Annotated in this window: 29 protein-coding genes and 1 pseudogene; 10 read left to right on the plus strand and 20 right to left on the minus strand. The window is 72.4% G+C overall.

Going from position 1 to position 42042, the window contains the following annotated elements; translation table 11 throughout:
* Nucleotides 1–74 precede the first annotated feature (74 nt).
* The 9 genes from Q5762_RS34685 to Q5762_RS34725 form a co-directional block, all read right to left on the minus strand.
* Nucleotides 75–917, minus strand: a complete 843-nt coding sequence (locus Q5762_RS34685) for a hypothetical protein (protein ID WP_315896295.1) — start codon at nt 915–917, stop codon at nt 75–77.
* A 78-nt stretch (nt 918–995) separates the two neighbouring features.
* Nucleotides 996–1718, minus strand: coding sequence for a Crp/Fnr family transcriptional regulator (locus tag Q5762_RS34690; protein ID WP_315896296.1), 723 nt, complete (start codon nt 1716–1718; stop codon nt 996–998).
* Nucleotides 1719–1971: 253 nt separating this feature from the next.
* Nucleotides 1972–4530: a polynucleotide kinase-phosphatase gene (locus Q5762_RS34695; RefSeq protein ID WP_315896297.1), complete on the minus strand. Its 2559-nt coding sequence runs from the start codon at nt 4528–4530 to the stop codon at nt 1972–1974.
* Nucleotides 4527–5999 (minus strand): 3' terminal RNA ribose 2'-O-methyltransferase Hen1, encoded by a 1473-nt coding sequence (locus Q5762_RS34700; RefSeq protein ID WP_315896298.1) that lies wholly within the window; start codon nt 5997–5999, stop codon nt 4527–4529. Before Q5762_RS34700 ends, Q5762_RS34695 begins: the two co-directional genes overlap by 4 nt.
* A gap of 196 nt (nt 6000–6195) precedes the next feature.
* Complete coding sequence (mmuM, locus tag Q5762_RS34705; RefSeq protein WP_315896299.1) at nt 6196–7098, minus strand: homocysteine S-methyltransferase; 903 nt, start codon at nt 7096–7098, stop codon at nt 6196–6198.
* 14 nt (nt 7099–7112) lie between these two features.
* Nucleotides 7113–8036, minus strand: coding sequence for an LLM class F420-dependent oxidoreductase (locus tag Q5762_RS34710; protein WP_315896300.1), 924 nt, complete (start codon nt 8034–8036; stop codon nt 7113–7115).
* Between the two features lie 59 nt (nt 8037–8095).
* Nucleotides 8096–8506 carry a nucleotide pyrophosphohydrolase gene (locus tag Q5762_RS34715; protein ID WP_315896301.1) on the minus strand — a complete coding sequence of 137 codons (411 nt, stop codon included), beginning with the start codon at nt 8504–8506 and terminating at the stop codon, nt 8096–8098.
* Nucleotides 8507–8519: 13 nt separating this feature from the next.
* Nucleotides 8520–9365 carry a metallophosphoesterase gene (locus tag Q5762_RS34720; RefSeq protein ID WP_315896302.1) on the minus strand — a complete coding sequence of 282 codons (846 nt, stop codon included), beginning with the start codon at nt 9363–9365 and terminating at the stop codon, nt 8520–8522.
* Nucleotides 9366–9667: 302 nt separating this feature from the next.
* A complete protein-coding gene (locus Q5762_RS34725) occupies nt 9668–10423 on the minus strand; it encodes an alpha/beta fold hydrolase (protein ID WP_315896303.1) in 756 nt (251 codons plus the stop codon).
* Nucleotides 10424–10783: 360 nt separating this feature from the next.
* On the opposite strand from Q5762_RS34725, the gene Q5762_RS34730 reads away from it, so the two are divergent.
* On the plus strand, nt 10784–10972 hold the full coding sequence (locus Q5762_RS34730) for a hypothetical protein (protein ID WP_315896321.1): 189 nt from the start codon (nt 10784–10786) through the stop codon (nt 10970–10972).
* 40 nt (nt 10973–11012) lie between these two features.
* On the opposite strand, the gene Q5762_RS34735 is transcribed toward Q5762_RS34730, so the two are convergent.
* From Q5762_RS34735 to Q5762_RS34750, 4 genes are all read right to left on the minus strand, one after another.
* A complete protein-coding gene (locus Q5762_RS34735; RefSeq protein WP_315896304.1) occupies nt 11013–11507 on the minus strand; it encodes a DUF6099 family protein in 495 nt (164 codons plus the stop codon).
* A 126-nt stretch (nt 11508–11633) separates the two neighbouring features.
* Nucleotides 11634–13034: an AAA family ATPase gene (locus Q5762_RS34740; RefSeq protein WP_399495396.1), complete on the minus strand. Its 1401-nt coding sequence runs from the start codon at nt 13032–13034 to the stop codon at nt 11634–11636.
* Nucleotides 13035–13089: 55 nt separating this feature from the next.
* Entirely contained in the window at nt 13090–13509 is a 420-nt protein-coding gene (locus tag Q5762_RS34745) for a cell division protein SepF (protein ID WP_315896305.1), read from the minus strand.
* Nucleotides 13510–13588: 79 nt separating this feature from the next.
* Nucleotides 13589–14044, minus strand: a complete 456-nt coding sequence (locus Q5762_RS34750) for an Lrp/AsnC family transcriptional regulator (protein WP_315896306.1) — start codon at nt 14042–14044, stop codon at nt 13589–13591.
* 116 nt (nt 14045–14160) lie between these two features.
* Here Q5762_RS34750 and Q5762_RS34755 point away from each other — a divergent pair, with 116 nt between their 5' ends.
* The 3 genes from Q5762_RS34755 to Q5762_RS34765 all read left to right on the plus strand — a co-directional run bounded on the left by Q5762_RS34755 (nt 14161) and on the right by Q5762_RS34765 (nt 17765).
* Entirely contained in the window at nt 14161–15222 is a 1062-nt protein-coding gene (locus Q5762_RS34755; protein WP_315896307.1) for an asparaginase, read from the plus strand.
* Nucleotides 15223–15285: 63 nt separating this feature from the next.
* Entirely contained in the window at nt 15286–16701 is a 1416-nt protein-coding gene (gene aspA / locus Q5762_RS34760; RefSeq protein WP_315896308.1) for an aspartate ammonia-lyase, read from the plus strand.
* A gap of 77 nt (nt 16702–16778) precedes the next feature.
* Nucleotides 16779–17765, plus strand: coding sequence for an aldo/keto reductase (locus tag Q5762_RS34765; RefSeq protein ID WP_315896309.1), 987 nt, complete (start codon nt 16779–16781; stop codon nt 17763–17765).
* Between the two features lie 31 nt (nt 17766–17796).
* Here Q5762_RS34765 and Q5762_RS34770 read toward each other — a convergent pair whose 3' ends face one another.
* Nucleotides 17797–19152, minus strand: coding sequence for a helix-turn-helix transcriptional regulator (locus Q5762_RS34770; protein ID WP_315896310.1), 1356 nt, complete (start codon nt 19150–19152; stop codon nt 17797–17799).
* Between the two features lie 208 nt (nt 19153–19360).
* Between Q5762_RS34770 and Q5762_RS34775 the strand changes: the two genes are divergently transcribed.
* The gene (locus tag Q5762_RS34775; protein ID WP_315896311.1) at nt 19361–20089 is read left to right on the plus strand and encodes a DUF4232 domain-containing protein; all 729 of its coding nucleotides are present in this window, start codon (nt 19361–19363) and stop codon (nt 20087–20089) included.
* A 61-nt stretch (nt 20090–20150) separates the two neighbouring features.
* On the opposite strand, the pseudogene Q5762_RS34780 reads toward Q5762_RS34775, so the two are convergent.
* From Q5762_RS34780 to Q5762_RS34800, 5 genes and pseudogenes are all read right to left on the minus strand, one after another.
* A pseudogene (locus Q5762_RS34780) lies at nt 20151–22133 on the minus strand (discoidin domain-containing protein); the annotation flags it as partial.
* Nucleotides 22134–22304: 171 nt separating this feature from the next.
* Nucleotides 22305–23693, minus strand: coding sequence for a GH1 family beta-glucosidase (locus Q5762_RS34785; protein ID WP_315896312.1), 1389 nt, complete (start codon nt 23691–23693; stop codon nt 22305–22307).
* Between the two features lie 38 nt (nt 23694–23731).
* Entirely contained in the window at nt 23732–24610 is an 879-nt protein-coding gene (locus Q5762_RS34790) for a carbohydrate ABC transporter permease (RefSeq protein WP_315896313.1), read from the minus strand.
* Nucleotides 24603–25601, minus strand: coding sequence for a sugar ABC transporter permease (locus tag Q5762_RS34795; RefSeq protein WP_315896314.1), 999 nt, complete (start codon nt 25599–25601; stop codon nt 24603–24605). The genes Q5762_RS34790 and Q5762_RS34795 overlap by 8 nt, the downstream gene beginning before the upstream one ends.
* 25 nt (nt 25602–25626) lie before the next feature.
* Nucleotides 25627–26943: an extracellular solute-binding protein gene (locus tag Q5762_RS34800; RefSeq protein ID WP_315896315.1), complete on the minus strand. Its 1317-nt coding sequence runs from the start codon at nt 26941–26943 to the stop codon at nt 25627–25629.
* A gap of 160 nt (nt 26944–27103) precedes the next feature.
* On the opposite strand from Q5762_RS34800, the gene Q5762_RS34805 reads away from it, so the two are divergent.
* Complete coding sequence (locus Q5762_RS34805; protein ID WP_315896316.1) at nt 27104–28471, plus strand: ROK family transcriptional regulator; 1368 nt, start codon at nt 27104–27106, stop codon at nt 28469–28471.
* Here the strand turns inward: Q5762_RS34805 and Q5762_RS34810 are convergent.
* Nucleotides 28468–29109 (minus strand): DNA alkylation repair protein, encoded by a 642-nt coding sequence (locus tag Q5762_RS34810; protein ID WP_315896323.1) that lies wholly within the window; start codon nt 29107–29109, stop codon nt 28468–28470. The two genes, Q5762_RS34805 and Q5762_RS34810, sit on opposite strands and share 4 nt — an antisense overlap.
* Before the next feature lie 208 nt (nt 29110–29317).
* Between Q5762_RS34810 and Q5762_RS34815 the strand changes: the two genes are divergently transcribed.
* Genes Q5762_RS34815 through Q5762_RS34830 form a run of 4 tightly spaced genes read left to right on the plus strand, consistent with a single transcriptional unit; the run spans nt 29318 to nt 41972 of the window.
* Nucleotides 29318–30763 (plus strand): alpha/beta fold hydrolase, encoded by a 1446-nt coding sequence (locus Q5762_RS34815; protein ID WP_315896317.1) that lies wholly within the window; start codon nt 29318–29320, stop codon nt 30761–30763.
* A 4-nt stretch (nt 30764–30767) separates the two neighbouring features.
* Complete coding sequence (locus tag Q5762_RS34820) at nt 30768–34949, plus strand: AAA family ATPase (protein ID WP_315896318.1); 4182 nt, start codon at nt 30768–30770, stop codon at nt 34947–34949.
* Nucleotides 34942–38784 carry an AAA domain-containing protein gene (locus Q5762_RS34825; RefSeq protein ID WP_315896319.1) on the plus strand — a complete coding sequence of 1281 codons (3843 nt, stop codon included), beginning with the start codon at nt 34942–34944 and terminating at the stop codon, nt 38782–38784. The genes Q5762_RS34820 and Q5762_RS34825 overlap by 8 nt, the downstream gene beginning before the upstream one ends.
* Complete coding sequence (locus tag Q5762_RS34830; protein ID WP_315896320.1) at nt 38781–41972, plus strand: hypothetical protein; 3192 nt, start codon at nt 38781–38783, stop codon at nt 41970–41972. The genes Q5762_RS34825 and Q5762_RS34830 overlap by 4 nt, the downstream gene beginning before the upstream one ends.
* Nucleotides 41973–42042: the final 70 nt, after the last annotated feature.

Genomic DNA, 42042 nt, shown 5'->3' on the forward strand with positions numbered 1-42042 from the left:
ATCCACCAAGCCAACGGCAAGATCAACACGGCCGCCGACACACCTCTGGCGGCATAGAGGTTGACTCAGGAAACTCATGCGCCCTCCCCGTTCCTGATGCCGGTGATTCCGCCGTGGATCGTGTTGTCCTTGATCACCAGCAGGTCACGACCCGCGTGGTACCGGTTGCCCTTCGTGGGCGTGAGCGGCGTTTCGGTGGGCGGTGGGCCGTCCCCCCGCGTCGGCCCACCGCCGGTCTCGGGGTCACCGCTGCCGTCCCCGCCGTCCGTCTCGTCGAACGGCGGCATCGGCGGTGCCGGTCTGCGGGGGATGTGGAACCACGCCGTCTCGTCGGTCTCCTTGGAGCGCACGCGGGCCTGCCGGTAGTGGCCCGGTTCCACGTACCGGCCGCCTTCCATGACCACGTTGCCGTAGAGCCAGTCCGAGACGACCACGAGCAGATCCGCGTCGGGTGCGGCCGTCATCACCTGCTTGGCCGTGGGGCTGTCGCAGAGCCGGCAGGCCAGGTCGACCGCGCGCCCGACCAGTCCGTGGCCGTCCTCCAGGACGAGTCCGGCGTTCATGCCGACCCGCATCCGCAGCCGCTCGCGGCGGCCCGCGTTGTGCTCGCGCAGGCTCTCGTACATGGTGTCGATCCAGCGTCCGACCATGAACGACGGCGGGACCTCGGGGCGCAGCGCCCCCAGGATGCCGTCGCCGCGGTCCTCCTGGTGGACGGTGCCCGGTTCGACGCCGATGGCTGCGAACGCCTCGCCGAACGCCTCGTACATGGCCGCGCGCATCCGCCGCTTCGCGTCCATGCTCCAGGAGCCCGATCCGACCGCGTCGCCGAAGACGACGAGCCGGTGGATCGCACCCGCGCCCGCGCCGGAACTCGCTCCCGCACTCGCGCCGCCGCTCGCTCCCCCAGTGCTCACTCGGACTCCCTGTGTGTGCCGTGATGCCGTGGTGACGGGTCAAGCCTGGCCGCGCGCGGCGGCCGGCGATGTAGCCGTTTACACACCCGGAGGAGATTTCTCCGCCGCTGTCGTGTGCGGTGATCTGCCCTGGGCCAGCAGGAGCAGGACGGGCATGTCGAGGACGACGACCCGGCGGTTGGCGGTACGGACGACGTCCTGTTCCCGCAGCAGCCGGAGCGCCTTGGCCACCGCTTCCCGGGTGGCCCCGATGGCCGCCGCCAGGTCGTGCTGGGGCAGCGGGAGTTCGAGTACGGTCCCGGCGTCGGCGCGCCGGCCCGCCCGCTCGGCCAGTTCGACCAGGCGGGCGGCGAGCCGCTGGAGGACCGTCTCGGAGGCGAGGGAGCGGCGCTCGACGTCGGCGCTGCGCAGCCGGGCCGAGAGCTGCCGCATGATCAGCGAGGTGGCGTGCGGATGGGTGGCGAGGAAATGCCGGAAGCGGTCGCCGGACACGGCCACCGCCTCCACCCGGCCGAGCGCGGTGACGGTGGCGCTGCGCGGCCGCCGGTCCACTGCGGCGAGATCGCCGACCACCTCGCCGGCGCCGCGCAGGGCGAGGATGAGCCGGGTGCCGCGCTCGGTCTCGACCGAGACGACGGACCAGCCCGAGGTCAGGGCGAGGACGTACGCGGAGGTGTCGCGTTCGCGGATCATCACCTCGCCGGGCTCGTAGGCGCGTGGTGTGCCGGCGGCGAGCAGGGTCCTGCGGTCCTGGTCGGGGAGGGCGTGGAGGAAGGACCGGTCCTGGCCGAAAAGACTCACCGTCACTCACCCCCCGCCCCCGTCCGCGCACGGCCTGTCGGCCACGCGCCGAGACCGCGCACGCCTGCGCCCTCGTGTGTGTTGGTTCCCACCTCAAGTGGCGTACGCAGTCACTGTGTTGACACTGCGTCACGCCCGTGGGGTGAAGAACGCTAGGGGCTGTGGCTGGGAGTCGCCAACGAGCACGGGGGGCGCAGGGGAGCGTCTCCGTCCACTCCCCTGCGCCCCCCGTGGGAGCACCGTCGCCGCGCCGTCAGAGACGCGGATCCACCGGCTCGGACTCCAGTGCGAGCACCGCGAAGACGGCCTCGTGCACCCGCCAGAGCGGCTCGCCGTCCGCCAGCCGGTCCAGCGCCTCCAGGCCGAGCGCGTACTCGCGGAGGGCCAGCGAACGCTTGTGGCCGAGGAAGCGGTTCCGCAGCCGCTCCAGGTTCTCCGGGCGGGTGTACTCGGGGCCGTAGATGATCCGCAGGTACTCGCGGCCCCTGACCTTCACGCCCGGCTGGACGAGCCTGCCGCCGGCGCCCCGGACGAGCGCGGCGAGCGGCTTGACGACCATGCCCTCACCGCCGGCCCCGGTCATCTCCAGCCACCAGTCGATCCCGGTCCGTACCGACTCCTCGTCCCGGGTGTCCACGATCAGCCGGCGGGTGACCTGGAGCAGCCCGGTCGGGTCGGCGTCGACCAGCCGGTCGAGCCATCCGAGCTGCTCGTCGTGCGGGACGGCCGCCAGCGAACGGCCCCGCACGGCGAGGATCTGGAACGGCGCGAAGCGCACGCCCTTCAGGCCCTGCGTCGGCCAGCAGTACCGCCGGTACGCCTCGGTGAACGCCTCGGCGTCCGCCGCCCGTTCGCGCTGCTTGGCGAGGAGCCCGTCGACCCCCGCCACGCCCCGCGCGGCCGCCTGCTCCAGTGCGCCGAGCGCGCCCGGGAAGACGGCACGGGAGGCCGCGCCGACGGCCGCGTACTGCGAGCGCAGCAGCCCGGCCGACTTCAGCGACCACGGCATCAGCTCGCCGTCGAGCAGCACCCAGTCCGTGTCGAGCGTCTCCCACAGCCCGGCGGCGGTGATCGCCGCCCGCAGCCGCCCGAGTACCTCTTCGGTGACGGCCTGGTCGTCGAAGAAGGGGCGTCCGGTACGGGTGTGCAGGGAGCCGGTCGCTCCGGTGACCCCGAACCGTTCGCGGGCCGCCGCCTCGTCGCGGCAGACCAGCGCGACCGCCCGCGAGCCCATGTGCTTCTCCTCGCACACGACCCGCTCGACGCCGTCGGACCTGTACTGCGCGAAGGCCTCGGCCGGGTGCTCCAAGTAGCCCTCCCGCTTCGAGGTCGCGGTCGGTGACATCGTCGGCGGCAGGTAGGCGAGCAGTCGCGGATCGACCGCGAACCGGCTCATGACCTCCAGGGCCGCCGCCGCGTTCTCCTCCCGTACGGACACGTTGCCCATCTGCCGGGTCTCCACGATCCGGCGCCCGTGCACGTCGGCGAGGTCCAGCGGCCGTCCTTCGTGGCCGCCCGGCGCCTCGGTCGTGAGCGGCCGGGCCGGCTCGTACCAGACCTTCTCCGCCGGTACGTCGACGAGTTCGCGCTCCGGCCAGCGCAGCGCGGTCATCTTCCCGCCGAAGACGGCACCGGTGTCGAGGCAGATGGTGTTGTTGATCCACGAGGTGTTCGGGACGGGCGTGTGGCCGTAGACGACGGTCGCCCTGCCCCGGTACTCCTCCGCCCACGGGTAGCGCACGGGCAGGCCGAACTCGTCGGTCTCCCCCGTGGTGTCCCCGTACAGCGCGTGCGAGCGCACCCGGCCGGAGGTCCGGCCGTGGTACTTCTCGGGCAGACCGGCGTGACAGACGACCAGCTTGCCCTCGTCGAGGACGTAGTGGCTGACGAGCCCGTCGATGAACGCGCCCACCTCGGCGCGGAACTCCTCGGGCTCGCGCCCCAGTTGCTCGATGGTCTCGGCGAGGCCGTGGGTCTCCTGGACCTTGCGGCCCTTGAGCCAGCGGCCGAGCTTGTTCTCGTGGTTGCCGGGCACGCAGAGCGCGTCCCCGGCCGCGACCATTCCCATCACCCGGCGCAGGACACCCGGGCTGTCCGGGCCCCGGTCGACAAGGTCGCCGACGAAGACGGCCGTACGCCCTTCGGGGTGGTGACCGTCGACGTAACCGAGCCTGCCGAGCAGGGTCTCCAGCTCGGAGCGGCAGCCGTGGATGTCGCCGATGATGTCGAAGGGGCCGGGGAGGTGGCGCAGGTCGTTGAACCGCTTCTCCAGGACGACCTGGGCCGCGTCCACCTCTTCGACGGTCCGCAGGACGTGCACCTTGCGGAAGCCCTCGCGCTCCAGGCCGCGCAGCGAGCGGCGCAGCTCGCGGCGGTGGCGCTGGATGACGTGCTTCGGCATGTCCGCCCGGTCCGGGCGGGCCGCGTTCCTGGCCTGGCAGACCTCCTCGGGCAGGTCGAGGACGATCGCGATCGGGAGCACGTCGTACTGCCGGGCCAGCTGGACGAGCTGGCGCCGGGCCTCCTGCTGCACGTTGGTGGCGTCGACGACGGTCAGCCGTCCGGCCTCCAGGCGCTTGCCGGCGATGTAGTGCAGGACGTCGAAGGCGTCCCTGCTGGCGCTCTGGTCGTTCTCGTCGTCGGCGATCAGGCCCCGGCAGAAGTCGGAGGAGATGACCTCGGTGGGCTTGAAGTGGCGGCGCGCGAAGGTGGACTTGCCGGATCCGCTCGCGCCGATCAGGACCACGAGGGACAGGTCGGTGACGGGCAGCGTGCGGGCGCTGGTGGCGCCGTCGGTGTCGGTGGTGGTCATGCCTGCTCCTCCTTCGGCGTGGTCCGGGTGGTGCTCTGGGTGAAGACGGCCATCTGGGTGGGTGGGCCGACCTCCGGGTCGTCGGGGCCGACGGGGGTGAACTCGACGCCGTATCCGTACTGTTCGGCGACGCGCGCCGCCCACGTACGGAACTCCTCGCGGGTCCACTCGAAGCGGTGGTCGCCGTGCCGGACGTGTCCGGCGGGGAGGGACTCCCAGCGGACGTTGTACTCGACGTTCGGCGTGGTCACGAGGACCGTCCGGGGGCGCGCCGAGCCGAACACCGCGTATTCGAGCGCGGGCAGCCTCGGCAGGTCGAGGTGCTCGATGACCTCGCTCAGGACCGCCGCGTCGTAGCCGGTGAGCCGCTTGTCGGTGTACGCGAGCGAGCCCTGGAGCAGCTTCACCCGGCCGGCCTGCCGCTCCCCGAGCCGGTCGAGCTTCAGCCGGCGCCCGGCGACGGTCAGGGCGCGCACGGACACGTCGACGCCGACGATGTCGGTGAAGCGCACGTCCTTGAGCAGCGCCTGCACCAACTGGCCCTGTCCGCAGCCGAGATCGAGCACGCGGGTGGCGTCGGCGGCGCGCAGCGCGGCGAGGATCGCCGCGCGGCGCTGTTCCGCCAGCGGCACCGGCTTCTCGTCCGTGTCCGTGGTCTCGTCCACGGCGTTGTCGACGTCCTCGACGTCGAGCCCGTCGGCCTCGGCCAGGCGCGCCAGCTCCAGCCGCTCCATGGCGTCCCGGGTCAGGCCCCAGCGGCGCGAGAGGTAGCGGCTGGTGATCAGCTTCTGCTCGGGGTGGTCCGCGAGCCAGCCGTCTCCGGCGCGCAGCAGCTTGTCGACCTCGTCGGGCGAGACCCAGTAGTGCTTGGCGTCGTCGAGGACGGGCAGCAGGACGTACAGCTGGTTGAGCGCGTCGGCGAGCCGCAGCTCCCCTTCGAGGACGAGGCGTACGTAGCGCGAGTCGCCCCACTCGGGGAACGCGGTGTCCAGCGCCACCGGCTCCGCCTCGACCGTGTCCCAGCCGAGGGGCCCGAACAGCTTGCGGACCAGGTCGGCCCCGCCGCGCGCGGGGAGCGCGGGGACCTCGACGCGCAGCGGCAGCGGCGCGGCGGCCCGCTCGGGCATGGCCTTGCAGGCGCCGTGCAGGGCGCTCTTGAAGACGGTGGCGAGGGCGACGGCCAGCAGGCTGGACGCGGCGTAGGGCCGGTCGTTGACGTACTGGGCGAGCGCGGAGTCCGGGGCGCCGCCCCGGCCCTTGCCCTTGCCGCGCCGCACCAGACCGATGGGGTCGACCTCCAGGAGGAGGGCGGCCGTGCACCGCTCGGCGGTCGCCTCGGGGTAGAGGACGTGCGCCGTGCCGTGCGAGGTCGAGAACGTCTGCGCGTTGCCGGGATGCTTGTGCAGCAGGAAGCCCAGATCGGTCGCGGGACGCTCGGGGGTGCCGGTGGTGCTGATCGTCAGGAACACACGTCCGAGTATGGTCCGATACCCCGGCCCCGACCAGGGATTTTCCCCGGAAGCGGGCGAGGCGTTCCAGGAGCGTGCCGGGGGCCCTGTCCCCCACGGTGGCGAGGCGGCGGTGGGCGCCGCCCTGGTCTGGTGGAAGCGTCGCCGTACGACGGCCGGCGGCCGACCCACCCGCGAGTCACACCCGCCCTGTACGTCACGACGGCAGGGCTGCGGCGAGGCGGGCGATACGGTCCGGCCCGACGCGGCAGCAGCCGCCGATCAGCCGGGCCCCGGCCGCCGGCCAGTCCCGCATCCGGTCCGGGTCGAAGGACCCGGCGCCGCGCCAGGCACGGGCGCCGGAGTCCCACTCCTCCCCGCTGTTCGGGTACACGACGACCGGCTTGTCCGTGACCGTCGCGGCGACCTCCACCGCCCGCGCCGCGTCCGCCGGCTCGCAGCAGTTGACGCCGACCGCGACGACCTGGTCGTTCCCCGCCGCGAGCCCGAACGCCTCGCTCAGCCCCTGCCCGGCCCGGGTGCGCTCCCCCGCGACGGTGTACGAGAGCCAGACCGGCACCCCGCACCCCTCCACGGCCCGCAGCAGCGCCTCGGCCTCGACGGTGTCCGGCACCGTCTCCAGGGCCAGCACATCGGGCCCCGCCGCCACGAGCGCCTCGACGCGGGGCCGGTGGAACCGCTCCAACTCCCTTACGGTCAGCCCGTACCGGCCCCAGTACTCGCTGCCGTCGGCGAGCATCGCCCCGTACGGCCCGACCGACGCGGCCACCCAGACCGGCTCCGGGGCCCCGTCCCCCGCCGCCCGGGCCAGCTCCACGCTCCGCGCGAACAGCCGCTCCGCCGCGGCCCGTTCGACGCCCCGCCGTGCGAAGCCCTCGAAGGTGGCCTGGTAGCTCGCGGTGATCAACACCCGGGCGCCCGCCCGCACATAGGCCGTGTGCGCCGCCCCGATCTGCTCGGGTCCGTCGGCGAGCAGCCGCGCCGACCACAGCTCGTCGCCCAGGTCGCACCCCTGGGCCTCCAGCTGGTTGGAGAGCCCGCCGTCGAGGACGAGCACCTCGTGCGCGAGCGCCTCGGCGAGGGAACGGACGGGCCGCATCGGTTCGCCTCCGTTCAGCCGAGCTGCGACTGGACCTGGGCGGAGATCAGCTCCAGGTGGTCCAGGTCGTCCAGGTCGAGGACCTGGAGGTAGACCCTGGACGACCCGATCGCCGCGTACCGGCCGATCTTGTCCACGACCTCGGCGGGCGAGCCGGCCAGGCCGTTCGCCTTCAGCTCCTCCACGTCGCGCCCGATGGCCGCCGCCCGGCGGGCCACCTCGGCGTCGTCCTTGCCGACACAGACCACCAGGGCGTTGGAGTACACCAGCTCGTCGGCCCGGCGCCCGGCCGCCTCGGCGGCCGCCCGGACGCGCCCGAACTGCCGATCGCTGTCCTCCACCGAGGCGAAGGGGATGTTGAACTCGTCGGCGTACCGCGCGGCCAGGCGCGGCGTACGGGTCGCGCCGTGGCCGCCGACGAGCACGGGGATCCGGTCCTGGGCCGGCTTGGGCAGCGCGGGCGAGTCGGCGAGCTGGTAGAACTCGCCCTCGAAGGAGAACTTCTCGCCGAGCGCGGTGCTCCACAGCCCGGTGACGATCGCCAGCTGCTCCTCGAGGCGGCCGAACTTCTCCTTGGGGAACGGGATCCCGTACGCCCGGTGCTCCTCCTCGAACCAGCCCGCGCCCAGGCCCAGTTCGACCCGGCCGCCGGACATCCGGTCGACCTGGGCGACCTGGATGGCCAGCACGCCGGGGAGCCGGAAGGTGCCCGCGGTCATCAGCGTGCCGAGGCGGATCCGCCGGGTCTCCCGGGCGAGGCCGGCCAGGGTGATCCAGGCGTCGGTCGGCCCGGGCAGTCCGTCGGCGGAGCCCATGCTGACGTAATGGTCGGACCGGAAGAAGGCGTCGAAGCCGAGGTCCTCGGTGGCCTTGGCGACGTTGAGCAGGGTGTCGTAGTCGGCCCCTTGCTGGGGCTCGGTGAAGATGCGAAGATCCATGCCTCCATCCTGCACCGAGGCGCGTCGACCGGCCGGAAGATCGACGGGGTGAAAGCCGCTCACTCCGCAGGGTGACGATCTCCGTCTCCGGCTCCGTCCCCGGCTCCCTCTCCGTCCCCGGCTTCGTCTCCGCTCCCGGTCGGGGGCCGGCGGGCCGGGAAGCGGAGCTCGTTCCGGTCGATCTTCGCCGCGAGGGCGGCGAGCGGATCGACGCCGAGCACCGCGCAGAACTGGAGCAGATACGCCAGCACGTCCGCGACCTCGTCCTCGACCCGGTGCGCCCGCTTCGGATCGGCCATCACCCGGTCGGCCTCGTCGGGCGTCAGCCACTGGAAGATCTCCAGGAGTTCGGCCGCCTCCACGCTGAGCGCCGCCGCCAGGTTCTTCGGCGTGTGGTACGGCTGCCACTCCCGCGCGGCCGCGAACTCGGTCAGCCTGCGCTGCAATCCCGCTACGTCCAGTTCACTCACGGCACCAGGTCTATCACCGTGGCTTCTCCGGAAGGATCGTGCGCAGCCCGGTAGGGGGGTGGCCGGGGCGGCGCCACTCACGCGGATAGCCGACCGACACCTCCTCGAAGCGGACCCCGTCGTGCCAGGTCGTCCGGGGGATGTGCAGATGGCCGTAGACGACCGCGGCCGCCCGGCAGCGGCGGTGCCAGTCCGCCGTCCGTACCGTTCCGCACCACTGGGCGAAGTCGGGGTACCGCAGGATCCGGGTCGGCTCGCGGACGAGCGGGTAGTGGTTGACGAGCACCGTCGGCAGCGCCGGGTCGCAGGCCGCGAGACGCTCCTCGCTCAGGGCGACCCGGGCCTCGCACCACGCTTCGCGGCTCGGGTAGGGGTCGGGGTGGAGGAAGAACTCGTCCGTGCAGACGATGCCGTTCTCCTCGGCGAGGGCGAGGGAGCGCTCCTTGGTGTCGGCGCCGGGCACCCGGAACGAGTAGTCGTACAGCACGAAGAGCGGCGCCACGGTGACCGGACCGCCCGGCCCGTGCCACACCCCGTACGGGTCCTCGGGGGTGAGGACGCCGAGCCGGCGGCAGAGGGCGACGAGGTACTCGTACCGTGCCTGGCCGCGCAGGCTGACCGGGTCCTCGCGCGGTGTCCACAACTCGTGGTTGCCCGGGGTCCAGACGACCTGCGCGAAGCGCCGGCTCAGCAGGGAGAGCGCCCATTCGATGTCCGCGGCCTTCTCGCCGACGTCGCCGGCGACCAGCAGCCAGTCCTCGTCCGAGGTCGGCCGCAGCCCTTCGACGATCGCCCGGTTCTCCGTGTAGGCGACGTGCAGATCGCTGATGGCCAGCAGGCGGCCCTGTGTCTCCGTCATGTGATCCGACGGTAGCCCACGGCGGCGTCCTGGGGTCGCGTTCCCGGCCGCCAACTGACGTGTGCCCGCGGGTGATTGCCCAACGGGGGGGCAGTCCCTCTTCCCTCTGTCTCGATCGGGCGCAGCGGGCCGCGGAGGTACGGAACGACACCACGGCCTCCGAACTCTTCGCGCTGACCGCCGCGGCGGCCGGGACCCGGGAACACGCCCCCGACGAGGCCGACCAGGTCCTCGCCGTCCCATCCTCATCGACGGCCTCAGGCCAGCACGCGACTGACCCTCGACGGGCCGGGCCGGGCCGGTCAGCGGGGCAGGCGGGCCAGTCTGCGGGTGATCAGCGTGGCGAGTTCGTCGGTTCGGTCCGCCAGGTAGAAGTGGTCTCCGCCGGGGAAGACGGTGCAGGCGAACTCCCCCGTGGTGTGGGGCTCCCAGGCCCGCGCCTCCTCCTCGGTCACCCGTGGGTCGCGGTCGCCGAGGAGCACCTCGACGGGCGCGCCGACGACCGCGTCGGGGCTCGGGCGGTATCCGGCGAGGGCCCGGTAGTCCGCGCGCAGCGGCGGCAGGACCAGCTCCCGCATCCCCGGTTCGGCGAACAGTTCGGCGGAGACCCCGCTGAGTCGCCGCGTCTCGGCGATCAGGGCGTCGTCGTCGAGCAGATGGAAGGTCTCCGCCCGCTGGATCGACGGCGCCCGCCGGGCGGACGCGAACAGCACCGCCGGCTCGCTGAGCCGCGCCGCCTCGAACGCGACGAGCGCGCCCATGCTGTGGCCGAAGTAGGCCGGCCGGCGGCCCGCCCACGGCTCCAGCGCCGCCACGATCCGCGCGGCGAGCTCCCGCACATCCTCCACGGGAGCTTCCGCGAGGCGGTCCTGCCGCCCCGGATACTGGACGGCCAACACCTCGACGGCCGGGCTCAACCGGCGCGAGAGCCCGTAGAAGTAGCCGGCCGAACCTCCCGCATGCGGAAAGCAGACGAGCGGAATCCGCTCCGGCCCACCGGAGGCGGGCGGGTGGTATCGCCTGATCCACACGTCACTGTCGACCATGGACCCCGTCATCCCCGGACTCCTCGCATCAGAACCACCTACCCCCACGATCATCCCCCACCCACCTGAACCGTCGATGACGCCCGGGGCCCCGCCCCACCAGCCCCACCATCCCCCAGCCGTCGGACCGTCCGTCAGCATCCGGAGGCCGCGCCCTCGGTCGGGTGAATACCGGTCCTGTGGCGGGGCGCGTTGTGCCAGGCCAGTGACCGTGACGTGGCGAGCGTCGTTGGCTCGGGCGGAGCCGGACCGCCCGGCCCGCGTGCCGGCGGCCCCTGCCGGTGCGTCGTTCTCACATGTGGCCCGTCCCCCTCGGGAAGGGCCTGGGCCGAGGAGGCCGTCGTGTCCCAGGAAGCCGCGCCTGAAAGGGCGATGCCCGAGCAGCCGGTGCAGCAGTCCGTGCCCGAGCAGAAGGGCGCCGGCGCCCCCAAGGGCCTGCTGCAGCAGATGGAGGAGCTGATGGCTGCGCTCACCGCCGACCTGTCGCAGCTCGACGCCGACCTTCAGTCCTCGGCGGATCGCCATGAGCCCCGTGCGGAGGACGAGCCCTCCACGGACTGACAGCCGGACGCCTCCGGCCGCCCACCGCCCCGCCCGTCCCTCATGACGGCCCCGCCGGGCCCGCGCGCCCCCGGGCGGCATCGGGCGGCCGGTCCCGCTCGCGCACGGCGAGCCGGCGCAGCATCCCCCGCACCCGGTCGTTCGACTCGTCGGCCGCGTCGATCGCCTCGATGCACTGCCAGTAGAGCCCCTCCTCGTCGGTGACACAGGCCACCCCGACGAGAGCGATGCCCACTTCGCCGAGGAGCGCGCCCAGCGCGGTCAACGCCACCCGCGTGTCCCCCACCTCGGTCAGCTGAATGGCCCTCAGGCCGCCCGTACGCAGGGCGGGATGGTCGACCACCCCGCGCCCGCCCCCTATCTCGCTCAGCCCGCGCGCCTCGCCCCGCAGCTCCAGCGGTCCGCAGAGCGCGAGATGACTCCCTATCGCCTGGGCGAGGGCCTGTGCCTGCCAGGCCTCCGCCACGATGTCCAACGCTTCTCTGCTCCGCGCCAGCGCGTTCCGCCCCGTCGCGATCAGTCGCTCCGCTTCCATGTACGCCGCCCCCGTTCGTACGACTTACTGCCCACTCACTCCACTACCCAGAGTGAAGGTGCCTGAGCCCAAACTCCAGAGGAATTCGGAAATCTGTGGACAGGAAGCTCGACGGGGATAATCCGATCACTCCGAAGAGTGACGATGCCCCGGCGCGGTGGAGCCCGCGGGCCGTCCCGGCGCCAGTTCCACGATCGACACCCCGGGCGTCTCCCGCGCGATGGCCATCGCCGTCTCCCCGACGGTCGCCACGAGTCTGATGTGTCCACCGGCGCAGATGGTCGTGGCGAGGCCGAGCAGTTCCCGCAGCTGACGACGGTCCAGCCCCCGGTCGCAGCCGTCCGCGAGCACCGTCAGCGTCCGCATGGCGTCGGGGACTTCGGCGAGCTGGTCCATCGCCAGCACGCCCGGCCCGGTGAGGAGCACCAGGGCGAAGGCGAGATAGCGGAGCTCCCCGTCCCCGAGCCGGCCCAGTGGCGTCGCCAGGGCCGTCGGGCCCACCACGGCGGATAAGCCGCCCGCCCCCCTGCCTTCTCCGGAATCCGCGCGCACCCCCACCCGCTCCAGCACCGCCCGTACCCTGCCGTCCGGCAGTTCCTCCACGCCGACCCCCGTCACCGGCCCGGCGCAGCCGGCGCCCGCGACCGAGGCCAACCGGGCGTGCCGGCGCGGGCAGTCGGTGCGCGTGCGGTGCAGTACCTCCGCCAGGTTGTCGCAGCCCCGCCGCAGCCGCCCTTCGCCCGCCGGGACCGGCGCACGCATCAACTCCGGCCTGGGGTCGCAGGCGAAGACCGAGCGGAGGGCGACCACCACCTGCTCGGCCGCGGCCAGCACCTCCAACTGCCCCTTCGTCTTGCCCGCGACGCGCAGCGGCAGCAGCGCCGTGCCCAGCAGGTCGTCGGGGAACGGCGCCCGGGTCACGGGAGTGGCCCCGGCGGTGTGCCATTCGGCCTGGACCGCGTCGCGGCCGGGGTCGCGGAGGGCGGTGGTGAGCAGCGTACGGCCGCGGCAGGTGAGCCGTTCGCCCACGATACGGAGCCGGGGTTCGGCCTGGACGGCGATGTCGAGGTGGACGGGGCCGGCCGGGCCGTCGACCGTGCACCCGATCCTGAACCCCCGCCTCCCCTGGGCGTCGGGCCTGGCCCGTTCGGGAACGCAGTCGGCCGCGTCGGGGAAGGCGGTGGCCAGGTCGTCGCCCGCCCCGAGCCGGGCCAGCGCCTCGTACGCCCGGAGGGCACTGGACTTCCCGCTTCCGCTCGCCCCCGCGAACAGCGTGACCGGGCCGAGGGGATGGACCGCGGCGCGGTGGGAGGCGAAGGCGGAGAGGCGTAGTTCGGTGACGGCGGGGCGGGCGGGTCGTCGTACGGAGCCGCCCATGAGATGCCGCAGCACGTCGCGCGTGGCGGACTCGCCCGTGGAGCCCGCGCGCGAGACGGGCTCGCCCACGGTACGCGGACCGTCGGCGTGCGCCAGGGCGGTGGTGGCGGAAGCGTCGGAATCGGGCGTGAGGCCGCCGGTGGAGTGCATGTCCGGACCGTACGCAGACCGGTGTATGACGAACCGTTACGTCATGATGACCTTCCTACGATCGGGGGACGGCGACCCCCACACCGTCGTCCTCGGTCTCCGGTGCGCCCTCGACCTCGGTGCCCGCCGGGGTCAGCAGGAAGACGTTGCGGTCGACCCGGTGCATGGAGCTGCCGAGTCCGAAGACGACTCCGCTGCCGAAGTCCAGGATGCGCTTGGCGACTTCGGTGTCGGCGCTGGTCAGGTCCAGCAGGACCGGGATCTGGGCGATGAGGTACTCGGCGACCTCGCGGGCGTCGGCGAACACCTGCACGCGCAGGACGACCATGCGCCGCTGTTCGGCCGCCTCGTACGGGTCGGGCATCGTGCGGTGGTCGACCCTGGACGGCCATTCGTCACGGCCGCGCAGGGGCACTACCTGGGCGAGGCCCTCCCACTGCTCGTCGGTGACGTCGTACCTCTCGTACCTACTCATGCCCCCATCCTCCCGTTCCTCACCCGTTCGGCCCAACAGCGACACGGCACGACTCGGCTACGACTCCGCAGCTGGTCGGTCAGCGGTCGACCGGCAGGCCGCGGGGCTCCTTGATCCGCTTCATGATGATCTGCGAGTTGACCTCGGTGACCCCGGTCAGCGAGGTCAGCCGCTCGATCCAGAGGCGTTCGTACGCGGCGAGGTCGGCGACCGCGATCCGCAGCAGGCAGCCGGGGCTGCCGAAGAGGCGGTGCGCCTCGATGACGTCGGGGATGTCGCGCAGCGCCTCCTCGAAGGCCTCGACGGTCTCCCGGTCGCGCCGGACCTCGATCGACACGAGCACCTCGAAGCCCCGCCCGACCGCCGCCGGATCGATCACCGCGCGGTAGCCCTGGATCACCCGGTCCTCCTCCAGCTGCCGCACCCGCCGCAGGCAGGCCGAGGCGCTGAGGCCGACGCGCTGGGCGAGCTCCTGGTTGGTCAGACGACCGTCCTCCTGGAGCTCGCGCAAGATACTGCGATCGATCCTGTCCATGACGCAATTATGCACGCAGGAATTCCTGACCCCAGGGCCGAATTCGCAACCATATTGCATACAAGCTGACCTATCGTTGCGAAGGCGACGACCTTCGACCTCGGGGACAGACAGCCATGCAGTGGACACGCGACGACCGGCCCCGCCGGATCACCCTCATCAGCACGGGCGGCACCATCGCCAGCCGCTGGCAGGGCACCGGGTACGCCGCCGACGCGTCCGGTGACGACGTCCTGGCCACCTCCGCGCTGCCCGAGGGCGTGGCGGTCGAGGTCGTGGACCTGTTCAACGTCAACAGCTCCCGGATGACCTCCGCCCGCCAGCTCACCCTGCTGCGCGCGGTCCACGCGGCGCTCGCCGACCCCGGCGTGGACGGTGTCGTCGTCACCCACGGCACGGACACCCTGGAGGAGTCCGCCTTCTTCCTGGACCTGCACCACTCGGACCCCCGCCCGGTCGTCTTCACCGGCGCGCAGCGTCCGCTCGGTACGGGGGACGGCGACGGCCCCGGCAACGTGTACGACGCCCTGCAGGTCGCCGCCTCCGTACGCGACCTGGGCGTGCTCGTCGTCTTCGACGGCCGGGTGCACGCGGCGCGCGGCACGGTGAAGACGCAGACCCTCGCGGCGGACGCCTTCGCCGACCCCTCCGAGAGCGGCCTCGGGAAGGTCGGCTTCGGCAGCGTGCACATCCGCCGCAGCCCGGACCGGCCCACCCCGCTGCCGCTGCCGACGGCCACCGTCGAGGAGCTGCCCCGGGTCGACGTGGTGATGCACCACAGCGACGGCGACCCGCTCTTCCTGAACGCCGCCGTGGCGGCCGGCGGGCGCGGCATCGTGCTCGTCGGCACCGGGGCGGGCAACGCCACCCCCGAGATCGCCTCGGCCGTCGGCGCGGCCGTCGCCCAGGGCACCCTGGTGGCCCTGAGCACCCGGGTCCCCGCGGGCCCCATCGCCGAGCTCTACACCGGCGGCGGAGCCGTGGACCTGGTCGCCGCGGGGGCCGTACCGGCCGGCACGCTGCGGGCGGGGCAGACCCGGATGGCCGTCCTGGCGGCCCTCCTCGCGGACGTCTCCGCGGAGCGCCGACCGGCGCTGCTGCACGCCCTGCTGAACGGCCCGGCCCGCCCGGAGCCGGCCCTGACGGCCTCCGGCTCCCGCTTCTCGGGCGCTTCGTAGACCACTCCTGCCCCGTTACCCTCCCCTCCCCTCCCCTCCCCTCCCTCGCTAAGGCACACCTCCATGACGACCGTCTCCCGCCGTGAGCACGACCTTCTCGGAGAGCGGGAGGTGCCGGCCGACGCGTACTGGGGCATCCACTCCCTGCGCGCCACGGAGAACTTCCCGATCACGGGCACGCCGATCTCCGTCTACCCGCAGCTGATCGACGCGCTGGCCGCCGTGAAGGAGGCCGCCGCGCTCGCCAACGAGGAACTCGGCCTGCTCGCCCCGGAGAAGGCGGCCGTCATCGTGGCCGCCTGCCAGGAGATCCGCTCCGGGAAGCTGCACGACCAGTTCGTCGTGGACGTCGTCCAGGGCGGCGCCGGTACGTCGACGAACATGAACGCCAACGAGGTCGTCGCCAACCGCGCCCTCGAACTCCTCGGCCACGCCAAGGGCGAGTACCAGCACCTGCACCCCAACGAGGACGTCAACCTCAGCCAGTCCACCAACGACGTCTACCCGACCGCCGTCCGGATCGCGGCGATCACGGCCGTCCACGGTCTGCTCCAGGCCACGGCGGTGCTCCAGGACGCGTTCGCGGAGAAGGCGTTCGAGTTCCGGGACGTCCTCAAGATGGGCCGCACCCAGCTCCAGGACGCGGTGCCGATGACGCTGGGCCAGGAGTTCTCGACGTACGCGGTGATGCTGGACGAGGACCGCAACCGGCTCGCCGAGGCCGTGGAGCTCATCCACGAGATCAACCTGGGCGCCACCGCGATCGGTACGGGACTCAACGCCCCCGCCGGTTACGCCGAGACCGCCCGCCGTCATCTCGCCGCGATCACCGGCATGCCGCTGGTGACCTCGGCCAACCTGGTGGAGGCGACCCAGGACTGCGGGGCGTTCGTCCAGCTCTCCGGTGTCCTCAAGCGGCTGGCCGTCAAGCTCTCCAAGACCTGCAACGACCTGCGGCTGCTCTCCTCGGGCCCGCGCGCGGGCCTCAACGAGATCAACCTCCCCGCCGTACAGGCCGGTTCGAGCATCATGCCCGGCAAGGTCAACCCGGTGATCCCGGAGGTCGTCAACCAGGTCGCCTTCGAGGTGATCGGCAACGACATGACGATCACGATGGCGGCGGAGGCCGGCCAGCTCCAGCTGAACGCGTTCGAGCCGATCATCCTGCACTCCCTGGCGAAGAGCATCACCTCGCTCCGCGCGGCCTGTCTGACCCTCGCGGAGCGGTGCGTCGTGGGCATCACGGCCAACGTGGACGAGCTGCGCGCCGCGGTCGAGAACTCCATCGGCCTGGCCACGGCACTCAACCCGTACATCGGCTACACGGCCGCCACCGCGATCGCCACGGAGGCCCTCCGCACGGGCCGCGGCGTCGCCGAACTCACCCTGGAACGCGGCCTCCTGCCGGCGGAGCGCATCGCGGAGCTGCTGACCCCGGAGCGTCTGGCGGGCGCGGAGGCCCGCGGCCCGATCGGCTGAAACCCGGTTGCGGGAGGCCCGGACGTGGCGATAGTGGGGACTCGCACCTGATCACCCGAGATGAAGGACGGACCCTCATGAAGTACCGCGTCATCGGAAGTTCGCCCGCGACGCGCCGCGAGGTCAGCGTGCTGAGCCTCGGCGCCATGACCTTCGGCACCACCGTGGACGAGGCGACCTCCTACGCGATCCTCGACCGGTTCGTCGAAGCCGGCGGCACCTTCGTCGACACCTCCAACAACTACGCCTTCTGGGTCAACGGCACCCAGGGCGGCGAGAGCGAGGAGCTGGTGGGCCGCTGGCTGAAGAGCCGCGGCATCGGCGACGAGATCACCGTCGCCACCAAGCTGGGCGCCCGCCCCAACCAGCCCACCTCGGGCTTCAGCCGGGACGTGGAGGGCCTGTCCGCCAAGGTCGTCCGGGAGTCGTCGGAGCGCAGCCGCGAGCGCCTCGGCATCGAGCGGATCCACCTGCTGTACGCGCACATCATGGACGAGCACACCCCGCTGGAGGAGACCGTCCGGGGCTTCGCGGACGTCGTCGCCGACGGTGTGGCCGGTCTGCTCGGCGCCAGCAACCACTGGGCCTGGCGCGTCGAGCGCGCCAGGACCCTGGCCGCGGCGGCTGGCGTGCCCGGCTACGAGGTGCTCCAGCACCACCACAGCTACCTGCGCCAGCGCACCGACATCCCGAGCCTGCGCTCCCCCGACGGCAACCAGGGCCTGGTGAGCGGCGATCTGCTCAGCTATCTGCGCGCCACCCCCGAGCTGACGCAGGTCGCCTACTCGCCGCTGATCGCGGGCGCGTACGTACGGGACGACAAGCCGCTCGGCCCGGGCTTCGAGCACGCGGGCACCGAGCCGCGCCTGAAGGCGGTCCGCGAGGTGGCGGCGGAGACCGGCGCCACGGTCAACCAGGTGGTGCTGGCCTGGCTGATGGGCGGCGACATCCCGGTCCTGCCGCTGGTCGGCGCCTCCTCCGTGGCCCAGTTGGAGGAGAGCCTGGGCGCGGTCGACCTCGAACTGACCGCGGAGCAGCGGACGAAGCTCGACTCCGTCCACTGACGCACCTACCGACCGCCCAGGCGGCGTCCCCCTACGGCACCTGCGTGCTGTTGTCCTCCGTGGGGCGGTCGGTCCACTCGTTGCCGCCCAGGGGACGGTCGTAGCCGGGCCGGCCCAGATTGCCGCTCGTACGGAACGGCTTGCCGTTGTCGTCGATCCGGACCGTGCCGTGCTGGTCGCCGCTGGACCAGTCCATTTCGAGGTACCAGCTCACGTCGTGTGCCTGGACGCGCGCGGTCACGTAGAAGACCTCGGGGTCGGACTCGCTGACCTTGTACGGGAAGTCCCGCTGCCCGGACGCGGGGGTGGCGTCGGGGCGGGGGGAGTCGAGGTCCACGGCGAACGACTTGGTGAACACGTTGCCGCCACAGCCGACGCCCATGCTGTAGTCGTTCCAGGCGAGCGGCGCGCCCTTCTTCACCACGCGGACGTACAGGGCCTCCACGACGACGGTCTGCTTCCCGGTGCCCTGCACGGTCAGCGCGAGCATGTGCTCCCCGCTCGCCACCCCGCCGAGCGCCGACACCCAACCGGGCGCGTCCGGCTCCACGGGCGGCGGAGGCACCTGCTCGGGTTCCCGGTTCATCAGGTAGTGCTGGCTGCACGGACTGTCCCACTTGTACGCGTTGGTGGCGACCGACGGGGCGGTGGCCTTCCCTTCGCCCGCGGGCGCGCCGGTACGGGACGCGGACGCCGACGCGGACCCGGAGGGCGTCGGGCCGGTGCTGCCCTCATTGGACGGCGACGCGGAGGGGGCCTTGGTGGCGGGCGCGGTCTCCGGGCGCTCGGAGACGGACGAGGATCCGGCGGACTGCCGCTTGTCGTCGCCCTCCCCGGTCACGGGGAGGTTCAGCACGAGCGCCACCGTCACGACGGCGGCGACGACGGCGGCACCGGCGATGGCGACGGTACGCCGCCGCCAACCCCGCCGGGGCCGGGGCGCGGCCGCCGGCCCGGGCCCGGGCCCGGAGACGACGAGCTGGGGATCGGCATCGACGTCGGCATCGCGACCGGCATCGGCATCAGAACCGGCAGCCTCCGCGGCCGCCTGCTCCCGCGCGGGTTCGGGTACGGACTCCGGTTCGGGCGCGGGCGCCGGCGGAGGTACGGGCGCGGGCGCCGGTTCGGTCGCCGCGCTGCCCTTGCGCTGGCGCGTCACATCCGCGTGCACCCAGAGCCGGTGCAGTTCGACGAGTTCGTCCGGGGTCGCCTTGCACAGCCGGGCGAACCGCTCCAGGGGCGCGTAGTCCGTCGGTACGGCATCCCCTGTGACGTACCGGTGGAGGGTGGAGCCGCTCATGTGCAGCCGCTTCCCCAGCGTCCCGTAGCTCAGTCCGGACCGCTCCTTGAGCCGACCCAGCAGTGCCGCGAACTCGTCCCCGACCACCGTCTCATCCTCTCCCGCATCCCGCCCCCGCATCCCAGGGAGCGACATCACCCCAGGTCAGCGGCGTGAATTCGTCCCAGTGTCCCGTACCACGCGGCGGTTGTGGCGGGCGGGACGGATCTTCGCACAAGCTGTGGTCATCCAAGCACGCCGCAGCGGAACGACCGACGGCCTGCACCCGATCCACGCATATCCAGGGGGACCTGCCATGTCCGGACGCATCACCCGAACCCGCCTGCTCGCCGCGACGACCGTGGCGGTCGCCGCGCTCTCACTGACGGCGTGCGGCGACACCGACGCCTCCGCCGTACGGAACGAGGGGCCGGCCGTCTCCGCGACGGCCACGCCGTCCGCCGGCACCGATGACGCCGGCACGAAGCCGACCACGACCCCGTCGAACTCGAAGGACTCGACGGACTCGAAGGGCTCGAAGGGCTCGACGGGTGGCCAGACGCCCAAGGGCTCCACCGGCTCCACGACGAGCGGCAAGGAGAGCGCCGGCAAGTCGGGCGGGGGCAACGGCGGAAGCTCCAGGAACCCGCAGTGCGGCGCCGGCGACACCAGGACCATCGCCACCCCGGTCTCCCGCCCGCTGAACCACCTGCTGCTCACCGTCACCAACACCGGCTCCAAGAACTGCGACCTGCTCGGCTACCCGGCCGCCCGCTTCGGCGAGGCGCAGTCGGTGCCCCCGGTCGACGAGTCGACCCACCCGCAGGCGGTCGTCACGCTCGCCCCCGGCGATTCCGGGTACGCGGGGGTGCGCCTGTCGGCGGCGGACGGCAGCGGCACGAACGGCTACCCGACCAAGAGCCTCTCGGTCGTCTTCCGGAACGGCTCGGTCGCGAAGCCCTCGCTCGCCGGGAAGGGCGTGTACGTCGACTCCTCGCTCCAGGTGACGTACTGGCAGGCCGACATGGACGACGCCCTCAACTGACGGCAGGGCCCCTGACGGCAGGCCGGTGTCCGCCGTCGTGGCGCACACCGGCCGACGTGTCAGGGAAGGAGACGACGGTCGACGGAATGGTGTCGGTGCCCGCCGTGGGCGCTCCGATGTCGTTGATGACGTGGTCGAAGTGACCGTTGCCGCCGAGCGACACGGTGAGCAGGCTGTGGAACTTCACGCCGGGCTTGACCGGGGCCTTGAAGCCGTGTGCCTGCCGGATCGTCGGGTCGACGTTGTAGTAGCAGTAGCTGCCGAGGCCCCAGCCCTCGTGGGTGTTCACCGAGTCGTCCACGCGGTAGGCGGCGTATCCCTTGGTGGAGCCGTTCTGGATGGCGGCCTGGTCCGGGGCGTCGTACGCCTTCTCGTTCTGGAAGAAGATCGTGCGGCCGCGCTCGCCGTACCACTCCACGTCGTACTTGTTGAAGTGCTCGACGAACAGGCCGGTGGCGAGCACGTCGTCGCCGTTGACGCGGACGCCGTAGTCGGCCCGGTTGGTCTCCCAGCCGACGCCCTCGCCGTGATCGGCGCGCCAGATCCAGGTGTGGTCGATGATCGTGTCGTCGCTGTTGACGACCATGCTGGTGGTCGCCTTGCCGGCGCCGGCGCCGCCGATGCGGATGTAGACGTCCTGCACGGTGGTGGGGTTGGCCGCGTGGTCGGCGGAGGCGTTCTGCGGGCCGACCTCAAGGAGAGTCGGGGAGTTGACCGGGCCTGCGTCGATGAGGAAGCCGGCGAGCCGGACGCCGTCGACGTCACCGACGCGCAGGGCGGTCACGCCGTTGTCCGGGATGATCGTGGCGAGCCCCAGGCCAAGGACGATGGTGTCGGCGCGGTTGATCTCGATGGTGCGGTCGACGTGGTAGACGCCGGGCGTGAAGAGCAGGTGCAGGCCCTGGGCGACGGCCGCGTTGATGGTGGCGGCGGTGGCGCCGGGCTTGACGACGTAGAACCGGCTGAGCGGGATCGAGGTGCCCTGTCCGGTGCCGTTGGCCCAGGTGGTGCCGCGCGCGTCGGTCCGCTTGGCCGGGGCGAAGACCTTGAACTCCCCGCCCTCCCAGAAGAGGAAGGGCTTCTCGCGGGAGATCGGGGTGGTGTCGAGGGTGGTGTAGCGGGGCTCGGGGAAGCTGGTGGCGGGGGCGCCCTCGACGCCCGAGAAGACCTGGTTCCAGACCGAGTTCGACCAGCCGCCGATGGCGCTGTCGCGGGTGTACCACTGCTGCTGCGAGTAGTTGCCGATCTGGCCGTCGACCTTGCTGTCGGCGATGTAGCCGCCGCTGGCCCAGCCGTAGCCGTTCGGCGACAGGTTGAGCCCGCCCTTGACGTGCATACGGCGGAAGGAGGCGGCCTGGGAGACCGCCCACCGGTTGGTGCCGCTGACCGGGGTCAGCGCCAGGTTCTCGGCGGAACGCCAGAAGTTCTGGGTGGCGTTGCCGTTGAACCAGCCCGCGTCGACGGTCACGTCGCCGTTGATCGACGTGTCGTCGGGACGCAGGCCGAGGCCGGCGATCTGGGTGTAGAAGCCGATCTGCGCGTTGAGCCCGTTGTAGGTGCCGGGCTTGAAGAGGAAGGCGTGCCGGCCGGGACCGAACTGCGCCGACTCCTGCTGCCGGAAGACCTCGTCCAGCTTGGCCTGGATGCCGGGCGTGGCCGGGTCGAAGACGTGCACGTTCGGCCCGAGGTCGCCGCCGCCCGGGAGGATCGGGCCGCCGTCGGTGCCGTACACCTGGAACTCCCAGAGCGAGTAGCCGTACGGGGTCGCCCGGGTGACGCCGTGGAGCCGCACGTAGCGTGCGGTACCGGAGACGGGGACGATCTCCGTGCCGCCGGCGCCGGTCGTGGTGGAGTGGGCCGTCGTCCAGTCGGTGCCGTTCGTGGACAGTTCGATGCGGTACGCCGAGGCGTGGGCCGCCTCCCAGCGCAGTTCGACCCGGTCGAGCGCGGTGGGGGCCCCGAGGTCGACCTGCAGCCACTGGTCGTCGGAGAAGGCGCTGGACCAGCGGGTGCCGAGGTCGCCGTCGACGGCCGCGGCGGCCGCCGGGCCGTTCGCTGTGCCCGTCGCGGTGATGTGAGGGGTGGACGGTGCCCAAGAGGAGACATGCGGGGCTCCTTGAAGGGAAGCCGAGGGCGGTCCGCCCGCCCTCGAAGGCCGGACTCCGGACGCCCGGAATCCGGAGGCAACTCGGGCCGGGAGGTCCCGGTCAGGCGGTCAGGCGGTCCGACCCCGGTGTGCGCGGATGATGTCCGCGTACCGGAGCCCGCTCGCCTTCACGGTCCGCCGCTGCGTGGCGTAGTCGACGTGGACGAGCCCGAAGCGCTTGTCGTAGCCGTACGCCCACTCGAAGTTGTCGAGCAGCGACCACGCGTAGTACCCGGCGAGCGGGGCGCCCTTGCGCAGCGCGCGGGCGCAGGCGGCCACGTGCTCCTCCAGGTACGCGGTCCGCTCGGGGTCGTCGACCGTCCCGTCCGGGCCGACGCGGTCCGGGAAGGCGGAGCCGTTCTCGGTGACGTACAGCCGGCGTGCGCCGTAGTCGTCGGTGAGCCGCATCAGGAGCGCTTCGAGCCCGCCGCCGTCGATCTGCCAGTCCATGCCGGTGCGGGGCACGTCCGGCAGCCGGACCTCGCGGGCGTACGGGACGGGTCCTGCGGGGTCGTCGGCGACGGTGACCGGGAAGTAGTAGTTGACGCCGTGCCAGTCGAGCGGGGCGGCGATGGTGGCGAGGTCGCCGGGGAGTTCGGGCAGCTCGACGCCGTACAGCTCGCGCAGGTCGGCGGGGAAGCCGCGGCCGTACACGGGGTCGAGCCACCAGCGGTTGGTGTGGCCGTCCATGCGGCCGGCGGCCGCGATGTCCTCGGGCCGGGTGGAGGCGGGCGCGACGGTGGAGTGGTTGGTGACGATGCCGACCTGGGCGGAGGGGGCGGCGGCCCTGACGGCCCGGGCGGCGAGGCCGTGGCCGAGGAGCAGGTGGTAGGAGGCCCGTACGGCGGCGGTGAGGTCGGTCAGGCCGGGGGCCATGCGCCCTTCGAGGTGGCCGATCCAGGCCGAGCAGAGCGGCTCGTTGAGGGTGGCCCACTGGGTGACCCGGTCGCCGAGGCGCGCGGCGACGAGCTCGGCGTACCGGGCGAAGTGCTCGGCGGTCTCCCGTACGGTCCAGCCGCCGCGGTCCTGCAGCGCCTGGGGCAGGTCCCAGTGGTAGAGGGTCACGGACGGGGTGATTCCGGCGGCCAGGAGGCCGTCGACGAGCCGGTCGTAGAAGTCCAGGCCGGGCGCGTTGAGGGGGCCGTCGCCCGCCGGGAGCACGCGGGGCCAGGCGACCGACAGCCGGTAGGCGTCGATGCCGAGGCGGCTCATCAGGGCGATGTCCTCGGGCCAGCGGTGGTAGTGGTCGCAGGCGATGTCGCCGTGGTCACCGTTGTCGATGGCGCCCGGGGTGCGGGAGAAGGTGTCCCAGATGGACGGCCCGCGGCCGTCCTCGGCCACGGCGCCCTCGATCTGGTAGGCGGAGGTCGCGGTGCCCCAGGAGAAGCCGGCGGGGAAGGCGCCCAGGTCGAGCGTGCGGGCGTCGGTGGGTTCGGACACGGAGGACCTCTCTGACATCGGTGGAGACAGGGGTGTCAACAAGGGGTACGGGGCCGTCACTTGACCGCACCCGCGGTGAGGCCGGCGACGAAGTAGCGCTGGAGAAGCAGGAAGCCGGCCACGACGGGGACGCTCACCACGAGGGAGGCCGCCATGACCTGGTTCCAGTACACGTCGTTCTGCGTGGCGTAGCCCTGGAGGCCGACCGCGAGGGTGCGGGTGGTGTCGTTCGTCATCACGGAGGCGAAGAGGACCTCGCCCCAGGCGGTCATGAACGCGTAGACGGCGACGGCGACGATGCCGGGCAGCGCCGCCGGGACGATCACCCGGAACAGGGCGCCGAGCGGCCCGCAGCCGTCGACCTTGGCCGCCTCGTCGAGGTCGCGGGGGATCGAGTCGAAGTAGCCGATCAGCATCCAGATGGAGAACGGCAGCGAGAAGGTGAGGTACGTCAGGATCAGCCCGCCGCGCGAGCCGAAGAGCGCGATCCCCGTGGCGTTGCCGACGTTGACGTAGATGAGGAAGAGCGGCAGGAGGAAGAGGATGCCGGGGAACATCTGCGTGGACAGCACGGTCACGGTGAAGACCCGCTTGCCCCGGAAGCTGTAGCGGCTGACCGCGTACGCGGCGAAGACCGCGACCACCACGGAGCAGACGGTCGCGGCGCCGGCGACGACGAGGGAGTTCACGAAGTAGTCGGCGAGCGGGACGGTCTGCCAGATGTCGACGTACGGGCGGAGGGTGATCTCCGTCGGGAGCCACTGGAACTTCCCCGAGACGTCCGCCAGCGGCTTGAGGGAGCTGGAGACCATCACGTACACCGGCAGCAGGACGAATCCGGTGAGCAGGGTGAGGAAGATCCGCCGGGTCCAGAGGAAGGAGCGGGGCGCGGCCATCGGGGAACGCGGCTTCCGCCGCGGGGCGGTGTCAGACATCGCCGGTCTTCCTTCCTCGGCTGGTGAGCAGCAGGTAGACGCCCGTGACGAGGAGCAGGAAGAGCAGCAGCAGGACGGACATGGCCGAGCCGGTGCCGAAGTTCCAGGTCTGGAACGAGGACTGGTAGATGTGCAGGGAGATCAGGTCGGCCGCTTCGGGCGCCGCCTTGCCGAAGAGCACGAACGGCGTGTTGAAGTCGTTGAAGGTCCACAGGAAGAGCACGAGGACGAGGACCTGGTTGACCGGTCGCAGCGAGGCCAGGGTGATGTGCCGGATCTGCTTCCACACGCCGGCGCCGTCCAGGGCCGCGGCCTCGTACAGCTCGCGCGGGATGTTCTGCAGGCCGGCCATCACCGTGAGGAAGGCGAACGGCCAGCCCTTCCAGACGGAGACGACGAGCAGCGCCCAGAAGCTGTTGTCGCCGATGAGCCAGAAAGCGGGGCTTTCGCCGATGCCGAGCTGCTCGTGCAGGACGTGGTTGATCAGGCCGTTGTCGCGCTGGAACATGAACGCCCAGGTGATGACGGCCGCGTAGACCGGCAGGGCGTACGGGACCAGGAAGAGCGCACGCAGCAGGCCCCGGCCGCGGAAGGTCTCCTGGAGGAAGACGGCGGCGGCGGTGCCCAGCAGCCAGCACAGGCCGACGGACGCGACCGTGAACAGGCAGGTCGTCACGAAGGACTTCAGCAGGGCCTGCCCCACGGGGGCGTCGAAGTCGATCGCGAGCGTGTAGTTGTCGAGGCCGGTCCAGGGGGCGTCGCCCCAGTTCCGGATGGTGAACTGGGTGAGCTCCTTGAAGCTCATGGCGATGCCGATCAGCATCGGCACGAGGTGGACGAGGAGTTCGAGGGCGAGGGCGGGCAGAAGCAGCAGGTACGGCAGCGAGATGCGGCGGAGCCGCCCGGAGCGGCGGCGCGGGGTGCGCGCCTCTCCGGGCGGGGTCTTCCGCACCGTCCGCGGCCCTGCCTGGTGCGTGACGGTGGAGGTCATGAGAGGTCCGTGCCTACTTCCGGGCCTACTTCTTGGGCATCTGCTGCTGGGCCTTTTCGAGCGCCGCCTTCACCGACTCGGTGGTGACGGGCCGGCCGGCCGCGGCGTCGGCGAACAGCTCCTTGACCGCGGTGCCGACGACGGTCTCGTACTGGGACTCCTCGGGGACCTGCGGCAGGGCGGCGGCGCTGGTGGCGAGCGTGTCGCGGATGACCTTGAGCGACGGGGTGTCGAAGGCCGGGTCCTGCTGGGCGGTCTTGACCGGCGGGACGGAGCCGTAGGCCTTGTTGAGGACCTTCTGCTCCTCGTCGCCGGTCATGAACTTCACGAACTTCGTGGCGCCGTCGAGGTTCTTGGTGTTCTTGAAGACGGCCAGGTTGATGCCGGCGACCATGGAGTTGACGGACGTGCCCCGGCCGGGCGCGCCGGCGGGGACCGGGGCCGGGGCGACGCCCCACTCGTCCTCGGTCATGCCCTGGGAGGCGAAGGTCTGCGAGGGGGTCTGCCACAGGACCATGGCGGTCTTGTCCTTGGCGAAGTCGCTCAGCGACTGGTTCTGGGCGTACTCCGCGTTGCCGGGCGCGACGATCTTGTGGGCGGCCATCAGGTCGACGTACTGCTTGACGGCGGCGACGGCCCCGTCGGAGGTGAAGTCGGCCTTGCCGTCGGCGGTGAAGAAGTCGGCGCCGTGCTGCTTTCCGAGGACGAAGACCTGGTGGATGTTGTTGGAGAGGTTGGCGCCCTCGACGCCGATGGCCCACTTGCCGTCCTTGCTGAGGCGCTTGCCGGTGGCGGCCAGCTCGTCCCAGGTGGCGGGCGGCTTCTCGATGCCGGCGTCCTTGAACATCTTCTTGTTGTAGTAGAGCGCGTAGGCCATGGAGTACAGGGGGACGGCGGCCGGGTCCTGGCCGGGGACGCCGGTGGAGCCGAGCGCGGAGTCGACGAAGCGGTCCTTGCCGCCGATCTCCGCGAAGGCCTTCTCGTCCCAGGGCCGCAGGGCGCCGGTGGACTGGAGGGAGGCGCTCCAGGTGTTGCCTATGTTGAGGACGTCGGGGCCCTGGCCGGAGGTGGTGGCGGTGAGGATCCGGTTGAGCAGGTCCGACCAGGGCACCACCTCCAGCTTCACCTTGATGCCGGTCTCCTTCTCGAACTTGTCGAGTTCGGGCTGGAGCACCTTCTTGTCGACCTCGATGCCGGCGCCCTGGTTGGAGGCCCAGTAGGTGAGCGTCTTCGGCTGGGAGTTGGAGCCGGAACCGCCGGAGGTGCCGCCTCCGCAGGCGGCGGCGGTGAGGACGAGGGAGAGAGTGACGGCACCGGTGACCGCGGCTCTGATTCTGCGCATGGCTCCTCATGCCCTTTCGGGAGTGACGGGGTTCGGGAGGGACGGCGTTCGGGGCTGGTGGGACTTAATTTAGGACGTGAGTTAAATGCCGAGAGAAGGTCGCGTCAAGGGCCCCGACAGGGGTATCTTGCGATCGGAGAGTTCTGGAACAGGGGGCAGAGTGCGAGCGAAGAGCAGCCGTACGGTGCGTGACCTGCGGCGGGAGAACCGCACCGCGGTTCTGCGGCGGTTGTATTTCGACGGACCGCAGAGCCGGCTCACGCTCGGCCCGGCGACCGGCCTGAGCTCCGGCTCCGTCAGCAACGTGGTCGGCGAGCTGCTCGCCGAGGGTCTGGTGGAGGAGGCCGGCAGCGTCGACTCGGCGGGGGGCCGCCCCCGTACCCTGCTGCGCGTCAGCCCGGCCGGCGGCTGCATGATCGGCGTCGACGTCGGCGAGACCCGCGTCAGGGTCGAGCTGTTCGACCTCGCCCTGACCGAACTCGCCCGCGTGGAGCGCCCCTTGGCGACCGACGGCCCGGGCCCGCACGCATCGTCCGACAGCCCGGGCCCGCACGCCTCGTCCGGCGGACCCGGGCCGCACGGCCGTTACGAGGTCGGCATCGTCGTCGGACACGTACGCGACGGCATCACCGAGGTGCTGCGCGCGGCGGGGGTGCCCGCGGAGCGGCTGCTCGGCGTCGGCATCGGCGTCCCCGGCATCGTCGCCCACACGCCCGACGACGGCGCGGTCGTGCACGGCCAGACCACCGGCTGGGACGCCGTACCGCTGGAGAGGCTGCTCCGGGAGACGGGCGCCGTGCCCGAGAGCGTGCCGTACCTCATCGACAACGGCTCCAAGACGCTCGGCCAGGCGGAGATGTGGTTCGGCGCCGGACGCGGTGTCGCCGACGCCGTCGTCGTCCTCTTCGGTTCGGGTGTCGGCGCGTGCGTGATCGGCGAGGGGATGGGCTCGGGCCGGGCGATCGAGTGGGGTCATCTGACGGTACGGGTCCGGGGGCGCCGCTGCCGCTGCGGTTCCCAGGGCTGCCTGGAGGCGTACGCGGGCGCCGAGGCGCTCCTGGAGCGCTGGCGGGAGGCCGGCGGCAGGCCGCCCGCGGGGGCGGACGAGGAGACGGCGCTGACCTCGATGCTCGCGGCCGCCTACCCGCCGGAAGGACCGGACGCGGAGCCCGACGCGACGGCGCTCGCCGTCCTGGCGGAGACCGCCGAGTACCTGGGGGCGGGCTTCGCCGACCTGATCAACCTCTTCCAGCCCGAGCGGATCCTCGTCGGCGGCTGGGCGGGCCTCCAGCTCGGCGCCCGCTTCCTGGAGACGGTCAAGCCGCACGCGGCCGCGTTCGCGCTGCGCTACCCGGCGGAACGGACCCGTATCGAAATGGGCATGCTCGGCCCGGACGCGGTCACCGTGGGCGCGGCGATCCTGCCCCTCGAAGCCTTCTTCGCCCGGGGCGGCCGCCGCACGGAGGCCCCGCCGGAGGACCCGGTCCCCACCTGGCAACCGGCCCTCCGGCACCGCACGGGTGCCTAGGCGTTCTGCCGGCGCACCATCTCGCCGATCCAGGCGGGCGCGTACGGGGACGTACACCCTCGGGGGGTCGGGTAATCCTTGAGCACCTCAAGCCGCTCGCCGATGTCGAGGGCGCGGGCGCGGTGCTCGGGATGCTCGATCCCGATCTGGGCCAGGCAGGTGTTCATCGACCACTGCAGCCGGTCCGGGGCGGCCTTCATCTCGGCCTCGACGACATCGAGCAGCCCCGCGAGGTCGAGGTCCTCGGGCTTCTTCACCACGCGCTCCGAGGTCAGCGCCCAGCCGGCACTCGCCACCACGGCGTCCGGATCGGCGAACCAGGCCACCCGCAGCTCCTCGGCGTGCGGGCTCTTCTTCACGACGTAGTTCACGAGCCAGTCGTGCACCTTGGGCGCCCGCGCCACACGCACCATGGTGTCCAGCTCGTCCCGCCCGAAGGCCTTCGGCCGGCAGATCAGGAGCGCGAGCAGCCGCGCCGCGGTGTCACCCGTCTCCCAGAGCGCGAGCGCGAGCTCCTGCTGCGTCTTCAGCCGCTTCGCCACCGCCCGCAGCTTGCTCAGGTTGACCCCATGATCGTCCCCGTGCCGCTCGTTGACCTCGCGCATCCGCGGGTCCTCGAGCGCGGCCAGCTCCGCCATCACCTCGGCGACCGTCGTCCCGGTCAGCGCCGTCTCGGCCACCTCGGCCTCCTGTCTGTTCCGTCCGAACTGTTCGGTACGTACTTCAGCCTACGCATCTCCCGCCGATCACATCGTCGGGCGGGCGTCACTGTGCTAGCGTCCTGGACCCGATCACCACTCAACTGGGTTGAAGCAGAGCGGTCGATGGGCCTCGGGGGGCGAGAGCATGACCAACTCACACACGCCGGAACGACAGCTTCACGACGCCGTCGTCGTCGTGCCCGGGATCATGGGCAGCGCCCTCCGGGACGTCGAGAACGACACTCCGTTATGGGGGGTGCGGCGCGTCTTCCAGTACTCCACGCGCATGTACGCCGACAAACTGCGCGCGCTGGCCGTCACGGACGCCGAGCGGGCGGGTGAGACCGGCCGGATCGAGGCGACGGGGATCCTGAACGTCGCCGACTGGTTCCCGGGACTCGGCAAGGCACAGCCGTACAACGACCTGGTCTCCAAGCTGAGGCAGGCGGCGCTGCACCGGACGGCGGTCCTCCCCTTCGCGTACGACTGGCGGCTGTCCGTGGCGCACAACGGCGCCCTGCTCGCCCGGGAGGTCCGGCGCCACCTCGACGCCTGGCGGGCGCACGGCCTCCACCGCCGCTTCCTCGCCGAGCACCCCGAGCTGGGCCCCGCGAAGGTGATCTTCGTAGCCCACTCGATGGGCGGTCTGCTCGCCCGTGAGGTCCTGCACCACGGCGGCCTGAAGGACGACGTGCGGGCGGTCATGACCGTGGGCACGCCGTTCGGCGGTTCGGTCAACGCCGCCCTGATGCTCAACGCCGGCAAGGGCGGACCGGGGCTGCTGCCGCCCTCCGTCCTGAGCGAGATCACCCCGACCATGCCGGGTCTCTACGACCTCCTGCCGAGCTACCGCTGCCGTGAGTACGGCACCGACATGCGGGCCCCGGACGTCGACGACGTCGTGGCGCTCGGCGGCCGGCGGGACCTCGCGGAGGCAAGTGCGGACTGGCGGGCGAGCCGGCACGACACCCTGCTGCCCGAGCACGTGATGGTGGTCGGCACGGGTCAGCGGACCTGGCAGAGCTACCGGCTGAACGCCGGGGCCGCCGTGGGCCAACGGCACATGATCCGCAGGGACGGAGACCGCCCGGTCCTCGACGAGAACGGCCACCCCCGTACCGAGGACCGCAAGGGCGACGGCACCGTCTACCGGTTCGCCGCGCACCTGCCGGGCTCCGACGCCCGCGCCATCGACGTCTACCAGGAGCACAGTGCCCTCGCCCGCAGCGAGAGCGTCATCGACATGGCCTGCGGCATGCTGAGCGGCCTGCGCCACCGCGACGAGCTGGGCTCGATGCTCGGCGCCGGGGAGTTCGAGCTCCACACCCCCGAGTGGGCCGATCCGGACACCGCGTTCACCATCGAGGTGGGCGACGCCCCGCACAGCGCGGACCTGGAGTGCGTGGTGCGGGAGGTCAGCGGGCTCGACACCGTCCTGTACCCGGCGCTGAAGCCGGTGCGCGGCACGGAGGACGCGTGGGCGGCGACCTGTCTGCCGGATCGGCCGGGGCTGTACGAGGTGGAGGTCCGCGGCGGAGTCGAGCCGATGCGACGGCTCGTACCCGTCCTGGCCCCGGAGCAGCACGGCTGACGCGATGACCGCGGAGTTCGTCGTACCGTCGCGCGGCACGGGGGCCGCGCACGGCCGCACAGCGAGCACGAGCACCCTGGACGACGGCGGACGCGCGGACGACGGCGTGCGCGGGGACCACGCGATGCGCGCGGACGAAGGCGTACGTGGGGACCACGGGTTACGCGAGGACGACGAGACCGAGGTCGCCGAGGCGTTCGACGTGCACGCGCTGGCCGTGGGTCCGGTCGTCGGCTACCCGGACGCGGACACCGCGGCCGAGGCGGACCGGGTCGTGGCCGTCCTCCGGCGGCTCGGCGGAGACGCCGTCCCGCCACTGCCCCCGGACCCGGCACAGCGGCTCCTGATGTCGCTGACGGAGGCCGACGAGGCGTTGGCCCACTGGGCCGGGAAGCGGAAGGGCAAGCCGGGCCGGCCCTCGGCGCTGCTCTGGTTCGGCCACGGCGTCACGGGAAACACGGGCCCCGCGCTGCTCGTGCCCGACGCGGGGCGTAAGAAGCGGGACGCACGGGTGACGCCGGACCTGTTCGCGTACCACGTCCACGCCGAGCAGCAGAGCCGCGACACCGAGGAGGGCCACTGGGCGATGGTCGTCATCGAGGCGTGCAACTCGAAGGACTTCGCGGCGGACGTGTACGCGAAGTTCCTGGGCTCCGGGAAGCCCGAGCTGTGCTCGCTGCTGCTCGTCGCCACGGGCAGGTCGGCGGCCCAGGGATTTCTGGGGGCGTTCCGGGCCGCCCTGGAGAGCTACCTCGCGGGAAAGAGCTGGCAGGACAAGGTGTTCACCCTTCGGGATCTGCAGGGTCATCTCAAGGGCGCCGTCGCCTGGGCCGAACTCGTCGGGGCGGAGACCTCCCGTGAGCTCCCGTTGCGGCTGCCGGACCGGGTGCCGCTCGCCGGAGCCGTCACCGTCGCCGAACTCTCCAAGCGTCAACGGGAGTTCGAGGAGGAACCGACCGCGAGGGCCGACTACGCGGAGGCCGCGGACGAGACCGGCTTCCTCGAACTGGTCCCGGACTTCACCGGTCGCACCGCGGACCTGACCGCCGTGGCCGACTGGTGCGCCGATGCGGACGCACCGCCGGTGCTCGTCGTCACGGGCCCGCCCGGCATGGGCAAGTCCGCCCTGCTCGGCGAGGCCCTGCGGCGGTACCGGGAAGGCGCCGCCGGCGCGGCGTCGGCGGGTGTGCGGGTGGGCGCGGTCCTGCGCCTCACCGGGAGCACCGTGGCCGACGTCGTAGGGCAGCTCACACAGGCCCTCGGCGGGGACTCGGCGGACACCGGGGACGCGCCGGATCCGCGGTGGTCACCGGACGGCGCCACGGAGGCCCGCCCTGACCACGACCCGCTCGCTCCGCTGCGCGACCGTCTGGCCGCTGCCACCGCCCAGGTCGGCGGCGTGCCCACCCTCATCCTCGCCGACGCCCTGGACGAGGCCCGTGAGCCGTTCCATGTCGCCTCGGTCCTGCGGGAGTTGACCGAGACAGCCGGTGTACGGCTGCTCATCGGCACCCGGACCCGCCCGTACGGCGACCAGGAGCCCGGCGGCCGGGTCGACCTGCGGGCCGTCCTGGGCAGCGCCACAGGACAGGCCCGGGTGCTGGAACTCGCCGCCGATCCGGACGCCGCCGCCGCGTACACGGAGCGCGGGGTACGGCGCGTACTGCGCGAGCATCCGGTGGGCGACGACGCGTGGCAGGCGACGGTCGTCCGCACGGTGCGCGACGCCGTCGAGGGTCATGTACGCGAGGGGTACTGGCAGTTCCTCCAGGCGGCCCTCGCCGTCCACGAGATCGAGCAGCGGCCGCGGGTGCTCGCCCCCGACAGCGCCGCGCGATCGGCCCTTGAGCAGCTGCTCGCGAGCGACCGGACGGGGCTGTTCCGGTCCGCCGTGGCCCGGATCACCGACGGGCTGCCGGCCGCCGACCCGCTGTTACGGGCCCTGGCGCTGTCCCAGGGGCGCGGCCTGCCCCGCGCCGACGGCATCTGGGCGCACGCGGCGGCGGGCGTCGCCGGATCGGACCGGCCACCGGCCGACGAGGAGCTGTCGCTGTTCCTCAGCCGGGCGGCGGCGTACGTCCTGCTGGACGGGGAGGACCGGCGCAGCGTCTACCGGCTGGCACACCGCACCTACACCGAACACCTGGAGGCCACCAGCACCCCCGAGCAGCGCCGGGGGATGCTGGGCGCGCTCCTCGACCTCGCGGCCGGGCAGTGTGCCGGAGGCCGGTCGATCAGCCCGCACCTCGAGACGCGGCTCGCCCAGTACGCGGCCGACTGCGGGGCCCCCGGCTGGGCGGAACTCGCCGCCCGGCCCGCCGTCCTCGACCGGCTCCCGGTGGCCGGGCTCAGCGCCCAGGCCCTGGCGCCCGGCCGCCGCGACGCCGGCGCCACGCCGGCCGACCTCCCGATCGAGGTGCTGGGCACGGTCGCGTCCGCCCACCTGATCTCGCGGTCCGGGCCCGCCGACCGGGCGGGACTGCGCCAGCTGGGCGGATTACGCGCGGCCGGCCGGCTGCATCCGGCCGGTGCCGGGGCGACCTGGGAGGTGTGCTGGGGGCGGCTGCGGACCATGCCCCCGCATCTGAAGCTCGACGGCACCGACGGGGAGGTGTCGGCGCTGACCGCCCACACGTCGGCCCCGTGGCTGGTGACCGGCGCGCTCGACGGCACGGTGGCGGTGTGGGAGCCGTGGCACGCGCACCACCCCGCGCTGCTGCTGCGCGGCTGTGCCCGACCGGTCAGCGCCCTGGCCGCGGCGGGTGACGAGACCGGGGACGGCGGCCCCGGCCTGCTGCTCGCCGCCCATGACGACCGCACGCTCGAACTGTGGGACACCGCAGGCGAGTGCCCCACGACCGCCATGACTGCCACGACCGCCACGACCGCCACGACCGCCGAGGTCGTCCGGGTCGCGGCCGCGCTGCCCGACGGGACAGGCAGGTTCGCGCTCGGCGGCGAGGCCGGATACCTCGCGCTCGTCGGCCCGGACGGGCCGTGCGTCCGGACCGCCCCCGCCCTCGCGGGCGGTGACGTGGTGGGGCTGGTGCCGCTGACCTCGGCCGCCGGACGGCAGTGGCTGGCGGTGGCCCACCGGTCGGGAGAGCTGGTCCTGTGGGACGTGAGCGCCGCCGGGCCCGTACAGCTGACCACCCTGGCCACCCGTCGGACGCTGTCGGCGCTCGCCGCGGTCAAGGACTCCGAGGGCGCGGTCCGGCTGGCCACCGGCGCCGAGGAGGGCCCGGTGGAGTTCTGGCAGGTGACCGAGTCCGACGGCCGGGCCCTCCTGATGGCCGCGACCGACCGGCACGCGCGGGGCGCGGAACAGCAGGACACCGAACAGCGGGGCGCGGAACAGCGGGACGCGGAACAGCGGGGCGCGGAACAGCAAGGCGCGGAACACGTGCACGCGCCCGTGCTGGCCGTACTGCCGGGCCCGGAGGGCGACGCGCTGGTCGTCGGCGACGGCGACGGCACCGTACGCGTACTGGGCCCGGACGGCGGACCCGCGGGACCGGACGCCGGCGGAGTGCCCAGGGCCAGGGCGACGGTCGTGCTGCGTGGTCCGGACGGCGGAGCCGTGCTGGCGACGGCGGCCGGGCGCGATCCGCTCGTCCACCTGTGGCTGCCCGGACCCGCCGCCGATGCCGTCGGCACCACGCGGTGGGCCCATGTCACCGGCGTACAGCGGCACATGACGGCGGACGGCACGGAGGTCCTGGTGGTGCGGGAGTCCGGTGGCGGTGCGCCGGCCGGTTCCGCGCCGCCCGCCGTCCGCGTCCTGCGGGCGGCGGACGGCGAGGACCTCACGGACCGGACACCGCACGACTCGCTCCCGGCGGACGACGCGCTCCGGGCGGACGGTCCGGGCGGAGACATCGCGCCCTCCGTCGTCCGTGCCTGGCACGGCGGCCGCGTCATGGGCTGGGAGGCGCTGGAGACCGGGCAGGACGGGACGCTGTGGGCCAGCCTCGGGCGGGAGGGGGTCGTGGCGGTGTGGCGCGGCGGGCCGTCCGGTTCCCGGGAGCTCGTGCACCGCGTCCAGCTGGGCGCCCGGGGACTTCACCTGACGGTCCTGTCCGGCGGACGGACGGCCGTCACCACCGACGACGGGATCGTCGTACTCGCCATCGAAGCCGTCGCGTCGGGGGCAGACGACGCGGGGACGGAGGACACGCATGCATGACGATCTCGGGCCGGAGGAGATCAGGGATGTGCTGGAGAAACTGTTCACCGGCGAGAGGGCGGTGCACGCCCCCGAAGGCGACGTTCCGTACAAGATCGTCGGCGACGTCGAGGAGGTCATCAAGGGCAGGCTGGTCCGGTTCGTGCTGAGCCACCCCGGCCTTCAGCGCGACCGGGAGGTGTCGCTCTTCCTCCAGATCGACGGCGTGGTCGGCGAGTTGTGGGAGCACGAGGTCCGCAACCTGCTGCGGCTGCGGATGCTCGGGCATCCCGCGCTGCCGGTCATCGAGGACGGCAGGTTCGACCAGACGCACAAGGTCGCGTTCATCATGACCCGACAGGTCGGCCGGCCGCTCCCGGAGGAGGGCTGGTCCGACGTACGGGAGTGGGCCACCACGTTCCCGGTCGTGGCGTTCGAGCAGTTCAGCCTGCTGGTCGACGCCCTCAGCCAGCTGCACGGCACCCGGATCGTGCACCGGAACCTGACCCTGGCCGCGATCCGGATGACCCAGGTGCCGGGGAAGGCGACCCAGGCGACGCTCTCGCTGGCCCGGTTCGAGCTGAGCGCCCTCCTCAACAACCTGCTGCACGTGGTCAACGGGCCCCAGGACCGGGAGAAGTACGAGGAGGCCATGCGGGCCCTCTTCCACACCCCGCCGGCGGGCATCAGCCCGGCCCAGCACCTGGCGTACATCGCACCGGAGACGTACCCCTCGGTCTTCGGCGACGTCCGGTCGCGCCGCCTCGACCACGGCAGTACCGATGTGTTCGGTCTTGGCGTGCTGGGCTGGGAGCTCTTCCTGGACTCGCTGACGGACCGGCTGCCCGAGGAGTGCGCGGCGGTCGACCGGGCCGGCCCCGACGAGCTCCCCGACGCCCTGGTCCGGCTGCACTCGGCGATGCGCCGGGAACTCAACATCGACACCCGACTCCCCCGCCCGCTGCGCACGGCGCTGCTGGAGATGCTCGACCCGTCGCCCAGCGGCCGCAGCTCGTCCTTCGAGGCGGCCGCGGCACTGGAGCGCCACCGGTCGGCCATCACCCTCGCCCTGGAACCGGCGGCCGAGACCGAGGGCCAGAAGCCCAGGCCCCGGCTGGTGGCCTTCATGCCCGAGCAGTCAGTCGGCACGATCCATGAGACCCGGGGCTGGACCGACCATCGCACGGACACCCCCGAGGGGTGCCAGGAGCTGAAGGAGTTCCTGGCGGACGAGCTCAAGCAGGCCCAGTTGGTGCACTGCCCGGGCGGTGCGGAGGGTTACGCCAGGGACGGCGACCGCAGGTCCCTCGCCGAGGCGGAGTGGGTGCTCATCGGCGCCCAGGCGGTGTGGTTCTGCGCCTACCTGTACGAGGAGTCGGTGATGCGCCGCCGCGTCGCCACCCACAAGGACACCCTCGTCATCAAGTACTTGGCGGACAAGCGGTACGCGGGCGATCTGCTGTCGGCGTCGCCGCGGCGCCGGATCGGCGACTTCGACCTGGTCCCGTTCTATCTCGGCAAGTCGCTCGCCGACGAACGCCGGGACCGGCCTTCCTGGTTGGAGCTGACCGACTCGGTCACCACCGAACGCGTACTGCAGGACGCCGGGATCCAGAAGATGCTGCGGAGCTTCTCGTTCATGCTCGAGTACCGGGCCATCGAGCTGAAGGGCCGCAGCTACCCGTACAAGCTGGTGGACGACAACAGCGGCCGGATCATCCTGACGCAGGACAAGGACCGGGACCGGCGCTGGCTGCACGGCGACCCCCTGCTCACCGCGTACGCCGCGACCGGCCGCCGGCACCGGCCCCCGCTCGGCGACTTCGCGGACCAGATCCTCGCCGAGGACGAGTTCGCTCAGCTCGTCGTCGTGGAGGACCGCAACAGCGGCAACGGCAGCGGTAATTTCGCCGGCCCCTACTACGGCGGGCACAGCGTCAAGGTGCGGATCAAGGAGCGGCTGGACTCCGACTCCTTCGTCGTCGAGGCGCCGGCCGGTCACCGGGACCTGCCCGAGATCGGCTGGCTGCGCCCGTACGACGATCGTGGCACCGAGATCCAGCTGCAGCGCGAGGCCCGGGGCTACGACTCGCTCGCCCACAAGCCCGGCCTGGCCCGCACGCTGTCCGCGCCGCGGTCCATCGCCCTGCGCGGCGGGCGCGCTCCGGAACCGGTCACCGGCCCTGCGAAGAAACAGAAGAAGCTCCGCGGCAGAGCGGACGCCATCATCGCCGACATGCTGAAGCTGCACCCCTTCTACGCCCTCCAGGGGCCGCCCGGCACCGGCAAGAGCACCCTGGTGGCCAGGGCCCTGCGGAAGTACCTCGGCGGCGAGTACGGGGCCAGGGTGCTGGTGAGCGCGCAGTCGAACGACGCCCTGGACCAGCTGGCCGGCAAGATCATCGAGGAGCTGGCGCCGAAGATCGAGGACCGGTCCATCCTGGTGCTGAGGGAGCTGTCGAAGGGGAGGGACCGGCACGATCTGCCGCCCGCCCTGCGGCGGCTGACCGCGGAACCCCTCGCGGAGGACCTGGTCAGGCACATCGAGCAGCGGGTCGAGGAGGGCTGGGAGGGGGCACGTGCCGGCGAGGAGGACCTGATGCGCCGGTGGTCCAGGCTCGCCCGCGCCAACATGGTGGAGCTGACCGAGCGCATCAAGTCGGGCGCCGACATCGTGCTCGCCACCTGCTCGATCGCGGGCACGCTCACCGACGAGATCCGCGACCCGTCCGACATGTTCGACTGGGTGATCATCGAGGAGGCCGCCAAGGCATGGCCCACCGAGATCATCATCCCGCTGGCGCTGGGTGTGCGCTGGACCCTCATCGGCGACTATCTGCAGCTCGGACCGCACCGGGCTCAGGACGTGGCGTCCTTCCTGGACGGCCTGGCCTCCAACCAGCACGAACGGGTGCGCCTGCACTACGAACAGCGGGAGAGCTACCTGGAGTTCGTGCAGCTGTTCCGGCGCTTCTTCGACGGGCACCTACCGGGGCTGGCCGCCGAAGGGAAGCATCCCGTCGACGTCCTGGACATGCAGTTCCGGATGCACCGGGACATCTCGCTTCCGTTCGCCACGGCGTTCTATCCGGCCGTCGAGGCGGACGCCTCCGAGCCCGTGGACACGTCGGTGGACCCGGAGTCCCGTACGTTCCTGAAGACCGACGAAGAGATCCTCCAGATCCACCGTCGCACGAAGCCGGAGTACCTGGAGGACGCGCCGCTGGTGTGGCTCGACACCTCCCGCTCCGACGACTGCGGCGATGTCGGCTACTGGTGGAACCCCGGCGAGATCGACCTCATCGAGGACCTGGTCCGCAAGATGGGCCTGGCGGACCGGAAGGACCCGAGCGAACTGACGGTGCTGACTCCGTACCGCCGCCAGGTGAAGGAGCTCAGCAGGGGATTTCTGGAGGGACGGGTGCACACCGTCCACTCGTTCCAGGGAGGCGAGGCGAAGACGGTGGTCCTCTCGCTCGTCCGCAGCAGCGACCGGGGACCGGACTTCCGGCAGAACGTGGGCCACACGGCCCAGCCCGACGTGGTCAACGTGATGCTGTCGCGCGCCCGGAGCCTGCTCGTGGTCGTCGGGAACATGGCGCACTTCGAGCGACACGGCGGCGCGGACTGGCAGACCGTCATCCAGGTCTTCCGCGAGGTGGGACGCATCGTCGACGCGTCGACCGGGGAGATCGCCGGGGGCGGGAGCACGGTGTCGGGGATCCCCGCCCAGGCCTCCGGGGCGCCGGATGCCTCGCCGACGATCCCCGCACAGGCCTCCGCGACGCCGGACGCCGACGCGGACGGTGCGGCTGATTCGACCGTGGACAGCGCGACGACGGGACTGGCGCCATGACCGAGACCACGCTGATCGCCGTTCCCTGCCGGGTGATCACCCTCCGGGTCGAGTTCGGCGCCGATTCCGGGGCCTCGACCCTGGAGGCCCTCGTCCTGGAGGCGGTGGTCGGCGGCCGCCGGACGGTCAAGGAGCTGGGTGAGCTGTTCGCCCTGCCGCACCGGCTGATGCTGGACGTGGTGCACGGCCTGTGGGGCAGGGGGTTCCTCGCCGTGGACTTCGCCACGCACGCGCTGGAGAGCACCCAGGCGGCGGACGCGATCATCGGCGGCCAGGAGGGCCATCCGGCGCTGGCCACCACCGTGCGGCAGAACATGTTCCTGTTCGACCCGGTGACCGCGACCATCCTCCCGTACAAGCAGGGCCGCGAACGGGTGCCCCACGGCGCCCTGGAGATGCCCCTCGCGCAGGGCATCTCGGAGGACGACCTGCCGCAGACGGAGCTCGTGCGCGCCGTGCGGCAGGCCGTCGACGACGACCAGAGGAACGACGGCCGCGGCCGGGTGCTGAACGTGTCCTTCGCCAATCCGGTGCTCAGCCCGGCGCAGGCGGTGCGCTGGCGCACGGTGGAGACCGTCGTCAAGCGGGACCCGGCGACCGGTCTGGTCACGGCGGTACCCGTCACGCCCCCGCCCGGCTGGGGCAGACGGGCCCTGGAGCTGTTCCGGTCCCGTGTCACGGAGCTGGTGCGCAACCGTCCGGACAGCAGATTCTCCAAGTTGCTGACGCATCGTCAGGTCCTTGAGGGGAGCCGGCCCGAGAGCCTGCGCGCGCTGATGCTGGACCTGGAGCGGCTGGCCGGTGAGCTGAGGACCGCCCCCGACGCGCGGGTGCCGGGCCTGCACGACGAGTTGAGCCTCGCGGCGATACAGGTTCTGGAGGAGCTGGACGAGGCCGGCCGGGGCCGCTGCTCGGCCGGCGGTGTGGCCGCCGGGGCGGGCGTGGGCTGGGTGGTCTCCCACCTGATCGAGAGCGCCGCCCGCCAGGTGGTCCTGGCGCTTCCGGAGATCACGTACGACGCCCTGCACCCGGTCCTGCCCTCACTCGAACTGGCCGCCAAACGCGGTGTCACCCTGGTCTTCCTCTGGGGCGGCAACCCGTACGCGAAGCTCGAGGACCGGGTGGCCACGGCCCTGTTCGACCTCCAGGCCCGCTTTCCCGGCCACGTCCTGCTGGAGGACCGCAGCAGCTGCTGCGCCGCCTCGGTGGTCGTGAGCGACGACCGGTCCGCGTACGTCGGATCGCGCGGCGTCCTGTCGGGCGACACCGGCTCCGGCATCCTCATCGAGCCCGCCGACTGTGGCGACACCCCGCCCGAGTGCGTGACCGAGCTGCTGAGCTGGGCCCGCCGGACCTACCCGTACTGGCAGAAGGCCCGCGAGATCGCGCTGGCACCCGCGGACTTCGGGCGCCGGGAGGGTTCCGGCGAACCGGTCCCGGACCGCGGGCGGCACCGCGTCGACCTTCCGCTCCTGGACGAGAACTGGGACCACGACGTCGCCGCGTACCGCACGCGCTGGTCGGCCGCCTGGGGCCGGGTGCTGCAACAGCTGGCCACGGCCGTCGACGAGCTCCACCGGGGTGCGCCGGTCGTGCGGACGGTCTGGGGCGGCATGTACGTCGACCTGGCGCAGCGCCTCGTCTCCCGCGCCACCGAACGGCTCGCCGTCCTCGACGACCGGGCCGAGCCCGACGCGTGCGGGGACCAGCTCGCGCAGCGGCTCACCGAACTGCGCGACAAGGGCGTGGTGGTGCACCTCCAGCACCCGCCGGTCGGCAAGAGCCCCCACCAGGCCGACGGGCGGTACGGCCAGCTGCAGAAGCGGCTGGCTCGCGAGCGGACCCTGCGCAGCACCAAGGCCCGGGCGCGGGCGGTGCTCAGTGACCACGAGGTGGTCGTCGGCAGCCACCATCCGCTGGGCAGCCAGGCGGTGAACCCGGCGCGCGGTCCCGCCCCGAGCGAGCTGGGCCTGCACATCGTCGGCACCGCGTTCGCCGCCGAGTTCGCCCGGGAGCTGGGCATCCCCGACTGGTACGGCGACGACGACGCGGAGCTTCCGGCCTACCTGCCGCCGCTGCCCGCGCTGGACGCCGCCCCCGTGCACGACGACCCGTGGACCGTGCTCGCCAACCGCCGCGCCAAGGCCGAGCCCGCTGAGCTCCTGCGCCGCGAGTCCGCCGCGCTGCTGCTGGGCGGCACGGACGGCGGCGAGGAGCGGCGGGCGTGGGCGCGCTGGCTGCTGCACGACGCCTGGGCGCGCGGCGCCTTCATGGAGGCGTACCTGCTGGCCCCGGTGCTCGGCGGCCCGGGCGGGATGTCCGTGGACCTGGCCGCCGTCGCCGTACCCGTGGAGCACGGCCCGCTCGGCTACCAGCTCTACGCGAGCGCCGTCGAACTCGACACCGCTCCGGCCGAGCACCGCACGGTCGCCCTGGTCGGCGCGGTCGCCGAGATGCTGCTGCAGGGCGGGGGCACCGGCGCGGACGTCTGCGAGATCCTGCTGGACGGCGAGGGCCGTGACCTGCCCCCGGCGTGGGCGCGCCTCGGCGCCGCGGCCCGTGCCTGCTTCCACGCGGAGCCGGCTCCGCTGCCGCTGCGGGACGCCAGGGAGTGGGCGGCGCGCCAGGAGAAGCTGACCGACACCCGCGGCCGGTGGGCCCGGCTGGCGGCCGAGCTGGACGACTTCGCGCAGATCACGCACCACTTCACCTTCCAGGACGGTGAGAAGCTGCACCGCGCGCTGTTCCGCTCGGACCACATGCTGGCGCTGCTCCGGGAGGCGGCCGGCCACGCGTCCCCGCCGGGCCCCGGCACCGAGGACATACTGGCGCTGCCGCGCGGTGAGCAGGAGGTCAGGGCCGTGTTGGATCAGCTCGCGATGAAGCTGGGCGTACGGAAGATCGAGTGGCGCAACCACATGGCGTACGCCCGCAAGGTCACCGAACTCCTCACCGAGGCACGCGAACTCGCCGCCCTCTCCGTCGACGGCGCCGACGGCGTCGACCAGCGGCCCGGACGGCTGCCCGTGCTGACCGCCCGTCAGCGGGAGTTCGCCCGGCATCTCGACCGCGACTGGCACCAGTTGCTGTCCGAGGCGGAGGCGCTCGGCGAACCGGCCTGCCGGCCGGCCAAGGCCCTGCTGGAGACCCTGTCCGTGCTGCCGAAGGTCGGAAAGGAGGAGGCGTGAGTTTCCTGAGTCAACCTCTATGCCGCCAGAGGTGTGTCGGCGGCCGTGTTGATCTTGCCGTTGGCTTGGT

It is taken from the genome of Streptomyces sp. P9(2023), assembly GCF_032436795.1.
GTDB lineage: Bacteria > Actinomycetota > Actinomycetes > Streptomycetales > Streptomycetaceae > Streptomyces.

Coding starts and splice junctions, on each gene's coding strand:
- Q5762_RS34695 (WP_315896297.1), bottom strand. CDS start 4,530: ATGACCACCACCGACACCGACGGCGCCACCAGCGCCCGCACGCTGCCC.
- mmuM (WP_315896299.1), bottom strand. CDS start 7,098: ATGCGGCCCGTCCGTTCCCTCGCCGAGGCGCTCGCGCACGAGGTGCTC.
- Q5762_RS34710 (WP_315896300.1), bottom strand. CDS start 8,036: ATGGATCTTCGCATCTTCACCGAGCCCCAGCAAGGGGCCGACTACGAC.
- Q5762_RS34720 (WP_315896302.1), bottom strand. CDS start 9,365: ATGACGGAGACACAGGGCCGCCTGCTGGCCATCAGCGATCTGCACGTC.
- Q5762_RS34725 (WP_315896303.1), bottom strand. CDS start 10,423: ATGACGGGGTCCATGGTCGACAGTGACGTGTGGATCAGGCGATACCAC.
- Q5762_RS34730 (WP_315896321.1), top strand. CDS start 10,784: ATGCCCGAGCAGCCGGTGCAGCAGTCCGTGCCCGAGCAGAAGGGCGCC.
- Q5762_RS34735 (WP_315896304.1), bottom strand. CDS start 11,507: ATGGAAGCGGAGCGACTGATCGCGACGGGGCGGAACGCGCTGGCGCGG.
- Q5762_RS34740 (WP_399495396.1), bottom strand. CDS start 13,034: ATGCACTCCACCGGCGGCCTCACGCCCGATTCCGACGCTTCCGCCACC.
- Q5762_RS34745 (WP_315896305.1), bottom strand. CDS start 13,509: ATGAGTAGGTACGAGAGGTACGACGTCACCGACGAGCAGTGGGAGGGC.
- Q5762_RS34750 (WP_315896306.1), bottom strand. CDS start 14,044: ATGGACAGGATCGATCGCAGTATCTTGCGCGAGCTCCAGGAGGACGGT.
- Q5762_RS34755 (WP_315896307.1), top strand. CDS start 14,161: ATGCAGTGGACACGCGACGACCGGCCCCGCCGGATCACCCTCATCAGC.
- aspA (WP_315896308.1), top strand. CDS start 15,286: ATGACGACCGTCTCCCGCCGTGAGCACGACCTTCTCGGAGAGCGGGAG.
- Q5762_RS34765 (WP_315896309.1), top strand. CDS start 16,779: ATGAAGTACCGCGTCATCGGAAGTTCGCCCGCGACGCGCCGCGAGGTC.
- Q5762_RS34775 (WP_315896311.1), top strand. CDS start 19,361: ATGTCCGGACGCATCACCCGAACCCGCCTGCTCGCCGCGACGACCGTG.
- Q5762_RS34785 (WP_315896312.1), bottom strand. CDS start 23,693: ATGTCAGAGAGGTCCTCCGTGTCCGAACCCACCGACGCCCGCACGCTC.
- Q5762_RS34790 (WP_315896313.1), bottom strand. CDS start 24,610: ATGTCTGACACCGCCCCGCGGCGGAAGCCGCGTTCCCCGATGGCCGCG.
- Q5762_RS34795 (WP_315896314.1), bottom strand. CDS start 25,601: ATGACCTCCACCGTCACGCACCAGGCAGGGCCGCGGACGGTGCGGAAG.
- Q5762_RS34800 (WP_315896315.1), bottom strand. CDS start 26,943: ATGCGCAGAATCAGAGCCGCGGTCACCGGTGCCGTCACTCTCTCCCTC.
- Q5762_RS34810 (WP_315896323.1), bottom strand. CDS start 29,109: ATGGCGGAGCTGGCCGCGCTCGAGGACCCGCGGATGCGCGAGGTCAAC.
- Q5762_RS34815 (WP_315896317.1), top strand. CDS start 29,318: ATGACCAACTCACACACGCCGGAACGACAGCTTCACGACGCCGTCGTC.
- Q5762_RS34820 (WP_315896318.1), top strand. CDS start 30,768: ATGACCGCGGAGTTCGTCGTACCGTCGCGCGGCACGGGGGCCGCGCAC.
- Q5762_RS34825 (WP_315896319.1), top strand. CDS start 34,942: ATGCATGACGATCTCGGGCCGGAGGAGATCAGGGATGTGCTGGAGAAA.
- Q5762_RS34830 (WP_315896320.1), top strand. CDS start 38,781: ATGACCGAGACCACGCTGATCGCCGTTCCCTGCCGGGTGATCACCCTC.